56 protein-coding genes (2 of these 56 only partly in view) are annotated in these 54,674 nt (G+C 71.2%); 24 read left to right on the top strand and 32 right to left on the bottom strand.

Annotation, left to right across the window (positions count from 1 at the left end):
• Positions 1 to 496: the 3' portion of a VanZ family protein gene (locus tag ACIDOF_RS15505; protein ID WP_409006415.1), read on the top strand. 56 nt of this gene lie to the left of the window's left edge; 496 of the gene's 552 nt are visible here — the last part of the coding sequence; its start codon lies off the left edge, out of view; it ends in the stop codon at positions 494 to 496.
• A gap of 76 nt (positions 497 to 572) precedes the next feature.
• Positions 573 to 773, top strand: coding sequence for a PspC domain-containing protein (locus ACIDOF_RS15500; protein ID WP_409006414.1), 201 nt, complete (start codon positions 573 to 575; stop codon positions 771 to 773).
• 137 nt (positions 774 to 910) lie between these two features.
• On the opposite strand, the gene ACIDOF_RS15495 is transcribed toward ACIDOF_RS15500, so the two are convergent.
• Positions 911 to 1,240 carry an ATP-binding protein gene (locus ACIDOF_RS15495; protein WP_409006413.1) on the bottom strand — a complete coding sequence of 110 codons (330 nt, stop codon included), beginning with the start codon at positions 1,238 to 1,240 and terminating at the stop codon, positions 911 to 913.
• 123 nt (positions 1,241 to 1,363) lie between these two features.
• Positions 1,364 to 2,527, bottom strand: a complete 1,164-nt coding sequence (locus ACIDOF_RS15490) for an adenosine deaminase (protein WP_409006412.1) — start codon at positions 2,525 to 2,527, stop codon at positions 1,364 to 1,366.
• A gap of 137 nt (positions 2,528 to 2,664) precedes the next feature.
• On the opposite strand from ACIDOF_RS15490, the gene ACIDOF_RS15485 reads away from it, so the two are divergent.
• A complete protein-coding gene (locus tag ACIDOF_RS15485) occupies positions 2,665 to 3,423 on the top strand; it encodes an alpha/beta hydrolase (protein ID WP_409006411.1) in 759 nt (252 codons plus the stop codon).
• Between the two features lie 277 nt (positions 3,424 to 3,700).
• Here ACIDOF_RS15485 and ACIDOF_RS15480 read toward each other — a convergent pair whose 3' ends face one another.
• Complete coding sequence (locus ACIDOF_RS15480; protein ID WP_409006410.1) at positions 3,701 to 4,684, bottom strand: LysR family transcriptional regulator; 984 nt, start codon at positions 4,682 to 4,684, stop codon at positions 3,701 to 3,703.
• Between the two features lie 62 nt (positions 4,685 to 4,746).
• Between ACIDOF_RS15480 and ACIDOF_RS15475 the strand changes: the two genes are divergently transcribed.
• Both ACIDOF_RS15475 and ACIDOF_RS15470 read left to right on the top strand, forming a co-directional pair.
• The gene (locus ACIDOF_RS15475) at positions 4,747 to 6,063 is read left to right on the top strand and encodes an MFS transporter (RefSeq protein WP_409006409.1); all 1,317 of its coding nucleotides are present in this window, start codon (positions 4,747 to 4,749) and stop codon (positions 6,061 to 6,063) included.
• Positions 6,064 to 6,218: 155 nt separating this feature from the next.
• Positions 6,219 to 7,220, top strand: coding sequence for a sigma-70 family RNA polymerase sigma factor (locus tag ACIDOF_RS15470; RefSeq protein WP_409006408.1), 1,002 nt, complete (start codon positions 6,219 to 6,221; stop codon positions 7,218 to 7,220).
• Here the strand turns inward: ACIDOF_RS15470 and ACIDOF_RS15465 are convergent.
• From ACIDOF_RS15465 to ACIDOF_RS15425, 9 genes are all read right to left on the bottom strand, one after another.
• Positions 7,116 to 7,388 (bottom strand): STAS domain-containing protein, encoded by a 273-nt coding sequence (locus tag ACIDOF_RS15465; protein ID WP_409006444.1) that lies wholly within the window; start codon positions 7,386 to 7,388, stop codon positions 7,116 to 7,118. The genes ACIDOF_RS15470 and ACIDOF_RS15465 overlap by 105 nt on opposite strands.
• A 200-nt stretch (positions 7,389 to 7,588) precedes the next feature.
• Entirely contained in the window at positions 7,589 to 8,866 is a 1,278-nt protein-coding gene (locus ACIDOF_RS15460; RefSeq protein ID WP_409006407.1) for a thymidine phosphorylase, read from the bottom strand.
• A 236-nt stretch (positions 8,867 to 9,102) separates the two neighbouring features.
• Positions 9,103 to 9,504, bottom strand: coding sequence for a cytidine deaminase (locus ACIDOF_RS15455; RefSeq protein WP_409006406.1), 402 nt, complete (start codon positions 9,502 to 9,504; stop codon positions 9,103 to 9,105).
• Positions 9,501 to 10,766 (bottom strand): ABC transporter permease, encoded by a 1,266-nt coding sequence (locus ACIDOF_RS15450; RefSeq protein ID WP_409006405.1) that lies wholly within the window; start codon positions 10,764 to 10,766, stop codon positions 9,501 to 9,503. Before ACIDOF_RS15450 ends, ACIDOF_RS15455 begins: the two co-directional genes overlap by 4 nt.
• Positions 10,763 to 11,908: an ABC transporter permease gene (locus ACIDOF_RS15445; protein ID WP_409006404.1), complete on the bottom strand. Its 1,146-nt coding sequence runs from the start codon at positions 11,906 to 11,908 to the stop codon at positions 10,763 to 10,765. Before ACIDOF_RS15445 ends, ACIDOF_RS15450 begins: the two co-directional genes overlap by 4 nt.
• Complete coding sequence (locus ACIDOF_RS15440; RefSeq protein ID WP_409006443.1) at positions 11,905 to 13,560, bottom strand: ABC transporter ATP-binding protein; 1,656 nt, start codon at positions 13,558 to 13,560, stop codon at positions 11,905 to 11,907. The genes ACIDOF_RS15445 and ACIDOF_RS15440 overlap by 4 nt, the downstream gene beginning before the upstream one ends.
• A 128-nt stretch (positions 13,561 to 13,688) precedes the next feature.
• Positions 13,689 to 14,735 carry a BMP family protein gene (locus ACIDOF_RS15435; RefSeq protein WP_409006403.1) on the bottom strand — a complete coding sequence of 349 codons (1,047 nt, stop codon included), beginning with the start codon at positions 14,733 to 14,735 and terminating at the stop codon, positions 13,689 to 13,691.
• Between the two features lie 229 nt (positions 14,736 to 14,964).
• Positions 14,965 to 16,005, bottom strand: coding sequence for a BMP family protein (locus ACIDOF_RS15430; protein WP_409006402.1), 1,041 nt, complete (start codon positions 16,003 to 16,005; stop codon positions 14,965 to 14,967).
• A 194-nt stretch (positions 16,006 to 16,199) separates the two neighbouring features.
• Positions 16,200 to 17,429 carry an amidohydrolase gene (locus ACIDOF_RS15425; protein ID WP_409006442.1) on the bottom strand — a complete coding sequence of 410 codons (1,230 nt, stop codon included), beginning with the start codon at positions 17,427 to 17,429 and terminating at the stop codon, positions 16,200 to 16,202.
• Between the two features lie 391 nt (positions 17,430 to 17,820).
• Here ACIDOF_RS15425 and ACIDOF_RS15420 point away from each other — a divergent pair, with 391 nt between their 5' ends.
• Positions 17,821 to 18,258, top strand: coding sequence for a hypothetical protein (locus tag ACIDOF_RS15420; RefSeq protein WP_409006401.1), 438 nt, complete (start codon positions 17,821 to 17,823; stop codon positions 18,256 to 18,258).
• A gap of 202 nt (positions 18,259 to 18,460) precedes the next feature.
• Here ACIDOF_RS15420 and ACIDOF_RS15415 read toward each other — a convergent pair whose 3' ends face one another.
• Positions 18,461 to 19,555 carry a hypothetical protein gene (locus ACIDOF_RS15415; RefSeq protein WP_409006400.1) on the bottom strand — a complete coding sequence of 365 codons (1,095 nt, stop codon included), beginning with the start codon at positions 19,553 to 19,555 and terminating at the stop codon, positions 18,461 to 18,463.
• A gap of 149 nt (positions 19,556 to 19,704) precedes the next feature.
• Between ACIDOF_RS15415 and ACIDOF_RS15410 the strand changes: the two genes are divergently transcribed.
• Both ACIDOF_RS15410 and ACIDOF_RS15405 read left to right on the top strand, forming a co-directional pair.
• Positions 19,705 to 20,106 carry a hypothetical protein gene (locus ACIDOF_RS15410; RefSeq protein WP_409006399.1) on the top strand — a complete coding sequence of 134 codons (402 nt, stop codon included), beginning with the start codon at positions 19,705 to 19,707 and terminating at the stop codon, positions 20,104 to 20,106.
• Positions 20,107 to 20,181: 75 nt separating this feature from the next.
• Positions 20,182 to 21,474: a hypothetical protein gene (locus tag ACIDOF_RS15405; protein ID WP_409006398.1), complete on the top strand. Its 1,293-nt coding sequence runs from the start codon at positions 20,182 to 20,184 to the stop codon at positions 21,472 to 21,474.
• Between the two features lie 24 nt (positions 21,475 to 21,498).
• On the opposite strand, the gene ACIDOF_RS15400 is transcribed toward ACIDOF_RS15405, so the two are convergent.
• From ACIDOF_RS15400 to ACIDOF_RS15385, 4 genes are all read right to left on the bottom strand, one after another.
• Positions 21,499 to 22,563, bottom strand: a complete 1,065-nt coding sequence (locus ACIDOF_RS15400) for a hypothetical protein (protein ID WP_409006441.1) — start codon at positions 22,561 to 22,563, stop codon at positions 21,499 to 21,501.
• A gap of 160 nt (positions 22,564 to 22,723) precedes the next feature.
• Complete coding sequence (locus ACIDOF_RS15395) at positions 22,724 to 23,659, bottom strand: N-acetylneuraminate synthase family protein (protein ID WP_409006397.1); 936 nt, start codon at positions 23,657 to 23,659, stop codon at positions 22,724 to 22,726.
• Positions 23,660 to 23,670: 11 nt separating this feature from the next.
• Positions 23,671 to 24,978 (bottom strand): cytidylyltransferase domain-containing protein, encoded by a 1,308-nt coding sequence (locus tag ACIDOF_RS15390; protein WP_409006396.1) that lies wholly within the window; start codon positions 24,976 to 24,978, stop codon positions 23,671 to 23,673.
• Positions 24,979 to 25,058: 80 nt separating this feature from the next.
• On the bottom strand, positions 25,059 to 26,372 hold the full coding sequence (locus ACIDOF_RS15385; protein ID WP_409006395.1) for a DUF6716 putative glycosyltransferase: 1,314 nt from the start codon (positions 26,370 to 26,372) through the stop codon (positions 25,059 to 25,061).
• 187 nt (positions 26,373 to 26,559) lie between these two features.
• Between ACIDOF_RS15385 and ACIDOF_RS15380 the strand changes: the two genes are divergently transcribed.
• Genes ACIDOF_RS15380 through ACIDOF_RS15370 form a run of 3 tightly spaced genes read left to right on the top strand, consistent with a single transcriptional unit; the run spans position 26,560 to position 30,049 of the window.
• Positions 26,560 to 27,546: a glycosyltransferase family 2 protein gene (locus ACIDOF_RS15380; protein WP_409006394.1), complete on the top strand. Its 987-nt coding sequence runs from the start codon at positions 26,560 to 26,562 to the stop codon at positions 27,544 to 27,546.
• Positions 27,546 to 28,928 (top strand): polysialyltransferase family glycosyltransferase, encoded by a 1,383-nt coding sequence (locus ACIDOF_RS15375; RefSeq protein WP_409006393.1) that lies wholly within the window; start codon positions 27,546 to 27,548, stop codon positions 28,926 to 28,928. Before ACIDOF_RS15380 ends, ACIDOF_RS15375 begins: the two co-directional genes overlap by 1 nt.
• Positions 28,925 to 30,049: an acyltransferase family protein gene (locus ACIDOF_RS15370; protein WP_409006392.1), complete on the top strand. Its 1,125-nt coding sequence runs from the start codon at positions 28,925 to 28,927 to the stop codon at positions 30,047 to 30,049. The genes ACIDOF_RS15375 and ACIDOF_RS15370 overlap by 4 nt, the downstream gene beginning before the upstream one ends.
• A 21-nt stretch (positions 30,050 to 30,070) precedes the next feature.
• On the opposite strand, the gene leuE is transcribed toward ACIDOF_RS15370, so the two are convergent.
• Together leuE and ACIDOF_RS15360 are read right to left on the bottom strand one after the other, a co-directional pair.
• Positions 30,071 to 30,730, bottom strand: a complete 660-nt coding sequence (leuE, locus tag ACIDOF_RS15365) for a leucine efflux protein LeuE (RefSeq protein ID WP_409006391.1) — start codon at positions 30,728 to 30,730, stop codon at positions 30,071 to 30,073.
• Between the two features lie 87 nt (positions 30,731 to 30,817).
• Entirely contained in the window at positions 30,818 to 32,398 is a 1,581-nt protein-coding gene (locus ACIDOF_RS15360) for a methylmalonyl-CoA mutase (RefSeq protein ID WP_409006390.1), read from the bottom strand.
• A gap of 96 nt (positions 32,399 to 32,494) precedes the next feature.
• On the opposite strand from ACIDOF_RS15360, the gene ACIDOF_RS15355 reads away from it, so the two are divergent.
• The gene (locus tag ACIDOF_RS15355) at positions 32,495 to 33,301 is read left to right on the top strand and encodes a L,D-transpeptidase family protein (protein WP_409006389.1); all 807 of its coding nucleotides are present in this window, start codon (positions 32,495 to 32,497) and stop codon (positions 33,299 to 33,301) included.
• Positions 33,302 to 33,503: 202 nt separating this feature from the next.
• Here ACIDOF_RS15355 and ACIDOF_RS15350 read toward each other — a convergent pair whose 3' ends face one another.
• From ACIDOF_RS15350 to ACIDOF_RS15325, 6 genes are all read right to left on the bottom strand, one after another.
• On the bottom strand, positions 33,504 to 34,670 hold the full coding sequence (locus ACIDOF_RS15350) for a hypothetical protein (protein WP_409006388.1): 1,167 nt from the start codon (positions 34,668 to 34,670) through the stop codon (positions 33,504 to 33,506).
• The gene (locus tag ACIDOF_RS15345) at positions 34,670 to 35,359 is read right to left on the bottom strand and encodes an RNA polymerase sigma factor (RefSeq protein ID WP_409006440.1); all 690 of its coding nucleotides are present in this window, start codon (positions 35,357 to 35,359) and stop codon (positions 34,670 to 34,672) included. Before ACIDOF_RS15345 ends, ACIDOF_RS15350 begins: the two co-directional genes overlap by 1 nt.
• Positions 35,360 to 35,599: 240 nt before the next feature.
• Positions 35,600 to 36,265, bottom strand: coding sequence for a hypothetical protein (locus ACIDOF_RS15340; RefSeq protein WP_409006387.1), 666 nt, complete (start codon positions 36,263 to 36,265; stop codon positions 35,600 to 35,602).
• Positions 36,256 to 37,389: a hypothetical protein gene (locus tag ACIDOF_RS15335; protein ID WP_409006386.1), complete on the bottom strand. Its 1,134-nt coding sequence runs from the start codon at positions 37,387 to 37,389 to the stop codon at positions 36,256 to 36,258. Before ACIDOF_RS15335 ends, ACIDOF_RS15340 begins: the two co-directional genes overlap by 10 nt.
• Positions 37,390 to 37,402: 13 nt before the next feature.
• Positions 37,403 to 37,909 carry a hypothetical protein gene (locus ACIDOF_RS15330; RefSeq protein WP_409006385.1) on the bottom strand — a complete coding sequence of 169 codons (507 nt, stop codon included), beginning with the start codon at positions 37,907 to 37,909 and terminating at the stop codon, positions 37,403 to 37,405.
• 200 nt (positions 37,910 to 38,109) lie between these two features.
• Positions 38,110 to 38,823: a hypothetical protein gene (locus ACIDOF_RS15325; protein ID WP_409006384.1), complete on the bottom strand. Its 714-nt coding sequence runs from the start codon at positions 38,821 to 38,823 to the stop codon at positions 38,110 to 38,112.
• Positions 38,824 to 39,037: 214 nt separating this feature from the next.
• Here ACIDOF_RS15325 and ACIDOF_RS15320 point away from each other — a divergent pair, with 214 nt between their 5' ends.
• Positions 39,038 to 39,427: a hypothetical protein gene (locus tag ACIDOF_RS15320; RefSeq protein WP_409006383.1), complete on the top strand. Its 390-nt coding sequence runs from the start codon at positions 39,038 to 39,040 to the stop codon at positions 39,425 to 39,427.
• Positions 39,428 to 39,644: 217 nt separating this feature from the next.
• On the opposite strand, the gene ACIDOF_RS15315 is transcribed toward ACIDOF_RS15320, so the two are convergent.
• From ACIDOF_RS15315 to ACIDOF_RS15305, 3 genes are all read right to left on the bottom strand, one after another.
• The gene (locus ACIDOF_RS15315) at positions 39,645 to 40,148 is read right to left on the bottom strand and encodes a hypothetical protein (protein ID WP_409006382.1); all 504 of its coding nucleotides are present in this window, start codon (positions 40,146 to 40,148) and stop codon (positions 39,645 to 39,647) included.
• A 125-nt stretch (positions 40,149 to 40,273) separates the two neighbouring features.
• A complete protein-coding gene (locus ACIDOF_RS15310) occupies positions 40,274 to 40,771 on the bottom strand; it encodes a hypothetical protein (protein ID WP_409006381.1) in 498 nt (165 codons plus the stop codon).
• 116 nt (positions 40,772 to 40,887) lie between these two features.
• Positions 40,888 to 42,519, bottom strand: a complete 1,632-nt coding sequence (locus ACIDOF_RS15305; protein ID WP_409006380.1) for a beta-N-acetylhexosaminidase — start codon at positions 42,517 to 42,519, stop codon at positions 40,888 to 40,890.
• A 436-nt stretch (positions 42,520 to 42,955) separates the two neighbouring features.
• On the opposite strand from ACIDOF_RS15305, the gene ACIDOF_RS15300 reads away from it, so the two are divergent.
• The 10 genes from ACIDOF_RS15300 (at position 42,956) to ACIDOF_RS15255 (ending at position 50,116) form a co-directional block, all read left to right on the top strand.
• The gene (locus ACIDOF_RS15300) at positions 42,956 to 43,513 is read left to right on the top strand and encodes a 2-oxo-4-hydroxy-4-carboxy-5-ureidoimidazoline decarboxylase (RefSeq protein WP_409006379.1); all 558 of its coding nucleotides are present in this window, start codon (positions 42,956 to 42,958) and stop codon (positions 43,511 to 43,513) included.
• A gap of 136 nt (positions 43,514 to 43,649) precedes the next feature.
• A complete protein-coding gene (gene sdhC / locus ACIDOF_RS15295; RefSeq protein WP_282543374.1) occupies positions 43,650 to 44,030 on the top strand; it encodes a succinate dehydrogenase, cytochrome b556 subunit in 381 nt (126 codons plus the stop codon).
• Positions 44,031 to 44,035: 5 nt separating this feature from the next.
• The gene (locus ACIDOF_RS15290) at positions 44,036 to 44,506 is read left to right on the top strand and encodes a succinate dehydrogenase hydrophobic membrane anchor subunit (RefSeq protein ID WP_409006378.1); all 471 of its coding nucleotides are present in this window, start codon (positions 44,036 to 44,038) and stop codon (positions 44,504 to 44,506) included.
• Between the two features lie 23 nt (positions 44,507 to 44,529).
• Entirely contained in the window at positions 44,530 to 46,284 is a 1,755-nt protein-coding gene (gene sdhA / locus ACIDOF_RS15285) for a succinate dehydrogenase flavoprotein subunit (RefSeq protein WP_409006377.1), read from the top strand.
• Positions 46,284 to 47,042 (top strand): succinate dehydrogenase iron-sulfur subunit, encoded by a 759-nt coding sequence (locus ACIDOF_RS15280; protein WP_409006376.1) that lies wholly within the window; start codon positions 46,284 to 46,286, stop codon positions 47,040 to 47,042. Before sdhA ends, ACIDOF_RS15280 begins: the two co-directional genes overlap by 1 nt.
• A 147-nt stretch (positions 47,043 to 47,189) precedes the next feature.
• Complete coding sequence (locus tag ACIDOF_RS15275) at positions 47,190 to 47,786, top strand: Uma2 family endonuclease (RefSeq protein ID WP_409006375.1); 597 nt, start codon at positions 47,190 to 47,192, stop codon at positions 47,784 to 47,786.
• Between the two features lie 9 nt (positions 47,787 to 47,795).
• Positions 47,796 to 48,209 (top strand): VOC family protein, encoded by a 414-nt coding sequence (locus ACIDOF_RS15270; RefSeq protein WP_409006374.1) that lies wholly within the window; start codon positions 47,796 to 47,798, stop codon positions 48,207 to 48,209.
• A gap of 165 nt (positions 48,210 to 48,374) precedes the next feature.
• Positions 48,375 to 48,800, top strand: coding sequence for a hypothetical protein (locus tag ACIDOF_RS15265; protein ID WP_409006373.1), 426 nt, complete (start codon positions 48,375 to 48,377; stop codon positions 48,798 to 48,800).
• A 3-nt stretch (positions 48,801 to 48,803) separates the two neighbouring features.
• Complete coding sequence (locus tag ACIDOF_RS15260) at positions 48,804 to 49,349, top strand: thiol-disulfide oxidoreductase DCC family protein (protein WP_409006372.1); 546 nt, start codon at positions 48,804 to 48,806, stop codon at positions 49,347 to 49,349.
• Between the two features lie 131 nt (positions 49,350 to 49,480).
• A complete protein-coding gene (locus ACIDOF_RS15255; RefSeq protein ID WP_409006439.1) occupies positions 49,481 to 50,116 on the top strand; it encodes a TetR family transcriptional regulator in 636 nt (211 codons plus the stop codon).
• Between the two features lie 190 nt (positions 50,117 to 50,306).
• Here ACIDOF_RS15255 and ACIDOF_RS15250 read toward each other — a convergent pair whose 3' ends face one another.
• From ACIDOF_RS15250 to ACIDOF_RS15240, 3 genes are all read right to left on the bottom strand, one after another.
• Entirely contained in the window at positions 50,307 to 50,741 is a 435-nt protein-coding gene (locus ACIDOF_RS15250; RefSeq protein ID WP_409006371.1) for an ATP-binding protein, read from the bottom strand.
• Positions 50,742 to 50,873: 132 nt separating this feature from the next.
• Positions 50,874 to 52,208: a metallophosphoesterase gene (locus tag ACIDOF_RS15245; RefSeq protein WP_409006438.1), complete on the bottom strand. Its 1,335-nt coding sequence runs from the start codon at positions 52,206 to 52,208 to the stop codon at positions 50,874 to 50,876.
• A gap of 54 nt (positions 52,209 to 52,262) precedes the next feature.
• Positions 52,263 to 52,505, bottom strand: a complete 243-nt coding sequence (locus tag ACIDOF_RS15240) for an SCO4848 family membrane protein (RefSeq protein ID WP_409006370.1) — start codon at positions 52,503 to 52,505, stop codon at positions 52,263 to 52,265.
• Between the two features lie 139 nt (positions 52,506 to 52,644).
• Here ACIDOF_RS15240 and ACIDOF_RS15235 point away from each other — a divergent pair, with 139 nt between their 5' ends.
• A complete protein-coding gene (locus ACIDOF_RS15235) occupies positions 52,645 to 53,895 on the top strand; it encodes a D-alanyl-D-alanine carboxypeptidase family protein (protein ID WP_409006369.1) in 1,251 nt (416 codons plus the stop codon).
• A gap of 231 nt (positions 53,896 to 54,126) precedes the next feature.
• Here ACIDOF_RS15235 and ACIDOF_RS15230 read toward each other — a convergent pair whose 3' ends face one another.
• Positions 54,127 to 54,674, bottom strand: the 3' portion of a protein-coding gene (locus ACIDOF_RS15230) for a YihY/virulence factor BrkB family protein (RefSeq protein ID WP_409006368.1). Its footprint extends 334 nt past the window's final position; 548 of the gene's 882 nt are visible here — the last part of the coding sequence; its start codon lies off the right edge, out of view — the gene reads right to left on this strand; the stop codon is at positions 54,127 to 54,129.

Raw genomic sequence — 54,674 nt, 5'->3', positions numbered from 1 at the left:
GGGAGTCCTCCTACTCCTCGCGCATCTCCTCTTCGTCGCCTGGGTGACGCTGCGTCCGCTGGACGTGCCCTGGGTGAGCGCTCCGAATCTGCAGCCGATGGCCGGCATCAGAGCCGACCTGGCGCTCTCGCCCGTGGAGGCGGCCCACCGGATCGGCGAGAAGCTGCTGCTCCTGGCCCCGCTCGGGGTGCTGCTCCCGCTGGTCGGCGGGCGGCTGCACGCCTCGCCGCTGGTGTCCCTGGCCCGTACCGTCGCCGTGGGCGCGCTGCTCTCCCTCGGCATCGAGCTGCTGCAGACCGGGGTGCCGGGGCAGGTCGTCGACGTCGACTCGCTGCTGCTCAACACCCTCGGCGTGGCCCTGGCGCATCTGGCCGTCGTGCCCGCCGTACGCGCGCGGCTGCGCCGGCGGCCGCTGCGGCTGCTGCGTGCCCGACCCAGGGATGAGGGGTCTCAGGGGTCGACCCCGACGATTCCCAGGGTCGGGATCGCCCCGTAGTCCGATGCTTTGGGCGGGTTCGCGACCGTAGCGTGGAGGGCGTACACAACGAATCCACGTTCGCGAAGGAGCCACCATGACCGCCCTTGTTCGCCCCAGGAACGGACGGATGATCGGCGGAGTGTGCGCAGCGCTGGCCCAGCGCTTCGGCACCTCCGCGACGACGATGCGCGTGATCTTCGTGGTCTCGTGCCTGCTGCCCGGCCCGCAGTTCCTGATCTATCTCGCGCTGTGGCTGCTGCTGCCCGGCGAGAAGAAGGCCACCCCCGCCTGGTAGCCGTACGCCCCGGGGTCCGTCCGCCGACGAGTTGCCCGTACGTACGCATGACAGCGGCGGGGTGCGCGCCTGCAAGGGGGCGCACCCCGCCGCTGCTCGTGGTCCGCGGCCGGGGCAGGCGGCCGCGGACGGATGGGTCAGCCGATGGGCAGGCCCTTGCCGACCGGCAGGCCGCCGATGAGGCCCTTGACCGGGTCGCCGCCGTCGCCGTTGGTCACGGCGTCCGCGGACTGGACCGTGGACAGACCGCCCGCGAGGGCCTTCTGGCCGGTGCCCAGGTGCTGGCCGGCGCCGGCGGGCAGGGCCTTGCCGACCTCCTCGACCGGAAGGGCGGAGGCCACGTTGCCGACGGTCGCGGCGGCGTCGCCCACAGCGGGGGCCACGGCCGCCGCGCTGCCTGCACCGGCAGCGGCGAAAGCGGCACCGAGCGCGGCGACACCGAGGGACTTGGCGGCAGAGTGCTTCATGGTGAATACGTCCTCGTGACGGGGATGGAGCGGTCTCGCAAGCTATCCACGGCCCGCAGGAGCCCGCAAACACCAAAACGCCTCGAAAAAAGGCCGGGAACAAATGTCCCGGCCTTTTTCGATTTACGCCTCCGAGTCCGCCGGAGCCACAGAACCCCTGGTGGAAGCGGTCTGCTGGAACAGCCACTCGGATTTCAGCTCGGCATAGCCCGGCTTGATCACGTCATTGATCATGGCCAGTCGTTCATCGAAAGGAATGAACGCTGATTTCATCGCATTGACTGTGAACCACTGCATGTCGTCGAGCGTGTAGCCGAAGGCGTCGACCAGGTGCTCGAACTCGCGGCTCATGCTCGTGCCGGACATCAGACGGTTGTCGGTGTTGACCGTCGCCCGGAAGTGCAGCCGGCGCAGCAGCCCGATGGGGTGCTCGGCGTACGAGGTGGCCGCGCCCGTCTGCAGGTTGGACGTCGGGCACATCTCCAGCGGGATGCGCTTGTCCCGGACGTACGAGGCGAGGCGGCCCAGCTTGACCGTGCCGTCGTCGGCGATCTGGATGTCGTCGATGATGCGGACGCCGTGGCCGAGGCGGTCCGCGCCGCACCACTGCAGGGCCTGCCAGATGGAGGGGAGCCCGAAGGCCTCGCCCGCGTGGATCGTGAAGTGGTTGTTCTCGCGCTTGAGGTACTCGAACGCGTCCAGGTGGCGGGTGGGCGGGAAGCCCGCCTCGGCGCCCGCGATGTCGAAGCCGACGACGCCCGAGTCCCGGTAGCGGTTGGCGAGTTCGGCGATCTCCAGGGCGCGGGCCGCGTGCCGCATCGCGGTGAGCAGGGCGCCGACGCGGATGCGGTGGCCGTTCGCCTTCGCGCGCCGCTCGCCCTCACGGAAGCCGGCGTTGACCGCCTCGACGACCTCTTCGAGGGTGAGGCCCTTCTCCAGGTGCTGCTCCGGCGCGTACCGGATCTCCGCGTAGACCACGCCGTCCTCGGCCAGGTCCTCGGCGCACTCGGCGGCGACCCGGAACAGGGCGCCCTTGGTCTGCATGACGGCGCAGGTGTGGGCGAACGTCTCCAGGTAGCGCGGCAGCGAACCGGAGTCGGCGGCCTCGCGGAACCAGATGCCGAGCTTGTCGGCCTCGGTCTCGGGGAGGGCCTCGTACCCGACTTCGCGGGCGAGATCGATGATCGTGCCGGGGCGCAGGCCGCCGTCGAGATGGTCGTGCAGCAGCACCTTCGGGGCCCGCCGGATCTGCTCCGGGGCCGGTGCGGGAGTGGTCTGGCTCGTCATTTCCGCACTGTAACGCCTACGCGCGTAGATGTCTGCGGTCGTCCCGCTCTTCGATACGGAACCGTGGCCGGTGTCGATACGCAACAGTGACCGGCACTTGGGCTTCCGTACACCTGTGCTTCTGAGAGTGTTCTGCCATGGCACAGCAAGCAATGCCCTTGCCCGGCACGCGACTTGGCCGACTCATCGGTACGGAGAGCTCCGCCGTCAGCGGGGTCGTCCTGCTGCTGCCGGGCGGCGCCGAGGTGTCCACGCGCCGCCCCTCGCCGCTGGCCGTGAACACGGCGCGGACGCTCGGACGGCACCTGGTGCGGGCCGGGCGCGGGGAGGGCCTCGTCGGCCATGTCGTGCACTACGGCCGGCGCGGCTGGAACGGCACGGACGCCCTCCCGGCCCGCGACGCCGGCTGGGCGGTGGAGGAGGTCGTACGGCGGTACGGGGACGTGCCCGTGTGCCTCGCCGGGATCGACATGGGCGGGCGGGCCGCGCTGCACGCCGCGGGGCACCCGGCCGTCAACTCGGTGCTGGCGCTTGCCCCTTGGCTGCCGGAGGACGACGTGGCGGTGGCGCCCGAACCGGTGAAGCAGCTGGGCGGGCGGCGGGTGCTGATCGTGCACGGCACGAACGACGAGCGCACCGATCCCGAGCTGTCGTTCCGGTACGCGGAGCGGGTGAAGAAGGCGAACCGGGACACGTGCAGGTTCGAGGTGCACTCGGACGGGCACGGGCTGCATCAGCACCGGGCGGAGGTGGCGGCGCTCGCGACGGACTTCGTCCTCGGGTGCCTTTTCGGCCGCGACTTCTCCCGGCCGGTCGCCGACGCGCTCGCGGCTCCACCGCCGCTGGGGTTGCGGATGCCTCTCGCCTCCGGCTTCGGGCGGTCGCTGCGGGGGTAGGGGGCGCGGGCCTCTCTATCCCCCTCCCCGCCCCTTCCCCAAAGTCCTGCGGACAGCCACGGGGGCCAGCCCCCGGACCCCCGCTCCTCAAACGCCGGAGGGGCTGATTTTCAGGGGCGCGGGGAACTGCGCGACCAGCCACAGCACAGCCGCAGACAAAAGACGGACTGGGGTACGGGGCGAAGCCCCGAAGCGGGGGCCGGGGCAGCAGCCCCGGAGCTGTCCGCTGAGGACTTTCGGGAAGGGGCGGGTAGGGGAAGAGCCGCCCCGCAGGGGCCTACGGCAGCAATCGTCCCCGGCGCCCCAGCAAGAACTGGCGGAACGCCGCCACCGGCGGAGGCGCCGGGCGGTCGGCGAGCCAGGCCACGCCGATCTCCCGTACCGCCCGCGGCGCCGTGACCGTCAGTTCCACCACGCCCGGGCGGGCGAACGCCGGCGGGGGCAGGAGGGCGACGCCGAGGCCCGCCGCCACCAGCCCGCGCAGCGTCTCCGCCTCCTCCCCCTCGAACGCGACCCGCGGCCTGAACCCCGCCTGCGCGCACAGGTCGTCCGTGATCCGGCGCAGCCCGAAGGGCGGTTCGAGGGTCACGAAGGCCTCCTCGGCGGCCTCCGCGAGCCGGACCCGCTTGCGGGAGGCGAGCCGGTGGTCCTCGGGTACGACGAGCCGCAGCCGCTGCTCGTCGAGGCGCCGCGCGACCAGGTCGGGCGCGGCCGGCACGGGCGAGGTGAGGCACAGGTCGAGCTCGCCCGCCCGCATCCGTTCCAGCATCCACTCGCCGTAGTTCTGGACGAGGGAGAACCGCACCCGGGGGTGGTCGACCCGGAACTCCCGGATCAGCGCGGGCACCGTCTCCGAGCCCATCGTGTGCAGAAAGCCGAAGGCGACCTTCCCCGCCTCCGGGTCCGCGTCCGCGCGTACCGTCTCCGCCGCCCGCTCCACCTCGCCGAGCGCCCGCTCCACCGAGCCGAGGAACGTACGGCCCGCGGGCGTGAGCGAGAGCGTACGGCCGTGCCGGGCGAACAGGTCGACGCCCAGGTCCTGTTCGAGCCGTACGAGCGCCCGCGACAGCGTGGACTGCGGGACCTGGAGCTCCTGCGCGGCGCGCGTGACGTGCTCGGTGCGGGCGACCGCGGCGAAGTACGCGAGGCGCGGCGCGAGCACCGCCGGCCAGGAGTCGGCGGCGGGCTCCACGGACCTGCCGATGTCTTCTGGGTAACTGTTCTGCGACAGCCGCCGCCGTGAGCTGCTCTCATGCACCATGGGAACGATTCTGGCCTGTTCGTGCATTGGACGCATCAGCCGTGCGTGCCTACGTTCGACGTATGCCACCTGCCAGTAGCAAGGCGTCCGCTCCACCCGCGGGCGCCCTCACCTCCGCATCCCCTTCCTCCTCCCCCGCTCCCGCCCCGGCCGAGACCGACACGCGTCTCGCCCCCGGCGGCCCCGGCTACCGCCGGATGAGCTTCGCCCTCTTCGCCGCGGGCCTCGCCACCTTCGCCCTGCTGTACTCGACGCAGGCCCTGCTCCCCGCGATCTCCGCGGACTTCGCCGTCGCCGCCGACACGGCGAGCTGGACGGTCTCCGCGGCGACCGGCGCCCTCGCCCTGTTCGTCCTGCCGCTGAGCGCGCTCTCGGAGCGGTTCGGGCGGCGCACGATGATGACCTGGTCCCTGACCGTCGCCGTCGTCGTCGGACTGCTCGTGCCGTTCGCGCCCGACCTCGGCTGGCTGATCGCGCTGCGCGCCGTGCAGGGCGCCGCGCTCGCCGGTCTGCCCGCGTCGGCGATGGCGTACCTGGCGGAGGAGGTACGTCCGAAGGCGCTGGTCGCCGCGATCGGCCTGTTCGTCGCGGGCAACTCCATCGGTGGCATGAGCGGCCGCGTCGTGACCGGTTGGGTCGCGCAGGCCTGGGACTGGCGCGCGGCGCTCGCCGCGGTGGGCCTGATGGCCCTGGTGTGCGCGGTCGTCTTCCGGCTGCTGCTGCCGCGGCCCCGCCATTTCAGGGCCGGTTCGCTGCGCCCGCGGGTCCTGGCCCGCACCGTCCGCGGCCACCTCGCCAACCCGCTGCTGCTGCGCCTGTACGTGATCGGCGCGCTGTTCATGACGGTGTTCGGCGCCGTGTACACGGTGATCGGCTACCGGCTCGTGGACGCCCCGTTCTCGCTGCCGCAGGGCGTGGTCGGCTCGATCTTCCTGGTCTACCTGGTCGGCACGGTCTCCTCGGCCGCCGCGGGCAAGCTCGTCGGGCGGCTCGGGCGGCGCGGCGCGCTGTACCTGGCCGTCGGCACGACCGCCGTCGGGCTGCTGCTGTCGCTCGCCGACTCGCTGGCCGCGGTCCTGCTCGGCCTGGTCCTGATCACCGCCGGCTTCTTCGCGGGGCACGCCGTGGCGTCCTCCTCGGTGAGCCGCACGGCGACCGAGGGCCGCGCGCAGGCCTCCGCCCTGTACCAGTCGATGTACTACCTGGGCTCCAGCGTCGGCGGCACCCTCGGCGCCTTCGCCTTCCACTCGGCGGGCTGGCCCGGCACGGTGCTGCTCGGCCTGCTCGCGGTGCTCGGCGTGGTGTCGGTGACGCTGTACGGCTCGCACGCGGCGCGCGTCGAGCGCCGGGTCCTGGTGGCCGCCGCGGCCCACCGCTGACGCCTCAGGACCGTGCCCCCGCGGCGCCCGCCGTACCCCTCAACTGCCGCTCCGCGGCTGGTTTTCCCCGCTCTCGCGCGATTGTCAGTGCCGTCCTGTAGCTTCCGAAGTACTGGTCGAGGCACGCCGTACGAGCGGCAGTTGAGGTGGACCCCATGAGTGATCTGGCAACGACGCAGAGTGAGCTCGACGCCGGCATGCAGAAGTACCGCACGGAGCTGACGGGTTACTGCTACCGCATGCTCGGCTCCGGCTTCGAGGCCGAGGACGCCGTGCAGGAGACCCTGGTCCGCGCCTGGCGGGCGTACGACAAGTTCGAGGGCCGCTCCTCGCTGCGCTCCTGGCTCTACCGCATCGCGACGAACGTGTGCCTGGACATGCTGAACGCCGGCAAGAAGCGCGCCCTCCCGATGGACCTCACGGAGCGCGGCCGCCAGGCCACGGCCCAGCTCAACCCGCACCCCGAGGCGACCTGGCTGGAGCCGGTCCCGGACAGCCAGATCCTGCCCTCCACCGCGGACCCGGCGGAGACGGCCGTGGCCCGCGAGTCGGTGCGGCTCGCGTTCGTCGCCGCGCTGCAGAAGCTGCCCGCCAAGCAGCGGGCCGTGCTGATCCTGCGCGAGGTCCTCGCCTGGAAGGCCAGTGAGGTCGCCGAGCTCCTGAACACCTCGGTCGCCTCGGTGAACAGCGCCCTGCAGCGCGCCCGCGCCACCCTCGCCGAGTCCCCGGCCCAGGAGACCGACCCGGCGGACGAGCTGGACAAGGACCAGCAGGACCTCCTGCGGCGCTACATGGACGCGTTCCAGGGGTACGACATGAAGGCCCTGGCCGCCGTCCTGCACGACGACGCGATCATGACGATGCCGCCGTTCGACCTGTGGCTGAAGGGGCACGACGACATCCTGGCGTTCCTGGTCAACCAGGGTGCGGGCTGCCGCGGCTCCAAGCTGCTGCCCACGGTCGCCAACGGCACGCCCGCCTTCGCGCACTACAAGCCGGACCCGGAGGGCTCCGACGTCATGGTGCCGTGGGCGCTGCAGATCATCGAGACGTCAGGCGGCCGGATCAGTGGGTTCCACTGCTTCCTGGACACCAAGCGGTGGTTCCCCCTCTTCGGCTTCCCCGAACAGCTCGCCAAGGCCGACCAGGGCGAGTAGCCCGGTGAGCCGCGGGTCGGGATCCCGGATGCGCATCCCGGCCCCGGCTCTGCGCGCGGCGAGCCGCAGCCGCGCGAGCGCTTCGACCGCGGCCATGTCCGGTACGTCGAGGGCGCCGGCGTCGCAGACCACCTCGGTCGCGCCGGTGGCCCTGAGCCCTGCGGTCATCTGCTCGCACAGCTGCGGGACCTCGTGCCGGGCGACCCGGGCGCCGAGACCGACGACGAGCGGTTCGGTTGCCTTCACACAGAGGAGACCGCCCCACCCCCCGGAACTCATCGCAGCGTGCGCCCTCTTCACGCTACGCACACACGGCCACGGCGGGGCCTCCGGCCACGGCGAGCAGCTCGGCGGCCCCCGGCCGCGGCTCAGGCGATGCGGTCGATGACGATCGGGCTCGGCGTGAATGCCGTGCCCGCCGGGGCGATGTCGTAGGCCGAGTCCAGGGACTCCAGGGCGTACTCGAAGCGCTCCGGGGTGTCCGTGTGGAGGGTGAGCAGGGGCTGCCCGGCCTTCACCGTGTCGCCGGGCTTGGCGTGCAGCTCGACGCCCGCGGCGGCCTGCACCGGGTCCTCCTTGCGGGCGCGTCCGGCGCCGAGCCGCCAGGCCGCGACGCCCACGTCGTACGCGTCGAGGCGGGTGAGGACGCCGTCCGTCGGGGCCGCGACGATCTGCTGCTCGCGCGCGATCGGCAGATCCGCGTCCGGGTCGCCGCCCTGCGCGGCGATCATGCGGCGCCACACGTCCATGGCCGAGCCGTCGGCGAGTGCCTTCGCCGGGTCGGCGTCCTTCAGGCCGGCCGCGTCGAGCATCTCGCGGGCCAGGGCGAGGGTCAGCTCGACCACGTCGGCGGGGCCGCCGCCCGCCAACACCTCGACGGATTCCCGCACTTCGAGGGCGTTGCCCGCGGTCAGGCCGAGCGGGGTCGCCATGTCGGTGAGCAGGGCGACGGTGCGGACGCCGTGGTCGGTGCCCAACCCCACCATGGTTTCGGCGAGTTCACGCGCGTCCGCCTCGGTCTTCATGAACGCGCCGGAGCCGACCTTCACGTCGAGGACGAGCGAGCCCGTGCCCTCGGCGATCTTCTTGCTCATGATCGAGGAGGCGATCAGCGGGATGGCCTCGACGGTGCCGGTGACGTCGCGCAGCGCGTACAGCTTCTTGTCGGCGGGAGCCAGGCCGTCGCCCGCCGCGCAGATCACCGCGCCCGTGGTGTCCAGGACGTGCAGCATCTCCTCGTTGGACAGCAGCGCGCGCCAGCCGGGGATGGACTCCAGCTTGTCGAGGGTGCCGCCGGTGTGGCCGAGGCCGCGGCCGCTGAGCTGCGGTACGGCGGCGCCGCAGGCCGCGACGAGCGGGGCGAGCGGGAGCGTGATCTTGTCGCCGACGCCGCCGGTGGAGTGCTTGTCCGCGGTGGGGCGGCTGAGGCTCGAGAAGTCCATCCGCTCACCGGAGTTGATCATCGCTGCGGTCCAGCGGGCGATCTCGGGGCGGGTCATGCCGTTGAGGAGGATCGCCATCGCGAGGGCGGACATCTGCTCGTCCGCGACGGCTCCGCGGGTGTAGGCGTCGATGACCCAGTCGATCTGGTCGTCGGTGAGGGCCTGCTTGTCGCGCTTCGCGCGGATGACGCTGATGACGTCCATGTGGTCACCTTCCAGGTGCGGGTGGTTGGTGGTTGCGGCACCCCGGGGGCTCCGCCCCCGGACCCCCGCTCCTCAAACGCCGGAGGGGCTGAATTCAGCTCCCCCAGAGGCTGGTTTTTCAGGGGCGCGGGGAACTGCGCGACCAGCCACGACGAAAGCCGCAGCCGAACGAACAGCGGCGCGGCCCGCGGCGCCGGCCGCATATCGGACACGGCCGGGAGGGGGCGGGGAGGGGATCAAGTCAGGTGGGACGGGCCGAAGGGCTGGGGGAGCATCTCCACCAGGGGAAGGACACCTTCCGGCGTCTCCAACAGCAGCCCGGGCCCCCCGAATTCGTACAGCAACTGCCGACAGCGGCCGCACGGCACGAGCACGGCACCCGCCCCGTCCACACACGTGAAGTGCGTGAGCCGGCCGCCGCCGGACAGCTGGAGCGCCGACACCAGGCCACACTCCGCGCACAGACCGAGCCCGTACGAGGCGTTCTCCACGTTGCAGCCGCTGACGACGCGGCCGTCGTCGACCAGGGCCGCCGCGCCGACCGGGTAGCCCGAATACGGGGCGTACGCACGGGACATGGCGTCCCGGGCGGCGACGCGCAGGGCGTCCCAGTCGACGTCGACGGCGGCCTGTGTCACTTGCCCTGTCCCCTTCGGTACGGCTTGCCGTTCGCCCTCGGCATCCGCAGGCGCTGCGCGGACAGGGAGAGGACGAGGAGGGTCACCACGTACGGCGTGGCGGTGACGACCTGGGTCGGGACCTCCGTCGTGGTGGCGTACCAAGCAAACACCAGGGCGGAGACGGCGACGGAGATGACCGCGCCGACGTACTTCTTGCGCAGCACCAGCCAGATCGCGCCGATCAGGACGAGGATCGCGAGCAGGAGCAGCAGGGCGTGGACGTTCTCGGTGCCGCCGCGGAGCTTGAGGCTGTCGGTGTAGCCGAACAGGCCGGCGCCGAGGGCGAGTCCGCCCGGCATCCAGTTGCCGAAGATCATCGCGGCGAGGCCGATGTAGCCGCGGCCGCCGGTCTGGCCCTCCAGGTAGAAGGGGTTGGCGACGATGGAGAGGAACGCGCCGCCGAGACCCGCGAGGCCGCCGGAGATGATCACCGCGAGGTACTTGTACTTGTAGACGTTGACGCCGAGGGACTCCGCCGCCGTCGGGTTCTCGCCGCAGGAGCGCAGGCGCAGACCGAACGAGGTGCGCCACAGCACCCACCAGCTGGCCGGGACCAGGGCGAGGGCGACGAGCGTGAGCGGCGACATGTCGGTGACGAGTCCGCCGAGCAGGCCCGCGATGTCGGAGATCAGGAACCAGCCCTTGTCGTTCAGGGTCTGCAGGCCGTCGGAGAGGCCCGGCACGGAGAACTGGCCGAGGGACTCCACGGGCGGCGACTGCTTGGACGTGCCCTGCGGGACGCCCTCGAAGGCGAACGCGGAGACGTACCGGGTGGCGCCCAGGGCGAGGATGTTGATGGCCACACCGGAGACGATGTGGTTGACGTTGAACGTGACCGTGACGATCGCGTGCAGCAGGCCGCCGATCGCGCCGCCGAGGACGCCGGCGAGGACGCCGACCCACGGGCCCCACTGGTAGCCGGCCCAGGCGCCGAACCAGGTGCCGAGGATCAGCATGCCTTCGAGGCCGATGTTGATGACGCCGGAGCGCTCGGCCCACAGTCCGCCCAGTCCGGCCATGCCGATCGGCACGGCCAGCTTGAGGGCGGTGGACATCTGGCTGACGTTGGTGATGCCGTCGGCGCCGGTGACGAGGCGGACGACGGAGGTGAGGGCCAGTACGCCCGCGATGATCAGCAGGAGCACCGGCAGCGAGACGCGGCGGCGGCCGGGTGCGGATGCGGCGGCGGGCCGCTTGTCGAGGGCGGGTGCCGTGCTCATCGGGCCGCCACCTCCTTGTCGTTGTCGTCCCCGGAGGTGCCGGAGTTGCCTTCCGCGCCGATGACATGGCCCGCGGCGATCTCCTCGCCGACGCGCTGCTGCTGGCGGCGCAGGCCCCAGCGGCCCACGGCCTCGTAGCTGACGACGACCGCGATGACGATCAGGCCCTGCATGATGACGGCGATCTCGGTGTCGTAGCCGCGGTAGTCCAGCTCCGCCGAGGCCTTGTCGAGGAAGGCCCACAGCAGCGAGGCGAAGGCGATGCCGACAGGCCCGCCGCGGCCGAGCAGCGCGATGCCGATCGCGGTGAAGCCGAGCGACGTCGGGAACGACAGGCTGTACGTGTGCGTGTCGTTGAGCAGCGTCGGCATGCCCGCGAGGCCCGCGACCGCGCCGGAGAGCAGCATCGCGGTGAGGACCATCCGCTTGGCGTTGACACCGGAGGCCGCGGCGGCGGACTCGGAGGCGCCGGTGGCCCGCAGGTCGAAGCCGAAGCGGGTGCGGTTGAGGACCACCCAGTACGCGACGCCGAGGGCGACGGCGACGAAGACGAAGCCGTACAGCTCGCCGGCCGCGCCGAGGTCGAGGTTGGGGAACCAGCCGGACTCGTGCATCTCGCCGGTGGTCTTGTTGTTGCCCTGCTGGACGCCGAAGACCGAGGGCAGCGTGAAGTAGCCGATGACGGCGGTCGCGATGGAGTTCAGCATGATCGTCGCGACGACCTCGCTGACCCCGCGGGTGACCTTGAGGAGACCCGCGATGCCCGCCCAGAACGCGCCGGTCAGCGCGGCCACCAGGACCAGCAGCGGCAGCTGCAGGGCGCCCGGCAGCGCGACCTTGGCGCCGACGACGGCGGTCACCATGGCGGCGAGGCGGTACTGGCCCTCGACGCCGATGTTGAACAGGTTCATGCGGAAGCCGATGGCGACTGCGAGCGCCGCGATGTAGTAACCGGCGGCGGCGTTGAGGATCAGCACCTGGATGTCGGCGAAGCCCGCCTGCTCCAGCATGATCGCGTACGGCTCGAACGGGTTCTTGCCCGAGGCGAGCAGCACCACCGAGGTCAGGAGCACGGCGACGACCAGTGCGATCACCGGTCCCGCCAGGCCGAGGAGCAGCCGCTCCCTGTCGAACTTCTTCATCGGGCCTCGTCCTCCGGGGCGGCGTCTTCGGTGTGGGCCGGCTGGTCGGTGTCCTGCTCCAGGTGGCCGGAGGCGGCACCCGTCATCGCCGAGCCCAGTTGCTCCGGCGTGATGGTGGCCGGGTCGGCGTCCGCGACGAGCCGGCCGCGGTAGATCACCCGCAGCGTGTCGGAGAGGCCGATCAGCTCGTCCAGGTCGGCGGAGATCAGCAGGACGGCGAGGCCCTCGCGGCGGGCCTCCCGGATCTGGTCCCAGATCTGCGCCTGCGCGCCGACGTCCACACCGCGGGTCGGGTGGGCGGCGATCAGGAAGCGCGGCTTGTGGCTCATCTCGCGGCCGACGATCAGCTTCTGCTGGTTGCCGCCGGACAGCGAGGCCGCGGTGACGTCGATGCCGGGAGTGCGTACGTCGTACTCCTCGACGATGCGGCGGGTGTCGTCCTGGGCCGACTTGAGGTCGAGCCAGACGCCCTTGCTGTTGGGCTTCTCGGTGACGTGGCCGAGGATGCGGTTCTCCCAGAGCGGGGACTCCAGGAGCAGTCCGTGCCGGTGCCGGTCCTCGGGGATGTAGCCGATGCCCTGCTCGCGGCGCTTGCGGGTGGGCCAGGAGGTGATCTCCTCGGTCTCGCCCGCGGTCTTCCGTCCGGCCTCGGCGCCCTCGGCCTGCAGCTCGACGGCGGCCAGGCGGAGCGTGCCGGAGTCGGCGTGCTTGAGGCCGATGAGCGCGTCGACGAGCTCGGTCTGGCCGTTGCCCTCGACGCCCGCGAGGCCCAGGACCTCGCCCTCGTGGATGGTGAACGAGATGTCGTCGAGCAGCGCACGGCCGCCCTCGCCGAGCAGCTTGAGGTTCTTGACCTCGATGACCGGGCGGTCGGTGACGGTGGACTCGGCGGTCTCGGGCGTGGGCAGTTCGCTGCCGACCATCAGCTCGGCGAGCTGCTTGGTGGTGGTCTCGGCCGGGACGACGGTGCCGACGGTGGTGCCGCGCCGGATCACGGTGATCTCGTCGGCGACGGAGAGGACCTCGCCGAGCTTGTGCGAGATGAAGATGACGGAGAGGCCCTCGGCCTTGAGCTCGCGCAGGTTGTCGAAGAGCGCGTCGACCTCCTGCGGGACGAGCACCGCGGTGGGCTCGTCGAGGATCAGGGTGGTGGCGCCGCGGTAGAGGACCTTGAGGATCTCCACGCGCTGCCGGGCGGCGACGCCGAGGGTCTCGACGAGGGCGTCGGGGCGTACGTCGAGGCCGTACCGGTCGGAGAGTTCGACGATCTTGGCGCGGGCCTTGGCGCCGATGCCGTGCAGCTTCTCGCTGCCGAGGACGACGTTCTCCAGGACGGTCAGGTTGTCGGCGAGCATGAAGTGCTGGTGCACCATGCCGATGCCGCGGTCGATGGCGTCGCCGGGCGAGGCGAACGTGACCTGCTTCCCGTCGACGGCGATGGTGCCCTCGTCCGGCTTCTGCATGCCGTAGAGGATCTTCATCAGGGTGGACTTGCCGGCGCCGTTCTCCCCGCACAGGGCGTGCACGGTGCCCTTGCGGACCGCGAGGTGGATGTCGTGGTTGGCGACGACACCGGGGAAGCGCTTGGTGATTCCGGTGAGTTCGACGGCGTTGGCCGTTCCCGCCTGCGGCGGGCTGCTGGACGTGGCGATGGCGCACTCTCCTGGGAAAGGGGGCCATCTACACGCGTAGCGCCCCTACTTGGTGTCGGACGGTCGGCCGACGGGGCGCCGGGAGGAATCGTCCTCCCTGCGCCCCGCCCCGTATCCGCGCCCTGTGGTTACGGCTTGTCCTTGACCTTGATGTCGCCGTTGACGATGCCCTCCTCGGCCTTCTTCACGGCTTCCTGGATCGCGGTGTCCTTCGCGTACTTCGGGTTGGAGTCGGACAGTGCCACTTCACCCGACTTCAGGTCACCGCGCACGACGCCGGTGGTCGGCTTGCCATCCTGCACCGACTTGGCGAGGTTGAACACGGCCTTGGCGACGTCCTTGGTCGCGGACGTCAGGATGTACTCCTTGTACGCCGCGAGGGGCTTCTGCTCGTACTGGTCCGAGTCCACTCCGATGGCCCACTTCTTGGCCTTCGCGGCGGCCTCGATCACGCCCTGACCGGAGAGGCCCGCCGCGTGGTACACGACGTCGGCGCCCTTCTCGATCTGCGCCTCGGCGGCGGCCTTGCCCTTGTCGGGGCTGGTGAAGCCGCCCTCGTCGGCGGTCTCCGTGAGGTACTGGCGCTCGACCTTGATCTTCGGGTCGGTGTCCTTGACGCCCTGGACGAAGCCCGCCTCGAACTTGTGGATCAGCGGGACGTCCACACCGCCGACGAAGCCGACGGTCTTCGACTTGCTCGCCTTGGCCGCGGCGACGCCCGCGAGGTACGAGGCCTCCTGCTCGCTGAAGACCAGGGACGCGACGTTCTTCGCCTTGATGGTGGCGTCGTCGACGATGCCGAAGGTGACCTTCGGGAACTTCTCCGAGGCCTCCTTGACGGCCGGCGCGTAGGCGTAACCGACGCCGATCACCGGGTTGTAGCCCTGCTTGGCGAGGGAGACCAGGCGCTGCGTCTTGTCCGCGTCGGACTCGCCGTCCTTGGGCTCGACGGCCGTGCCCTTGTACTTGAACTCCTTCTTCGCCTGCTCCATGCCCGCCGTCGCGGCGTCGTTGAAGGACTGGTCGCCCTTGCCGCCGACGTCGTACGCGATGCCGACGCCCTTGGACTCGCCGCTGCCGGACGCGTCGCTCGACGTGCCACCGCAGGCGGAGACGGAGAGGGCGAGAGCGGCGGACGCCACGCCTGCGACCGCTATTCGGGAAACCCGGCGCATGTGAAGTACTCCTTCGTACAAGCGCCGACACGGAGGGACTCGACGCTGACTTCGCCGCAGATTAACGCGCGTAGACCTGTGAAAGAAGACCTTCCGGCAAACCCGTTATCTGCCTGTGTCGAAGGGCCCTTCCGGGCCCCTCCCGGACCGCTTCGGGCTTGCTGTACGCAAACGGGCGGGCACCCGGAGTCCTCCCGGATGCCCGCCCGTTCGTGCGGTCCGTCGCGTCCTACGGGGTGGTCGCGACCTTCACCTTGCCGTCGACGATGTCCTTCTTGGCCTTCTCGACGGCGTCCTTCAGGCCCGGGATCTCCCCGAACTTCGGGTTGGAGTCGGTGACTCCGACGCCGCCCTCCTTCAGTGAGAACCGCTGCTCACCGCTGAGCGGCTTGCCGTCCTCGACGGACTTGGCCAGCGCGTACACGGCGCCGCCGACGTCCTTGGTCGCGGACGTCAGGATGTAGTCCTTGTAGGAGGCGAGCGCCTTCTGCTTGTACTGGTCCGAGTCGACGCCGATGGCCCACTTCTTGGCCTTCGCGGCGGCCTCGACGACGCCCTGACCGGAGAGTCCGGCGGCCTGGTAGATGACGTCGGCGCCCTTCTCGATCTGCGCCTCGGCCGCGGCCTTGCCCTTGTCCGGGCTGGAGAAGCCGCCCTCCTCCGCGGTCTCCGTCAGGTACTGCGTGACGACCTTGACCTTCGGGTCGGTGTCCTTGACGCCCTGCGCGAAGCCCGCCTCGAACTTGTGGATCAGCGGGACGTCCACACCGCCGACGAAGCCGACGGTCTTCGACTTGCTCGCCTTGGCCGCGGCGACACCCGCGAGGTACGAGCCCTGCTCCTCGTTGAAGACCAGCGGGGCGACGTTGTCCGCCTTGACCGTGGAGTCGTCGACGATGCCGAAGGTGGTGTCGGGGTAGGCCTCCGCGGCCTCCTTGGTGGCGTTGGCGTAGATGAAGCCGATGCCGACGACCGGGTCGTAGCCCTGCTTGGCGAGCTGCTTGAGGCGTTGCACCTTGTCGGCGTCCGACTCGCCGTCCTTGGGCTCGACGGCCGTGCCCTTGTAGCCGAACTCGGCGCGTGCCTTCTCCAGGCCCGCGTACGCCGCGTCGTTGAACGACTGGTCGCCCTGGCCGCCGATGTCGAAGGCGATGGCCATGCCCTTCTCGCCCTTCTCGCCGGACCCGCCCGAGCTGGTCTCACCGCAGCCGGTGACGACGAGCGCGAGCGCGGCGACGGCCACGGCGGTACGCGAACATCTGCGAGCCATACGAGTGTGAGTGATACGAGGCATTCGACGCATTGGAAGCACCCCTTCATCCCCGACGCGCCGCTGCGGGCGCCGATGTGGCGGCACCGTAACGCGCGTAGAAGCAACGGTCGCTCCCATTGTCCGCGCCGTTACCGAACCGTGCCGCCTCAAGGGCGCGGTTCGGGCGGCTCGGACCCGGCCCACGGGCCGGCTTACGGCCGGGGGTCGGCCGCGTCGAGGAGGGCCGCCGCGGTGAAGAGTTCGACGCCCACGGTGATGGCGTGCTCGTCGGCGTCGAAGTCACCCTGGTGGAGGTCGCGGACGGTGCGCTCGCCGGGGACCCGGACGCCGAGTCGGGCCATGGCGCCCGGCACGTGCTCCAGGTACCAGGAGAAGTCCTCGCCGCCGAGGCTCTGCTCGGTGTCCTCGACGCTCTTCGGGCCGCAGCGGGCGATCATCGCGTCCCGCAACAGGTCGGAGACCGCCGGGTCGTTGACGACGGGCGGGACGCCGCGGATGTAGTTGATCTCGGACTTGGCGCGGTGCAGGTCGGCGATCTCCTGGATCACGCCGTGCACGAGGTCCGGCGCGGCCCGCCAGGCGTCGAGGTCGAGGCAGCGGACGGTGCCGGAGAGCTCGGCGTGCTGCGGTACGACGTTGCAGATGTGGCCCGACTCGATCCGGCCCCAGGTCACGGCGAGCCCGGAGCGGGCGTCGACACGGCGAGCGACGAGCGCGGGCAGGTCCGTGACGACCTTGGCGGCGGCGGTGACGAGGTCGGTGGTGAGGTGCGGCCGCGCGGTGTGCCCGCCGGGCCCGTCGAGGGAGACCTCGAGGCGGTCGCAGGCCGAGGTGATGGGCCCGTGCCGCAGCCCGATCCGGCCGGCGTCGACCCGCGGGTCGCAGTGCACGCCGATGATCCGCCCGACCCCGTCGAGCACCCCGGACTCGATGGCGTCCGGCGCCCCGCCCGGCAGCACTTCCTCGGCGGGCTGGAAGATCAGCCGCACGGGCTGCGGGAGCCGGCCCTGCTCGTGCAGCTCGGCGAGGACGAGCCCGGCCCCGAGGACGACGGTCGTGTGCACGTCGTGCCCGCAGGCGTGCGCACGGTCGGGCACGGTGGAGCGGTACGGGACGCTCGCCTTGGTGTCCGGAATCGGCAGGGCGTCGATGTCGGCGCGGAGCGCGAGCAGGGGCCGCTGCTGCCCGTGCGGCTCCCCGATGTCGCACACGAGCCCGGTCCCGGTGTCCAGCACCCGCGGCGCGAGCCCGGCCTGCTCGAGCCGCGCCTTGATGGCCGCGGTCGTACGGAACTCCTGGTTCCCCAGCTCGGGGTGCATGTGCAAGTCACGCCGGAACGCGACGAGTTCACCCCGAAGCGCGTCGGAGAGGGTACCGGGCAGCAACTCGGGTACGTCGGCGACTTCGGCCTCGCGGGACATCAGTTGGTTCACCCTGCGAAGGGTAGGCCGGTGCGAGGCTCAACTAACCCGCGATCAACAAAAGTTCAGCCAGATTGACGTAAGAATCTTGGGCATTGTGTGTATGGGTGGGAGGTGTGGGGGGTATGAACCTTGGTTCGTTCCGGGTCGCAGCCCATCGTCGGGCTCCAACTCTCTGCCCACGCGTAGGTTTACCCGAAGCCCGCCTGACCAGCGGGCGCAATGACAGAGGGGGACTCCATCGTTGCGGGAAGAGGCTGTTGAGGAAGGGACGGGCCACCTTGCCCGCGTCGGAGACCGGCTGGCGCTACTGGGAGACGAACTCGTGACGCGTCGACGCGGGTCCGCGAGGGCAGGCATGGCGCTGGGCGTCGGGGCCTTGTGTGCGCTCGTGCTGGCAGGGTGCTCCGAGGACGCGGCGAACCCCGAGCCGTCCACGGGGCGGCCCGCCCCGACGACTTCGAGCGAGCCTGCGGGCGGCCCGGACGGGAAGCTCGGGCAGCGGGCGGAGGCTGCTCTGGACACGGTGACCGTCGACGATCCGGAGTTCGTGGAGTCCGGCCTGGAAACGGTCCGTGACGGGGTGCACGTGGAATCGCTTCTCACCCGCGGCAAGTCCTACCGGCTCGGCGTCTCCTGCGCCGGGAACGGCAGCGTGGAGCTCACCGTCCGCACCGAACCCGATCCGGTGGCACGGCACTTGGACTGCGACGGCACGGCGACCCACGTACGCATCACAAAGGCCCCGACCAGGCTCGCCGTCGACGTCGAGGGCAAGCGGGGCGCGTCGGGGATGGTGGCCTGGCAGATCAGCGAGACTGGGACGTGACCTTCAGCCCTCGGGCCGGTCCGCTGCAGCCGCCACTCCCCATGTGCTGTTCGTCGCACTGCCGGTCGGCGGCGATCAGATCGGGATCCTGGCCTCTGCACCCGCAGGCCTGGCGTCGCGCCCGGATGTCCGCGTCGGGCGGAGGGGGCCTGCCGTACCGCGTTGTCAGCCCCGGCGCAGCGCGTCGTCGAACAGCCAGAAGTCAGGTCGAGGGTGCACTCGCCCGGTCGTCGAGTCGTCGCAAGCGTCGCGTCCTCAGCTGTCGGTTCAGGAAGAGGCCACTCAGTACCCAGAAGGGCGCGAGGACGAGCCCCACCGTGACCGCCTCCTGGCGAACGGCCACGAACGGTGACAACAGCGCGGCAAGCACCGGAAGTGCGGCAGCCGCATGACACCACACCCCCGGCAGCCAGATGCTCTGCCGACGCAGGATGCTCTCGCCCAACGGCCTTACCTCCGGTTGACCGGCCCAGTCGACGGCCTTGAACGCATAGCCTTCAACCCGCCGGGGATCACCCACAGGAATGGTCCAGCCTCGGAGATACTCCCCGGAGGGGAGAACCAGCACCGCCGGAGCGCTGAAGTCCGGCGGCATGCCGACGGTCTCAGCCCAGTACAACTGCCCTGGCTGCTTGGCGAGATGGGACGCGAGCACCTCGGCATCGACCGGCCGATCCACGAAGAGGATCCTCTCTCCGTACGGGGCCATGAGCCTTAGCCCGGACGCGAAGAACGCAACCCTGCCACCCACCCGGTCGCGAATGCGAGCTGGGTCGTGAGACGGCGGCGTGGGCGGGCGATGCCGACCAGAGGTCGGTCCGCCGATGACGACCGGCACCACCCGCGCGGAACCTTCGTACATCGCGGACTCCAGTACGTCCGCCGCACTGCCCCGAAAGCCGAAACTCTCGCGACCTCGCCAGATCGCTTCCCCGAAGGCCAGATACATGATGAGCAGGCCGATGATTCCCTCGCGGTTCAGAGCTGATTCCCAGGCAAGGAACACCACCCCATAGACGAAGGCGAGTGCGGCCAGCACCCGGAACAGCACCCGCCCCCGCACTTCGGGCCACCACTCACCAGTCGCCCGGAACCCTGCGGGGGGACCGCTCGGCAGCTGCCCATGGCTCATCGCCGCACGCGGCCTCACCACCCGTACGACAAGGGCGCACCCGAGGCCCACCAGCGACACGCCGAGCGCCGGCAGAACCAGCCACTGTCCGCTGGGCCACCAGGGCGAACAAGCGGTGGCCGCAGTAGCCACTGTCAGGCCCAGCCATATCAACACCCTGGCCATACCAGGAAGTTGAGGCACGAGGCATCCCTCCTCTGCATCCGCGTCATGCGCAATGCCCGAGGGTCTACGCCGGGACGCCTTGCCGCGACCAAGAACTTGTACATAGTTTTACCTGACTTGGATTCACAGCAAGAAGCACGGGGGTACGGATGAACGACCAGCAGCGCTCACTCGAGGTCGACGACTCCGAGTTCATGGACATAGCACGGGATCCGCAGGACGCGGCCCTGTTGCGTAAATCCCTTGAGCGGCTCTCGCAAGGGGTGGCCGGCGACACTGCCAAGGAGATGGCCCAGGAGGTCCTCGCAGGGCGCATCTCCCTACGTGACGCGGTTCAAATTCGGGCCTACAGCGAAGCGCTGGCGGACGGCATGCGCACGTTCCAGGAAAAGTGGGCAGAAATGTCCGACTCTGAACGCGAAGAGGCGGCTTTGCAGGGGGAGCGCCAGCGGGCCGAGGAACGTGCGGAAATCGCCAAGGAACAGGCAGCACACGGCAGTTCAAGATCCTCCCAGCGGGCACGGCACGACGGTAGCAACTGGAAACTCTGACACCTACCTGAAGAGCGGCCAAGAACGCAGCACGCGACACGAAGCGCGGACCAACGAGACCACGGGGCGATCAGCATGAACTTCCAGGTGAATCCTGTCGATATCGACGGCTACGGCAAAATGGTGCGCCGGGCACATGAGGACATGTCGAGAGGCAGTCAGCATTTGCGCTCCAAGGCCAATCTGCGGACGTCCGCGGTGGCTGAGCTCTGGCAGACGGTAGTCAACGACCACGACGAGTACGTGGATTCCGGAGAGCGGATACTTCAGGCCTACAGCACCGCCCTGTCCGCTTCCAGCGACGAGTTGCTCAGAACGGCGACGTACTACCGACTGACGGATGAGCAGGAGGCCGCCTCCCACGATTCCACCTACCGGTCTAGTGCAGGCGCCCCGGCCACCGCAGGTGTCAGCGCGATCCAACAGGGCATGTCACCGTTCGGGAACGGGGTTTCGTTCACTGACCGCGCGGATGCATCGGAGGCACTCACCGCGCCGAATCCGGACGCGCCGAAGACGACTTACGACCGCTTCAAGGAAGCGGATGCCGCGATGAAGGACCGGTTCGGGTTCGCCGGCGAAGCGGTGATCGCCATCCGCGACGCAGCCATGCCTCTGCCGATGGACAGAGTGGCGAAAGTCCTCGGCCCGCGAATCGACGCCTTCGCCAACGCGGACGGACCCCTTGGGGTCCTGGAAGCGACAGTCAGCACCGTCCTCGATGTCACCAGCCCCTCGGTCATGATGAACGAGGGACTCAAGCTTGCCTTCGACTTCGACCTGTTCGACTGGATCGCCCAGAATTTCGTCGGCGACTGGGGAACGTTCAAGGAGTGCGCCGAAGTCTGGCGTCAGGTTGCGGCGATGTGCTCTGCAGTCGCCACGAACATCTCTTACGGAAATGACCTGCTGACCAACACATGGCAGGGCAACGCAGCGAACGTGACGTGGGACTACTTCGACGGCCTGGCCGAAACCATCAGGGAAGCGGAGAAGAGTTTCGAGACGCTCTTCTCCTGCTACGAGCAGGTGGCTGAGCAGGTGGGTGGCCTCGTCAACCAGACGAAGGCACTCCTGTCCATCATCCTCGACCTGGCCATCATGGCGGGGGTCGAGGCCGCCGCAGGTGCAGCGGCAGCTCCGACCGGCGTCGGGTTGGTGCTCACCGCCGCAGCTGTGGCGTCCATCGGCCTGAAGGTCGCCAAGATGATCAAGTGCTGGGACGAGATCTGCATCCTCCTCAACGGGGTCTACCTCACCCTGCAGACCATCCACGCTTCCGGGAAGTCCGAGGTGGACCAGCGCCTGTCCGCCATCAAGTCCTTCCCTCTGCCTGCGAGTTACGACCATCCACACGAGCAGGTGTGACAACCGCTACTCGGCCTACGTGAGCTAACCGGGCTCGTGGGCCGCGGAAGGGGCGCTTCCCGTTGGCCCCAACCGCCGCACGTCCCGGGCTGTTCCCGTGACCCCCGAGAGGAAGCCCTCCGCGCGGGGGGACGCGTTGTCCGTGAGCCAGGACGGGTCGATGTCGCAGACCGCCACCTCCACCTCCGTGCCCGCGAGGGCGAGCGGGAGGGTGTGGACGACTGTGGACGGGAAGCTGAGGATGGTGCGGCCTATGGGGCCTCGGCGGGCGATGAGTTCCAGGGGGAGGTCGGGGCGGACGACCTCCAGGCCCGTGGCGGACGCCAACGCATGGAGTTTTTCTGCGCTTTCGCGGCGGTGGGCGAAGTAGCGGGTGGCGTTGTGGGTGCGGGCGAGGTCGGAGACGGCCGCCAGGTAGCGGTCGGGGTCGACGACGCCCGTTTCCACCAGGGACGTGCCGACCAGGTCCGCGCCCTTCGTCAGGCGGGGCGGGCCGAAGCGGGCGCGGGTCCAGGCGAAGGTGTGGGGGGTGAGGCGTACGCCCTGCGGGATCTCGTCGACCGGCATCGACGAGAAGACCTCCACCCGCGTGCCGTTGGCCGGCGTGAGGCGGCGGACCGCCGCGCGGGAGAACGGGGCGAAGACCAGGTCGCGGGGGCCGGGGCGGCCGCCGCGCCGGTGCCAGCGCACCAGCCGTTCGCCACGGGCGAGTTGGGCGATGAACTCCATCGTGGCCGTGCCGTCGTCGACGACGACCAGGTCGCGGGCGCGGGTGATGGTGAGGAGGAGCTGCACGTAGCGGGAGAACGGGTCGCCGATGACGACCCGGTGGGCGCGGCGCAGGTCGGACGTCAGGGCGCCGACCGTCTTCAGGGGCGCGGCCGCACCGCCGCGGGCCTCCTCCCAGCGCACCGAGTGCCCCTCGTCGCGGGCGAGTTCGGCGACGCGGCGCAGCTGGCCGCGGGACATCGGGTCCAGGGGGGAGAGGACGACGATCGTCAACTCTCCTGCTTCGGCGGCCCCTTGGGCGTCCGCGTGTGCCCACTCCAGGACGTTCAGGAGCTGGACCGGGCTCTCGACGAAGGCCAGCGTGCCGCCCGTACGAGAGCCGGTACGGGGCCGGCGGCCCGGGGCGCGGAGGTCAGGGGTCTCCTGCTCCGCGTCCCGGGGCGCGCCGTCGGGCCCGTGTTCGGACTTCACCGTGAGGTGTCCCCGTATCCCATGGGTTCCGTGGGTTCCGTCAGCCGGGTCAGACCGCGACCGGCTCGCGCTCGGCGGCCTCGGCCTCGGCCACGACGCCCTCGACGCGGCGCAGCTTCTTCATCGGGCCGAGCTCCGACTCGTACACCTTCTTGACGCCGTCACCGAGGGAGGCCTCGATGGTGCGGATGTCGCGGACGAGGCGGGTGAGGCCCTGCGGCTCCACCGAGGCGGCCTGGTCCGAGCCCCACATGGCGCGGTCGAGGGTGATGTGGCGCTCGACGAAGGTGGCGCCGAGGGCGACCGCGGCGAGGGTGGTCTGCAGGCCGGTCTCGTGGCCGGAGTAGCCGATCGGGACGTTCGGGTACTCCTGCTGCAGCGTGTTGATGACGCGCAGGTTGAGCTCCTCGGCCTTCGCCGGGTACGTCGAAGTGGCGTGGCAGAGCAGGATGTTGTCCGAGCCGAGGACCTCGACGGCGTGGCGGATCTGCTTCGGGGTGGACATGCCCGTGGAGAGGATGATCGTGCGGCCCGTGGCGCGCAGGGCGCGGAGCAGCTCGTCGTCGGTCAGCGAGGCGGAGGCGACCTTGTGGGCCGGGATGTCGAACTTCTCCAGGAAGGCGACGGCCTCGGTGTCCCACGGGGAGGCGAACCAGTCGATGCCGCGCTTCTTGCAGTGCTCGGAGATGGCCTGGTACTCGGCCTCGCCGAACTCCACGCGGTGGCGGTAGTCGATGTAGGTCATCCGGCCCCAGGGGGTGTCGCGCTCGATGTCCCACTGGTCGCGCGGGGTGCAGATCTCCGGGGTGCGCTTCTGGAACTTGACCGCGTCGCAGCCGGCCTCGGCGGCGACGTCGATCAGCTTGAACGCGTTCTCGAGGTCACCGTTGTGGTTGATGCCGATCTCGCCGGTGATGTAGACGGGACGGCCGGGGCCCGCGGTCTTGTTGCCGAGGGTGCGCAGGCGGGACTGGGATGCAGACATGAGGTGTTTCCTTAGCTGTTGAGGGAGTCGAGAGAAGGGCCGAGGATCCAGCTGGCGATCTCTCGGATCGCGCCTTCGCCACCGGGGACGGTGGTGACGGCGCGTGCGGCGCCGCGCACGACGTCGTGGGCGCTCGCGACCGCCACGGGCCAGCCGACGAGGCCGAAGCACGGGAGGTCGTTGACGTCGTTGCCGACGTAGAGCACGCGCTCAGGCGCGATGCCCTGCTCCTCGCACCACTGCTTGAGTGCGAGGTCCTTGCGGTCGATGCCGTGCAGGACCGGGATCTGGAGTTTCCGGGCCCGGGCGGCGACCACCGGGTTCTGTTCCGTGGACAGGATGAGCAGCGGGATGCCCGACTTGCGCAGGGCGGCGATGCCGAGTCCGTCGCCGCGGTGCACGGCGACGACCTCCCGTCCTTCGGAGTCGATCAGCACCTTGTCGTCGGTCTGGGTGCCGTCGAAGTCGATGACGATCGCGTCCACGTCGGACGCGGTCGGGAGCTCCTCGCGGTCGAGGAGCGGGGCGAGCGCACGGGCCCGCGCCAGGTCGTGCGGGTCGTCGACCTCCAGCACCCGGGCGGGGTCGGTGCGGACGAGTTCCGTACGGCCGAAGAAGCGGTGCTGGTGCGCGCGGAAGCCGGATGCGTCCATGGCGTACGCGGCGCCGGTCTCCAGGAGGTCCTGGGGACGGTCCTGTCGGCGCGGGCGGAACGACTTGTCGTGGTTGACGCCGTAGCCGCCGCCGCTGCGGTCCGTGGCGACGACCGTGGTGGTGGCGCCCTCGACCGAGTGCGTGTCCCGGCCGCCGATGACGGTCTCGGTCGCCTCGTCGGCGCTGTCCCGCCACACGAAGCCGTGGAAGGGGGCGACGGTCAGGGCGGTCTCGGCGCCCTTCTCGGCGACCGCGGCGGCGACGCCGTCCACGTCCTCGCGGGTCAGGAACGGGCTGGTGCACTGCACGAGCAGGACCACGTCGACGGGCGAGCCGTGCAGCGCCTCGTGGGCGTCCATGGCGTGCAGGACGGCGGCCTCGGAGGTCGCGGTGTCCCCGGCGATGGCGGCGGGGCGGAGCACGACCTCGGCGCCGGCCTCCCGGGCGACGGCCGCGATGGCCTGGTCGTCGGTGGAGACCACCACGTCGGTGACGTGCCGGGCGGCGCGGCACTCGCGCACGGCGCGGGCGACGAGCGGCACGCCCGCGACCGGGGCGAGGTTCTTGGCGGGTACGCCCTTGGAGCCGCCGCGCGCGGGGATCACGGCGAGAACGCGGCGCACGGGCACGGCAGTTGGGCTCTGTCCCGGTTGCGGGTTGCTCATGGGCTGTTCTCCTTGGGGAGCGGCCGTACGGGGAGTCGTCGTACGGGAAGTCGCGGTTGTGGCGGTCGGCGGGCGGGGCGTCACAGCTCGCCCATGCGCCGGATCACCGGGGCCACGCGCTGCACGCCGTGCCGGTAGGCGCCGCGTGCGGCCTGGCGCACGACCTGGCGCACCGGGCCGGGCTCCTTCGCGGCGACGGGCGCGCCGGGCAGCGGGGCGCCGTCGGGCCCGAGGTGGTGCCGGGCGAGCACGCCGGGCTGGTAGCCGGGTGCGGTGACGGGGGTGTAGTACGGGGCGATCGCCGGGGTGCGGTCGAGCGCGGCGAGCTCGGCGACCCGGGCGCGGGCCGCGTCGTACGCCCCGTCGATCGCGACGCCCTGGCGGGCCAGCCACGCCTCGTCCGGCTCGGGCACGTGGCCCTCGTCCAGCTGGTCCCAGGAGGCGAGGCAGCCGGAGCCCACGAAGTGGTGGTTGCCGAGCGCCTCGCGCACCCCGAGGTCGGTGAGGACCGCGGTGGGGATGCGCCGGTGCAGGGACTCCAGGGCGGCGGTCGAGGAGACCGTGACGAGCAGGTCGGTGCGGTCCAGGACCTCGCCCATGTGCCCGTAGACGAGGCGGCAGTTGGCGGGCAGCCCGCCGGGGACCTTCTGCGCCAGCTTCTGGTACGGGAGTTCCTCGATGTGCGTGGTGTGCTCGCCGGGCTTGGAGCGCAGCTTCAGCAGCACCTCGCGCTCCGGGTGCCGGCGGGCGTGCGCCACCATCCGGTCGAGGAGGTACGCCCGGTCCTTGCGGGTCTCCGGCACGGAGGGCTGCGCCGCGAAGGTCACGGTGTACGGGTCGTGCTTCTCGTACGGGGCGCCGCCGAGGAACGGCAGCGCGCACTCCACGACCGAGCCGGCGTCCGCGCCCACACCCTCGTACACGGCGCGGAAACGCTCCGCGTCCTGGCGGGAGTTGGCGAGGACCAGGTCGGCGCCGTGGCGGAGCAGCAGGCCGTCGGCGAGCTTCTCGTAGACGACGCCGACATAGCCGGTGGCTACGACGGGGCGGCGCTCGCGGCCCTGCCAGCTGTGGGCGAGCCCGTGCAGCAGCGCCTGCACGGCGCCGCCGACCAGGGCGAGCACGACCAGGTCGTACGGACCGTCCCCGTCCCCCTCCCGCATCTCGCGCAGGAACTCGACGGCGGTGACTTCGCGCAGCGTGTCGGCGCGCACCCCCACCTCGGCGAGCTGGCGGGGGGTGGGCGTCGCCCGGCCGCGGAGCAGGTAACCGTCGAGGCGGATGTCCTGGCGCTCACCCTCCAGGAGGCGGGTCGCGGTGAGCGAGCCCCACTTCCACCGGGTGTCGGAATCCGCGAGTACGGCGACCCGCTGCTTCTTCCTCGTACTTGGCACGTCGATGACGCTAGGAAGGAATTCGGTGGCGCGGCCTAATCCGAATACAACAAACGGTTAACAGCAGACCGCCGAACGGCCAACTGGCCCTCGAAAAAGGCCGGTTAACCAATCCGCCATGCTTCGTTCACCAACCGGCCCACTTGCGGTCGAGACGAATGGCGCTCGGACACCTAACGTCCCCTGCGTGGTTAAGCTCTCCGTCATCGTGCCGTTCTACAACGTGCAGCAATACGCGCCCGACACCCTGAGATCGTTGCGGGACAACGCGCGTGCCGACTTCGAATTCATTCTCGTCGACGACTGTTCGCGCGACGAGACGCCGGAGATCCTGCGGCGGGCCGAGCGCGAGCTCTCCGATGTCGCCCGGGTCAGATACGTACGACACGAGGTGAACGGCGGTCTGGCCACGGCGCGGAACACCGGCCTCGACGCGGCCGAGGGCGAGTACCTCACGTTCCTGGACGGCGACGACTGGCTCGCGCCCGGGTACTACGAGCAACTCCTCGCGTCCATGGAGGAGTTGGGCGTCGACTTCGTGCGCACCGACCACGTCCAGTGCACCGCCCGGGCGCGCAGCGTGCACCGGGTGCCGCACGGGCGGCGCAACACCGCGCTCGACCCGCGCTCGATCATCCTGCCCGCGGACCGCTCGACCTCGGTGGACTACGCGTTCGCCTGGGCCGGCATGTACCACCGGCGGCTGGTCGACAAGGGCCTGCTGCACTTCACCGACGGACTGCGCACGGCCGAGGACCGGCCGTGGATCTGGCGGCTGCACCGCGAGGCCGAATCGATGGCCGTCCTCGGCCATCTGGGCGTCTACTACCGGCGCGGCGTCGCCTCTTCCCTGACCCAGATCGGAGATGTCCGGCAGCTCGATTTCATTCGCGCGTTCGACCAGGTGGTACGGGAAACGGCCGCCGACCGGGACGCCGAGAAATTGCTGCCGAAAGCGGTGCGGACGTACTGCGCGATCATTTCCCATCACCTGGGTTCCATCGAAAGGTTTGAACCTCCCGTGGCCCGAAAGCTGCGCTCGCTGAGCGCCGCGGCACTGAAGCGCATGCCGCAGGACGTACTCGACGAGGCGCTCGACTCGATGGACGTGAAGCGCGCGACCCGGCTGCGCCGGCTGCGCCGCCGCCCGGTCTCGGCGGAGGTGGCCGCCTGATGGCCCCGCGCACCCGGGCCGAGCGCCGGACCGCTTCGGCGGGCAGCCGCCGGACCACGCAGATCTTCTTCGCCTCCACGCTGTACGGCGCCGCAACCCTCGCCGCAGCCCTGGACGCCGACTGCTTCCCGCCCGCCTCCCGGCGCCTGCTGCTGATCAGCAACAACGCGGCCAACCCGGAGACCGCGCCCGCACTCGACACGATGCCCGGCTTCGCGCAGCTGCGCGGCCGCTTCGACGGGGTGCTGTCCTGGAACGAGGCCATCTCCCCCTTCCACCCCGGGGGTTGGGCGCCGCGCGGCGACGACATCCCGCTGTGGGAGCGGTACCTGCGGATGCTGTGGGACCTCGGCGACGACGACGTGCATCTGGCCGTCGAGTCGATCCAGGTCAACCCGGCGCTCGCGCTCACTCAGATCTTCACCGGCGCCCCCGTGGACGTGTACGCGGACGGCCTGATGAGCTACGGCCCGACCCGCAACAAGCTGGACCCGCTGGTCGGCACCCGCATCGACCGGCTGCTCCACCTCGACCTCGTACCGGGCCTGAAGCCGCTGCTGCTCACCGAGTTCGGCGTCGAGGCGGAGATCGTGCCCGGCGACACCTTCACCAAGGTCCTCGCCGAACTCGCCGACGCGGGCCCCGACTTGGACCTGCCGTCCGGCCGGCCCGCGCTGCTGCTCGGCCAGTACCTCTCGGCGCTCGACATCCTCACCGCCGAGGAGGAGGAGCAGCTGCACGTCCGCATGCTCAAGGGCGCCCTCGAACTCGGCCACGAGCGCGTGGTGTTCAAGCCGCACCCGAGCGCACCGGCCCGCTGGTCGCGCCAGTTGGAGCAGGAGGCGGAGCGGCTGGGCGCCGAGCTGACCGTCCTGGACGAGCCGGTGCTCGCCGAGGTGCTGTACCAGCGGATGCAGCCCGCCCTCGTCGTCGGCTGCTTCTCCACGGCCCTGCTCACGGCGTCCGCGCTGTACGGCCTGCCGGTCGCGCGGATCGGCACGGAGGTGCTCCTGGAGCGGCTCACCCCGTACCAGAACAGCAACCGGGTCCCGGTGACGATCGTCGACGCGACCGTGCCCGAGCTCACCGACCGGGCGGCCGTCGAGGCCCAGCACCAGGAGACGCCCGACCTGGAGGGCCTGGTCAAGGCGGTCGGCTTCGCGATGCAGCCGCAGATCTACCCGGCGCTGCGCCCGGCCGCCGAGGAGTACCTCTCGGACCGGCTCAACGCGCACACCTGGCGCTACTTCAAGCGCCGCCGGCTCACCGCGCTCGCCCTGCCCGGGGCGATCCCCAGCCAGCTGGGCTTCATCCCGCGCAACGCGGCGGTGCGCCGCGTGGCCCGCCGGGCCCGGGCCGTCAAGCGGGCAGCCCTCGGATGAGCGCCCCGCCGAGCACCCTCCCGGCGCCCACCGCGGTCGTCGCCCCGCCCCCCGCCAAGGCCGCGCGCCGGGTGCCGCGGCTGCGCGCCCTCGACGGGCTGCGGCTGATCGCCGCGCTGATGGTCGCCGCGTACCACTACGGCGGCCGGGACGGGGAGATCGGCGAGGCCTGGGGCAGCTCGCCGAACCTGCAGTTCCCCACCGCGCACGAGTGGTTCGCGTACGGCTGTCTCGGTGTGCAGATCTTCTTCGTGATCAGCGGGTTCGTGATCTGCATGAGCGGCTGGGGCCGCCCCCTGCGCTCCTTCTTCGCGTCCCGCGTCTCGCGCCTCTTCCCCTCCTACTGGGTGGCGATCGTCCTGGTCACGGCGGTCTTCGCGCTGCCCCCGGTGACGTACGCGGCGGTCTCGCCGAGCGACGCCCTGGTGAACCTGACGATGCTGCAGCAGCCGCTGGGCGTGGACCGGGTGCTCGGGGTGTGCTGGACGCTCTGGGCGGAGCTGCGGTTCTACGCGCTGTTCGCGCTGTGCGTGGTCCTGCCGGGCGCGAACCGGCAGCGGGTGATCCTCTTCTGCGCGGTCTGGACCCTCGCGGCGGCCGTCGCGGAGGCGGCGAACTGGCCGCTCCTGGACGTGGTCCTGATGCCGGAGTACGCCCCGTTCTTCATCGGCGGCATCGGCCTGTTCCTCGTCCACCGGGACCGCAAGGACGTCACGGCCTGGGGCATCGTCGGCGTCAGCTGGCTGATCGGGCAGCACTACGCGGTGGACCGCCTGTGGCACGCCCCGAACCCGGACTTCTTCTCGTACCGCTCGTCACTCGCGATCATCGCGGTCGTGACCCTCGGATACGTGGCCGTCGCGGCGATCGCACTCGGCTGGCTGAACCGGGTCGACTGGGCCTGGCTGACCACGGCGGGCGCGCTCACCTACCCGTTCTACCTGGTCCACGAGCACCTGGGCTGGGTCACGGTCGCCGCCCTGCACCGCGGCCTCGGCCTGCCGTCGTGGGCGACGTTCGCGCTGACGATCGCCGCGATGCTGCTCCTCGCCCGCCTCCTGAACCGGTACGTGGAGGACTGGGCCACACCGTTGCTGCGGCGGAAGCTCACCGGCAGGTGAGCCCCCGCCCGGCGGGGGCCGTCAGGAGCCCGCGCTCGCCAGCGACAGCTTCGCCGCGAAGCCCAGGAACAGGGCGCCCGCGGCCGAAGTGGCCGTCGCCGAGAGGCGCTTGCGGCGGCGGAAGGCGTCGGCGAGCTTCGTGCCGCTGAAGATCAGGGCCGAGAGGTAGAGCACCGAGGCGAGCTGGGCGAAGGCGCCGAGGACGACGAAGGAGAGCGCCGGGTAGGCGTAGTCCGGGTCGACGAACTGCACGAAGAAGGCGATGAAGAACAGGATCGCCTTCGGGTTGAGCAGGCTGATGACGAAGGCTCGGCGGAACGGCTTCTCGTCCGGGCCGGTGGCGGCGTCGGCCGCGTCCCCGGAGCGCTCCTCGCGGCGGCTCTTCCACATCGACCAGGCGGCGCGGAGCATGCCGACCGCCATCCACGTGAGGTATCCGGCGCCCGCGTACTTCACGATGCCGAACAGCAGCGCGTTGGCCTGGAGCAGCGAGGCGACGCCGGCCGCGGAGAGCGTCATGAGGACGGTGTCGCCGCACCAGACGCCGGCCGCCGCGCGATATCCGGTGCGGACGCCGCGCCGGGCCGCGACCGACAGGACGTACAGGGAGTTCGGGCCGGGCAGCAGGATGATCAGGGCCAGGCCCGCGAGGTACGTGGGGAGGTCTATGACACCGAACATGCGCGGAGTCTCGCACGGCGCCCGGCGGACCTGACAGCGCATTCCGGATACCGGACGCCGCGCACCGCTCCCCCGCCGCAGGCCGCTTCAGAACCGCTCCGTCGGCTCGTACGCCCCCCACACCTCCCGCAGCGCCCCGCACACCTCGCCGACCGTGGCGCGGGCGCGCAGCGCCTCCTTCATCGGGTACAGCGTGTTCGTCTCGCCGGCCGCCGCCTCCCGGAGCGCCGCGAGCGCCGAGTCGACGGCCGCCCCGTCCCGGGAGGCCCGCAGTTCGGCGAGGCGGGCGACCTGCCGGGCCTCCAGGGCCGGGTCGACGCGCAGCGGCTCGTACCGCTCCTCCGTGTCCGACACGTACCGGTTCACGCCGACGACGACCCGCTCCCCCGCCTCCGTCTCCCGCGCGATGCGGTACGCGTTCCGCTCGATCTCGCTCTTCTGGAAGCCCTGCTCGATCGCGGCGACCGCCCCGCCCAACTCCTCGACCCGGTCCATGAGGTGAAGCGCCGCCGCCTCCACGTCGTCCGTCATCCGTTCCACCACGTAACTGCCCGCGAACGGGTCGACGGTGGCCGTCACGTCCGTCTCGTACGCGAGGACCTGCTGGGTGCGAAGGGCCAGGCGGGCGGACTTGTCGGTCGGCAGGGCGAGGGCCTCGTCGAAGGCGTTGGTGTGCAGCGACTGGGTGCCGCCGAGTACCGCGCCGAGGCCCTGCACGGCGACCCGCACCAGGTTCACCTCGGGCTGCTGCGCGGTCAGCTGGACGCCCGCGGTCTGCGTGTGGAAGCGCAGCATCTGCGACTTGGGGTTCCGGGCGCCGAACTCGTCCCGCATCAGCCGGGCCCACATCCGGCGCGCGGCCCGGAACTTGGCGACCTCCTCCAGGAGTGTCGTACGGGCCACGAAGAAGAACGACAGGCGCGGCGCGAAGTCGTCCACGTCCATGCCGGCGGCGAGCGCGGTGCGGACGTACGCGATGCCGTCGGCGAGGGTGAAGGCGATCTCCTGCGCGGGCGAGGCGCCGGCCTCGGCCATGTGGTAGCCGGAGATCGAGATGGTGTTCCACTTCGGCAACTCGGCCCCGCAGTACCGGAACAGGTCCGAGGTGAGCCGCAGCGAGGGCGCGGGCGGGAAGATGTACGTGCCGCGGGCGATGTACTCCTTGAGCACGTCGTTCTGCACGGTGCCCGTCAACTGCCCGGCGGGGACGCCCTGTTCCTCGGCGACGAGCTGGTAGAGCAGCAGCAGGAGCGCGGCCGGGGCGTTGATGGTCATCGACGTGGAGACGCGGTCGAGGGGGATGCCGTCGAACAGGGTCCGCATGTCGTCGATCGAGTCCACGGCGACGCCGACCTTGCCGACCTCGCCCGCCGCGAGCGGGGCGTCGCTGTCGTGGCCCATCTGGGTGGGCAGGTCGAAGGCGACGGAGAGGCCGGTCGTGCCGTGCTCGATCAGCTGCCGGTAGCGGGCGTTGGACTCGGCGGCGGTGCCGAACCCGGCGTACTGCCGCATCGTCCACGGCCGGTGGGTGTACATCGCCGGGTACACGCCCCGCGTGTACGGAAACGCGCCGGGCTCGCCCAGTTGCCGTGCGGGGTCCCAGCCCGCCAGCGCCTCGGGGCCGTAGACCGGCTCGACGGGCAGACCCGACTCGGACTCGCGCGCCATCTGCTGTCCCTCTCGTACGCATACGGAACGGTTCGCTCCCCATCATCGGCGGGAATCCTCCCGGAGGGGTACGACCGGGGACTGGTGGGGGGGCGGATGCGTCGCACGTACGGCAGACGAGGGCGGATCGGGGCGGTGCTCGCGGCGGCGGCGCTGCTCGCGGGGTGCAAGGTGCACGCGGCGGGGCCGGGCAGCGGGCCCGGCGTCCACGTGGACGCGAAAGCGCCGGGCCGCTCGGCCACGCCCTCGCCCACGCCCCCGAAGCCCTCGCCGCCTCCGTATCTGGCGCCGGGCGCGCAGGGCACGAAGGTGCGCGAACTGCAGGCGCGGCTGCGGCAGATCGACTGGTTCACGGCCTACCCGACGGGCCGGTACGACGCGGACACGACCGCGGCCGTCAAGGGTTTCCAGGCCAAGCGCGGCCTGCCGGGCACGGGCAGCACGGACCGGACGACCTGGCGGCGGCTGCTCGCCATGACCGGCGAGCCGGGGTACTTCGACCTGTACGCGGGCGGGGACCAGCCGCCCGCGAAGCCGGACCCGCGCTGTCTGACGGGCCGGGCGCTGTGCATCAGCAAGAAGAACCGCACGCTCAGCTGGGTGGTGGACGGCACGGTCCGCTCGACGGTCGACGTCCGCTTCGGCTCGCAGTACACCCCCACCCGTGACGGTGTGTTCCAGGTCTACTGGAAGTCCCGCCACCATGTGTCGACGCTCTACGACACCCCGATGCCGTACGCGATGTTCTTCAGCGGCGGCCAGGCGGTGCACTACTCGGCGGACTTCGCGGCCCGCGGCTGGTCGGGCGCCTCGCACGGCTGCGTCAACGTCCGCGACGAGGCGAAGCTCGCGGCGCTCTACGCGCAGGTCCGCAAGGGCGACAAGGTCGTCGTCCACTGGTGACCGGGGGCTGCGGCGCCGGCGGGGAGGTTGGAAGAGGAGGGGCGGAGGTGGGACCGGGGGAACGTGTCCCACCCCCGCCGATTGCGCTGGAGCCGTGGGGTACGGGGGGAACCCCGGCTCGCGCGCGGCCGATGACCAGTCGGCTCACTTCTTACTGCGCCAGGCGGTTGAAAACTGTCACACCCGCAAGATCACGGTGCGGTCACGGATTTCCGACGGCCCCGGATCCGCTCGTCGAGGTGGGCGAAACCGCAGGTGAGGCGGTTGTGCTGGGGGCCGCGCCGGTCGCCGTCGCGGTGACGGTGGGCGAGGCGGAGGCGGACGCGGAGGAGGTGGGTCCGGCCGAGGTGGGCGTGACGACGGCGCCGGTGCCGCCGTTGCCGACGGGCTTGTTGCCGGCCGGGCCGCCGTTCCGGTCGCTGTCCTTGCCGCCTTCGGAGCCGCCGGACGAGCCCTCGCCGTCCTCTCCGTCCTCGCCGTCCCGGCCGGAGCCGCCCTCGCGGCCGCCGGAGCCCTCGCCGGAGACGACCTTCGTGCAGAAGCTGCGCACGCCCTCGGGCCCGCCCGCGGACGATTCGATCCGGCGTTTCTTCTCCGCGTCCATCGGCTTGCCCGCGAGGTAGTCGCGGCAGCCGTCGACCACGCGTGCGTACCACTCCTCGCGCTTCTCGCGCGGGAGGGCCGTGTCGGTGGGCGTCGGCACGATGCCGTCCGAGGCGGAGGCGTCGCCGCCGCCCTGCGAGGGGTGGCCGGCGCCGGGCGCGGTGCCGTCGACCTCCCCGTCGGGCGTCGCCGAGCCGCTGCCGCCGTGGCTGTGACCGGACCCGGATGTGCCGGGCGTCGGCGAGATCAGCGGGTCGGGCCCGGTGGGCGAGGCGGAGACGGAGGTGCCGGGGCCCGGCTCCTCGCCGCCGAAGGGGGTGGGGATGACGCCCGCGCCGGCCATGGCGACGCCGCCGAGCGTGCACGCCGCGAGCGCCGCCGCCAGTCCGTACCGCAGGGGTCTTCCCCAGCGCGTACGGGGCTGTTCGGCGCCGGAGCCGATGCGTACGGCCCCGCTGTCGCCGAGGACGGCGGTGTCGCCGGAGCCGGAGCGGAGGCCGGACGGCGCGGCGCCGGGCGCGGCGTCTACACGCGTGGCATGTGCGCCGCGCGCGGCCCGGAACGCGGCCAACGCAGCTGCCTCACCGGGGAGTTCGCCGCTCGCGGAAACGCCCGGCAGCGCAGGCGCCGAGGCGGCCTGGCCGAGCATCGCCGCGAGGCGTTCTGCCTGGACACGGGCGTGATCGTCGACGGCTTCGAGGGGCTCGCCGCGAAGCAGTCGCTCCGCCGCGTCCCCATCGAGCCACTGGTACTGCTCGTCGGCCATCACATGTCCTTCTGCGTCCGCGGACGCGAATCCGTCACACCCGCCGACGACATGGGCGCCCGTGCGGCGCGGCCTCTGCCGGGTTGCGGGGGAACCGCGCCGAGCCCGTCGGCGGAGTCGGCCGCGGAGCCTGCGGCGGCCTCGGCGCCGAGCATCTCGGCGAGTTTCTTCAGGCCCCGGTGCGCGGCGGTACGGACGGCGCCGGGGCGTTTGCCGAGGGTCTGGGCGGCGCTCTTCGCGTCGAGGCCGACGACGACGCGGAGCACCACGGCCTCGGCCTGGTCCTGGGGCAACTGCGATATCAGGGCGAGGGTGTCGCCGGTGGCGAGCGCCTCCATGGCCTCGCTCGCGGTGTCCGCCTCGGCGGGCTTCCCTGTGAGTTCCGTCTCATCCCCGCCGATGGCGGGCCGACGGCCGCGCATCCGGATGTGGTCGAGGGCGCGATTGCGGGCGATCCGGGCGGCCCAGCCGCGGAAGCGGTCGGCGTCGCCCTCGAACCGGTCGAGGTCGCGGGCGATCTGCAGCCACGCCTCCGACGCGACGTCCTCGGCGTCGGGCTCGCCCACGAGCGTGCGTATGTAACCGAGCAGCCGCGGGTGCACGGCGCGGTACACAGTCCGGAACGCGGTCTCGTCACCGTCCTGTGCCGCGAGCACCGCGGCGGTCAGCTCCGCCTCGTCCCCCAACAACTCCCTCATCCTGCCCATTTCGCAGCCCAGCAGGAACAAGACGCTACGGGCTGAACGGCCCCCACGTCCATGTCTGCACTACCCGCAACTGCCGGGTAACAGAGCGGTGTGACACAAAACCCCGTCACGGCGCTGAAGAGAGTACGGGCCTGCGCGGCCCGTGCCGTGCGACGGCCGGGGCCTCTCCTGTGGGGGGTGGCGGCCCCGGCCGATCGCTGGCGGGTTTCATTTTGGCCCTGGTCAGGGCTGTTCTCTCGCAGGTTCCGCGTTCTGCTGCACGGCTTCCCGGACGTCCGCCGTCTCGTGGGCGAACGCCTCCAAGTCCCACTCGTCGACGTCGGACGCCTCCGAGGGCCGAACGCCCCACGTGACCTGGGCCACGGTGCCCGCGTCGACCCAGGCGCAGGAGCGCCACACGGACACCTTGTCGGGGCCGGGGCGGTCCGCCTTCAGCAGCCAGCACTTGATCATTTCGCCGGCGTCCGCGCTGATCGTCTTCTCGGCCACGATCCGCCGGCCGTCCCGCTTCAGGGCCCGTTCTTCGACGTACTCCAGGAACGTGCCGAAGGTCCCGACCAGCCAGTCCACCTTCCCGTACACGCCCTCGACGGTGAGCCGGCCGGCGTCCCGCTCCGTGCTCGGCGGGTCGTACGCGCCGGACACCCCGACCGCCCCGGACACGTCGTCCCGCATCGCACGCGCCAGGGCGGGATCGGCGCCGGAGTCCGCCAGGCGGTAGCGGATGCCGATCGACTCCGGCAGGACGAGGCGTTGGCGCGGCGCCGGCGCGGTGGGGGGCGGAGACGCATCGGGGCCCGGCGGCACGTACACCTCGTCGTCGCCGCAGCTGGAGAGCACCAGCGCCGCAGCAAGGACGAGGACCGTGCGGCGGGCCCTCATGCGCACGTCGCCATCGTGTCGGACCTGCCCTTCACGTCGAAGTCCCGGGCCATGCCGACCGAGTTGAGGTGGGCGATGTCGGCCTGCTCGAAATCGAAGTCGGCCGGGGGCGGATAGCCGCTGTCGAGGTCGCGCCGGTGCTCGCTGGGGATGCCCCAGTCGTACCGCTTCTGCACCTCCACCTGGTAGTGGATCTCGCCGTCGACCTTCTCGCCGACGATGCGGTACTGGAAGTGGTGGAGGGCGTAGTACCACTCCATGCTCCGCTCGCCGTCCTCGTTGGACGCGTGGGTCGACTGCCACTCGGTGGTGAACTTGCCGTCGGGGCGCTTGCGGACGTCCTCGTCCAGGGTCTTGTTCACGTCCTCCTGGAACTGCGGGATGTCCTCCATCATCTGCTGCGGTTCGACCTCCACGGGCCGGCCGCTGCCGTCCAGGTAGTGCTTGAGCAGACCGGCCGCCGTGGGCCAGCCCTTCGCGGTGGCGAGGATGGCGGCGACGTTGTTCAGCTTGCGGTGCACCGCGGCGTCCCTGGCCGTCGGTTCGAGGATGCCGTGCCGCCGGTCCTCGACCTCGAAGTTGTGCGGCGTACCGAAGATCACCTTGAGGCAGTCCGCGATCCACTCGTCGTTCTCGCGGGCGTCGGCGAGGATCTCCTCGGCCCGCTTCTCGAAGGAGTCGGCGAGCCGCTGCCGCCCCTGCACATACGCGTCCGTGTCCGGGTCGTTCGGGTCGACGAACTCCGACCAGCTGACGCCGCCGTCCTCGCCGATGCGCATGCCCTCGTCCAGGGCCTCCTGGTTGAGGTCCACGGCCCGTCGGCGCAGCGCCTCCAGGCCCTTGAGGCCGCCCGTGCCGCGCGCCCCGTCGGCCTCCTCGTCGATGAACCGGCAGACGGCCCTGACCTGCGCGTCGAGGGAGTCGATGCCGAGTTCTATGCGGTCGCAGTACTTCTGCGCGCTCTCCCCGCCCTCCCCGCGCCAGTGGTCGTCGTGCAGCTTGCGCACCACGTCGTCGTGGAAACCCGCGCGGGCTTCCTTGATCTTGCGGTGGATGGTCTCGTTCCAGTGCTTCGCGAAGGACTCCAGGGCGGCGATGTCGATCTCGATCACCTGGCTGAAGGTCACCATGGCGCGTCTCCGTTCAGCGGTAGATGTTCGAGAGGTCCTGCGCCGTGCGGGCCTCGTTGGTCTCGTACGCGGCGGCGCTGCTGCGGAAGTTCTCGGAGGCCAGGTTCAGCCGGTCGGTGACGATCCTGTTCAGCTCCTCCCAGCGGCGCTGCATGTCGTCGATGCTGTGGACGAAGTCCCAGCCGGGGGCGGCCTTGGCCAGGTCGGCGCAGGCGTCGTCCGCGATGCCGATCGTCTTGCGGATGGTCTCCGACGCGGTGTCGCAGGCGTCGGCGCGGCCCCGTACCCAGGAGGGCGTGACGCCGACGTCCGGGTCGGTCCCCCACGGCTGCGGCGGCTGCAGCCCGTCCGGCGGCGGGTCGTACGGCCCCGTCGGGCCCGGCGTCGGCTCCGGGCGGTGCGGGCCGCTGTCCGGCCGTTCCGGCTCCGGGTCGGGGTCCGGGCTCGGGCCCGGGGACGGGGACGGGGTCGGTTCCGCCGTCACGGCGAACGCCACCCTGGGGTCGACCGGCTCGCTCATCAACCATCTCCTCGAGTCATGCGCGCGGGCCCGCCCCACAGAGGCGTCTCCCCCGGCCCCGTCCTCGAAGAGCGCACGGCAGGGCCGCCGGAGCGGGATGCGCGGAGCCCTATCTCAGCAGCCCCGCCCGACCCCGCTTCCGGCGACCCCAACTACCGTGCTCCGACGGCGAGTTCACCTCACCCCGGCAGGGGCCCGGCTCAGGACCCGAAGGTCTTCTCCAGCCGCCGCAGCTGCGCCTCGTACAGGTCCTGCGGCAGCTCGGCCTTCTTCGGGTCGGTCAGGTGCAGCGCAAGGAACAGCGCGAGCACGTTCCCCTGGCGTACGGCGGTCATCCGCAGCGGCACCTGCTGGCCCTGGGCCTTGCCGGTCATGGACCAGGCCACGCCCTCGTCGCCGCCGGCCGGGGTCTCGCCGGGCTGCACGTCCACGTACTCGACGGTGGCGCCGCCGTTGTTGCCCGAGGTGCTGAACCCGTCGGCGCACGCGTCGAGAGCCTCGCGCAGGTCGGCGAGGGTGGTGGCGGCGCCGTCGCCCTCGTACGAGAAGAGGCTGGCGGTCACGGCGAGGCCGCGCTCGGTGGTCGAGCCGTAGGAGCGGCTGGCCCAGGCCTTGGCCGCGGGGGTGCGGTCGACGCCGGAGCCGGTCATGTCGGCGAGCGGCCGGCACTCCTCCCGGTCGGCCTTCGGGCGCACGGCGGGCTGGTCGTTGTCCTCGATGCGGTAGCCGCGGACATCGGTCTTGTTGGCGAGGGCGCCCGCGAGCCGGATCTCGGACGGGACGGGGGCCGCGGCCGCCTTCGGCTTCTCGGCCTTGCCCTTGCCCTGGTCCTGCCCGGCCGGTTCCGCCGAGCAGCCCGCGAGACAAACGAGGGCGACGGCCGCGGTGGCGGCGGCGCGCAGGGGGCGTCGCATACGTATCTGCTTCACATCCGTACAGCGCCGCCCGCGCCCCACTCGTCACAGTCGCAGGCCGGGGCGGGTGTCGCGGAGGCCTTGCGGTGGGCTCGCGGTGGGCTCGCGGGGGCCGTGGCGATTCGGCGAACGCTTGGCGACGCGCGTGTGAGGGTTCCGGGGACCTGCCCCGAACCGGGTAATGATCTGCGCCTCCGGTGCGCAGTAGCCCTACGTGACTGCACTGCAAGCAACGGCCACGGCCGCCAAGCCCGCGAAGCCCGCCCGCTGGGCCGCCGACTCCGTCTCGATGCTCCGCGAGGGCGCCCGCCTCCGCCTGGACCACAGTCCGCAGAGCCTGTGGAGCGTGGACCGGGTCATAGCCGAACTCCGCCGCGAGAGCCCGCCGTACGAGGCGGTCGCCCAGGCGCTGCGCGGCTACGGCTCGTACGCGGGCGAGGTCCTGGTGCGCGAACTCGGCGCGGCCTGGGAGGAGACGGCGGACGGGTACCTTCTCCGCACCCCGGACGGCGCCCTGTGGGACCCCATCGGGGAAGCCCGCCGCACCTTCGAGGCGGACGGCTCGCTGCGCCTGCTGTGCCTGGACGCGATGCGCGCGAACTGAAACAACCGGGGCGAAGCGCCCCGCTTCCCTCCCCTTCCCGAAACCTGCGGCGCTGTCGTTCGGCTTTCCCGCCGTCGTGGCTGGTCGCGCAGTTCCCCGCGCCCCTGCCGGGGCACGTATCCCCCTGCCTGCTGTGCCCACGACGGCGGGAAAGCCGATAGAAGGAAGCCCTCCGGCTTTTGAGGAGCCGGGGGGCCGGGGGCGGAGCCCCCTGGGGTCAGCCCTGGACGCGGGCCCGCCGTGACACCACCGCTCGTACCACCCTGCGTCCCTCCGTCGAGACGACCAGGGCCTGGCGGAGGCCACCGGACGCGGTGGTCAGGAGGTCCAGGATGTGGGTCTGGCGGCGGAGTTCACCGGCCGTCAGCGGCCCGTCGTCGTCCGTCGCGTCGAGCAGCCGGTGCACCTGGAGGGCCGCCGACGAGCACGCCTCCGCCCAGGCCCGCAGCCCCCCGGAGGGGAACTCCCCGGGCGCGGCGGCCAGCATGGCCCGTACGAGCTGCGCCCCCTCGTCGTCCCCGTCGACGCCCGCGTACGACTCGCGGAGCCGCGTCAGCTCGTCGGCCCAGCCCGCGCCGCCCGCCTCCAGGCTCGACCAGAGGGGGCGCAGCGCCTCGTCGTCGGTCTCGCCGAGCAGGGGGAGGCAGCGGTCCAGGCAGGCGAGGCCGCCCGCGGCCAGACTTCGGTCGTCGGCCTGAGCGATCAGTTCCACCAGGCTCATGGGGGTCGCCTTCCGTCGCGAACGCAGCACTTCCAGTTACTGCGCCTTACAGCGCCCCGCTGGCCGAAAACGTCACCGCAGTGGCCGAATCGGCACCGTTCGTTCGCACGGCCCGGCCCGTACCGTCACTGCCGGGGCAGCCCGAGCCGCTCCAGGAACCGGAAGAACAGCAGCTCCGCCGACGGCTCGGCCGGCGCCCGCAGCACCTTGGCCAGGTCCTCCGCCGACGCCGGCGCCCGCCCCGCCTCCTCGGCCCACGCGACCGCCCGCTCCGCGGCGTCCCGCGGCGGCAGGAACAGGTCGTCCGGCTCCTTGCCCTCCGCCGCGAGGAAGGCGGCCATCGCGTCCGGCGCCAGGCACGCGTTCCACGCCCCGGACTCCGGCCCCGCCGCCTCGACCGCCACGCACGCGCTGTCCATCACGAACCCGAACAGCGCGGGCGCCCCGGAGTCCGCGGCCAGCCGGTCCATCGACCCGACGTCGGGCACCGAGGCCTCCCAGATCTGCCAGCCCTCGGCCCGCGACTCGTGCAGCGCAAGCCCGTCCCGTACACCGCCGAGCCCGCCGAGCTCCGCCAGCGGCCGCTCGCCGTGACCCACGACGTAGTACCCCCAGAAGCCCATGTCCGCTTCCCCCTCGCCCCCATGTCAGACCGTCGGCTCTGCCTCGAATCCAACACACCGGCAAGGGAGTTCGCCACCGAAAGCGGCCAAGGTCCACTGGACGGACGGGCCCCGGCTCAGCCCAGCCCCTTCGCCAGGTCCTGGAACTCCGCCCAGGACAGCGCCGGCTTCCGGTCGTCCCAGACCTTCTGGGCGAGCGCCCGCAGCGGCATCCGGATGCCGTCCGCGACCTGCGCCTGCGTCTGCGACTCCGACAGATCGCACCAGACCGCGAACCGCGCCCCCAGGATCTGCCCGTCGTACTTCTCCGCCACCGGCTGCGTCTTGCGCAGCACCAGCGGCGTCCACTCCTCGTAGATCCGCTTCCCCGTCGGGTACGTGAACTCGTTGGGCTCGCCCAGGACGTAGTACAGGTACTCGTCGTTGAGGTTGACCACCTTGCGGCCCGCGTCCAGATACTCCACGGGCTCCCGGGCGCCGATCTCCTTGCCCGTCCAGTACTCGACCTCGATGTCCTTCGCCGGCTGCACCGTGCCGCCGCGGAAGAACCCGTCGTTCCACGCCTTCAGCTTCTTGCCGGTCGGCCGCACCTTGTCCGCGCGGTCGTTCAGCCAGCCCGTCGCCAGGTCCTGCACCTTCGCCGCACCCCCGTACCGCTGCTGCGCCGCCCGCGCCAACTGCGGGTACGACGCCTCCGGGTCCGAGGCCATCAGCGCCCGGTACTCGTCCGCGCCCAAGTGCCAGTACGCGCCCGGGAACAGCTCCGCGTACTCCGCCAGGAGCTCGTCGACGATCTTCCCGGCGGCCGGCTTCGAGATGTCCACCGCACCCCGCGCCGGCACCCCGCTCGCGTCGACCAGCTGCAGGTCCGGGTGCGCCTTGATGACCGCGCCCAGATGCCCCGGCGAGTCGATCTCGGGGATCACCGTGACGTGCAGATCGGACGCCAGCTTCACGATCCGCCGCACCTCGGCCTTGGTCAGGTGCGGCTCGGACACCACCTCGGGGTGCTCGTCCGACTCGATCCGGAACGCCTGGTCGTCGGAGAAGTGCAGCCCCAGCTGGTTGTACTTGAGGTCGGCGATCTCCCGGACCCGCTCCTCGATCCACTCGGCCGAGAAATGCTTGCGCGCGATGTCCAGCATGAACCCGCGCTGCGCCTTGGCCGGTTCGTCCCGTACGACCCCTTCGGGCGCGGTGCCGTCGGCGCGCGTCATCTGCTTCAGGGTCCGGGTGCCGTAGAAGACGCCCGCGTCGTCCGTCGCGGTGATCCGCACCCGCCGGTCGCCGACGTCCAGGGTGTACGCCTCCGGGCCCGCGCCGCCCGAGTTCAGGGCCAGCGTCACGTCCCCGGGCCCGGCCTTCTTCCCCTCCGCGTACTTCAGCTTCAGCTCGCCGGCCAGGAGCCGCCCCTCGTCGGCCAGTTGCCGGGCGTCCTTCTTCGCGACGACGACCTCGCCCTCGGGCCCCGGCTTCCACCCCGGCCCGCGCGCCGCCTCGTGCTCGGCGACGGCGGGTATGGTCCGCGGCGCCTTCGACATCGGGTACGTGGGACTCGGCTCGGCCGCCCTCGGCGGCGGGCTGTCGTCCGCGCGGTCCCCGCCGTCCGACGCACCGCCGCCCGGCCAGAGCGTCACCGCCAGGACGACGGCGCCGCCCGCGACGACCGCCCCGCCCACGACCGCGGCCGTCGCGCCGCGGCCACGACGGCCGCCCCGGTGCGCGCGCCGGCCGTGCTGCCCGGTCATGAACGGCTCCCGGAATCCGAGTCAAAGATCATCCGCATCACGTGAGCAACCTCCCATGAGAGCCGACACCCCGGAACGGTTTCCGGACGGCCGTCCACGACCCGTACCGAAACTCTCCCGTCCGGGTGAAATTCGCGCATCCGTCGGACAGCTCCCGTCACGCGTCGATAGCGTGACGCCACTTCCCGGCCCGCCGATCAGCCCCGCCGAGTCCGGCCGGCCGGGTCCTGGGCCGATCGGGTTCCGAGCCGGTCGAGTTCCGAAGCCACATCGAGTCCTGGGCCGGTCGAGCCCGGCACCGGCCCGCGGCGCCTTCCACCGGCACCGCCTCACCGAGGAGCGCACGCTGCACACGCCTCCGCAACCGCGAGCCCGGCACCTGCCCGAGCCCGGAGCCATACCGGCCCGGGGCCGCGGCAGCGGCCCCACCACCACCGTGCACCGGGGCATCGAGGTCTTCAACCGCGCCCCCGCCGCCACGGCACACGCCTGGCTCCTCGCCTGCTGCACCAGCCCCGACTGGGCCGAACGGCTCACCGCACACCGCCCCTACCCGGACCCGGACGCGCTGCTCGCCGCCGCCGACGAGGCCGCGTACGACCTCCCGCCCGCCCAGCTCGCCGCCGCCCTCGCCGCCGAACGGCCGCACGGACCGCACCCGTCCGGCATCCCCGCCGCCGCCCGCACCGCCCTCGACGCCGCACACGCCGCGTACGAGAGCCGCTTCGGCCACGTCTTCGTCATCGCCCTGGAGGCGTACCGCCCGGAGGAACACCTCGACCAGACCCTCGCCGGCCTGCGCACCCGGCTCGCCCACGACGCCGAGGACGAACGCGTCGTCGCCGCCGACCAACTCCGCCTCGTCGCCCGCGCCCGCCTCACCCGACTCGTCCGCGGCCTCGCCGGGCAAGCCGCGGAAGGCCCCGGGAAACGCGGGAAATCCAGGGAATTTCCGGATTCCGGTGCGGCCGATAGCCCGTACGTGCCTGTTTGATCACACCTGAGGACCCCGCGCGGGCGTACCGACAGTTGGTCGATACGATGACGGACGGCCGGTGGACCGTACCCGGCCGGGCCTGACCGACAGAGAAGCCGGCCGGCCCCAATCCCCGCTCCCGGAGGGTTCTTCCGTGCCGGCTGGAACGCTGTACCGCGGCCGGGAAGGAATGTGGTCCTGGGTGGCTCACCGAGTCACCGGCGTCCTCATCTTCTTCTTCCTGTTCGTACACGTCCTCGACACCGCTCTCGTGCGTGTCTCCCCCGAGGCGTACGACGAAGTCGTGGCCACCTACAAGACACCGCTGGTCGCACTCCTTGAGTACGGCCTCGTCGCGGCCATCCTCTTCCACGCGCTCAACGGCCTGCGCGTCGTCGCCGTCGACTTCTGGTCGAAGGGCGCCCGCTACCAGAAGCAGATGCTCTGGACCGTCATGGCCGTCTGGTTCGTGCTGATGGTCGGGGCGCTCTACCCGGTCCTCGGCCACGCCGTCCGCGAAGTCTTCGGGAGCTGAGCCACATGTCCGCTGACACGACCGCAGCCAAGACCGACGACGTGACGCTGTACGACGTGGACAACCCCGCGCCCGTCATCGAGCCGCCGCGCAAGCGCACCAAGAAGACCCCGAAGGCCACCCGTGGCAACTTCGAGATGTACGGCTGGCTGTTCATGCGCCTGTCCGGCATCGTCCTGGTCGTCCTGGTCCTCGGCCACCTGCTGATCCAGCTCGTCCTCGACGGCGGCGTCTCCAAGATCGGCTTCGCCTTCGTGGCCGGCCGCTGGGCCTCCCCGTGGTGGCAGGCCTGGGACCTGGTGATGCTGTGGCTGGCGATGCTGCACGGCGCCAACGGCCTGCGCACGATCATCAACGACTACGCCGAGCGCGACAACACGCGCTTCTGGCTCAAGATGCTGCTGTACACCGCGACGGTGTTCACCGTCCTGCTGGGCACGCTGGTGATCTTCACCTTCGACCCGAACATCCGCTAGGCCCGGGGCTGAGGTAACCACTCATGAAGATTCACAAGTACGACACCGTCATCGTCGGCGCCGGCGGCGCCGGCATGCGCGCCGCCATCGAGGCGACGAAGCGCAGCCGCACCGCCGTGCTGACCAAGCTCTACCCCACCCGCTCCCACACGGGCGCCGCGCAGGGCGGCATGGCCGCCGCGCTCGCCAACGTGGAGGAGGACAACTGGGAGTGGCACACCTTCGACACGATCAAGGGCGGCGACTACCTGGTCGACCAGGACGCCGCCGAGATCCTCGCGAAGGAGGCCATCGACGCGGTCCTCGACCTGGAGAAGATGGGCCTGCCGTTCGGCCGCACCGAGACCGGCAAGATCGACCAGCGTCGGTTCGGCGGTCACTCCCGCAACCACGGTGAGGCCCCGGTCCGCCGCGCCTGCTACTCCGGCGACCGCACCGGCCACATGATCCTCCAGACGCTGTACCAGAACTGCATCAAGGAGGGCGTGGAGTTCTTCAACGAGTTCTACGTCCTGGACCAGCTCATCGTCGAAGAGGACGGCGTCAAGAAGTCCGCCGGCGTCGTCGCGTACGAGCTGGCCACCGGCGAGATCCACGTCTTCCAGGCGAAGTCGGTCATCTACGCCTCCGGCGGCACCGGCAAGTTCTTCAAGGTGACCTCCAACGCGCACACCCTCACCGGCGACGGCCAGGCGGCCTGCTACCGGCGCGGACTGCCGCTGGAGGACATGGAGTTCTTCCAGTTCCACCCGACCGGCATCTGGCGCATGGGCATCCTCCTCACCGAGGGCGCCCGCGGCGAGGGCGGCATCCTCCGCAACAAGGACGGCGAGCGCTTCATGGAGAAGTACGCGCCCGTCATGAAGGACCTCGCCTCCCGTGACGTCGTCTCCCGCGCGATCTACACCGAGATCCGCGAGGGCCGCGGCTGCGGTCCCGAGGGCGACCACGTCTTCCTCGACCTGACGCACCTCCCGCCGGAGCAGCTGGACGCCAAGCTCCCGGACATCACCGAGTTCGCGCGCACGTACCTCGGCATCGAGCCGTACACGGACCCGATCCCGATCCAGCCGACCGCGCACTACGCGATGGGCGGCATCCCGACCAACGTCGAGGGTGAGGTCCTGGCGGACAACACCACCGTCGTGCCGGGCCTGTACGCGGCCGGCGAGGTCGCCTGCGTGTCGGTGCACGGCGCCAACCGCCTCGGCACCAACTCGCTGCTCGACATCAACGTGTTCGGCCGCCGCTCCGGCATCGCCGCCGCCGAGTACGCGCACAAGGCCGAGTTCGTCGAGCTGCCGGAGAACCCGGCCGAGCTGGTCGAGTCGCAGGTCGAGCGGCTGCGGAACTCCACGGGCACCGAGCGCGTGGCGGAGCTCCGCAAGGAGCTGCAGGAGACCATGGACGCCAACGTCATGGTGTTCCGCACCGAGCAGACCATCAAGACCGCGGTCGAGAAGATCGGCGAGCTGCGCGAGCGCTACAAGAACGTGTCCATCCAGGACAAGGGCAAGCGCTTCAACACCGACCTCCTCGAGGCCATCGAGCTGGGCAACCTGCTCGACCTGGCCGAGGTCATGGCCGTCTCCGCCCTTGCCCGCAAGGAGTCCCGCGGCGGTCACTACCGCGAGGACTTCCCCAACCGCGACGACGTGAACTTCATGCGCCACACCATGGCGTACCGCGAGGTCACCGAGGACGGCAAGGACCAGGTCCGGCTCGACTACAAGCCGGTCGTCCAGACCCGCTACCAGCCGATGGAGCGTAAGTACTGATGGCAACTCCCGTACTGGACAAGGCCGAAGCCGAAGCCAAGGCGTCCCCGTACATCACGGCCACGTTCCGGATCCGCCGCTTCAACCCGGAGATCTCGGACGAGGCGACCTGGGAGGACTTCCAGGTCGAGATCGACCCGAAGGAGCGCGTCCTCGACGCCCTCCACAAGATCAAGTGGGACCTCGACGGTTCGCTGACGTTCCGTCGCTCCTGCGCGCACGGCATCTGCGGCTCCGACGCGATGCGGATCAACGGCAAGAACAGGCTCGCCTGCAAGACGCTGATCAAGGACATCAACCCGGAGAAGCCCATCACGGTCGAGGCCATCAAGGGCCTGACGGTCCTGAAGGACCTGGTCGTGGACATGGAGCCGTTCTTCCAGGCGTACCGCGACGTCATGCCGTTCCTCGTCACCGAGGGCAACGAGCCGACGCGTGAGCGGCTGCAGTCCCCCGAGGACCGCGAGCGCTTCGACGACACGACCAAGTGCATCCTGTGCGCCGCGTGCACGTCCTCGTGCCCGGTGTTCTGGAACGACGGGCAGTACTTCGGCCCGGCCGCGATCGTCAACGCGCACCGCTTCATCTTCGACTCGCGCGACGAGGCCGGGGAGCAGCGCCTGGAGATCCTCAACGACCGTGACGGCGTGTGGCGTTGCCGTACGACCTTCAACTGCACGGACGCCTGCCCGCGCGGCATCGAGGTCACGAAGGCGATCCAGGAAGTGAAGCGCGCCCTGATCACCCGCCGCTTCTGAGGTTCGTTGCTTTACGTGGTCGAGGCCCCGTCTCCCCTTGTGGGAGGCGGGGTCTCGCCCGTACGGGTGAACGGGTCGGGACGGGACGTTCGGGTCCTGACCGGCCTACGATGATGGTCTCGACACCAGCCCAACGGGAGGCACGTGATGTCCGCAGCGTCCGTCGGGCAGCCGCACGCAGAACGGCCGATGATCGCGGCAGCGAACCGGATCATGGAGCAGAACCCGGGCTATCGCGTCGAGATCGCCGGAGGCCAGATCCTCGTGAGTCCCGCACCTGACGGCCCGCACTCCCAGGCTTTGATGCGGTTCGCCCGCCCCTTCATGGACGAGGAGGAGATCCTCGCGCTCCCCGGCATCGGCCTCTGGCTGCCCACCGGCCCCGAGGACTACGTGATCCCCGACTTGTCCGTCGTGGACGACGACTACCGCTCACGCCTGGTTGAGAACGGCTGCTACGACCCCATGTGCTTCCGCCTGGTGATGGAGGTGACGTCAAGCAATTGGCGCACTGACCTGCGCACCAAGGTCGGCCTGTACGCCAAGGCGAAGATCCCCGTTTACGTCATCGTCGATCGCCAGCACGAGCGCTTCCACGTACTGACAAACCCGGCACGGGACAGCTACGCCACACACCACATCCACCACCCCGGCGAGAAGGTCACCCTCCCCGAGTCCATCGGCGCCGAAGTCACCCTCGACGTAGCCGAGATCCTCAAGGCTGGGGAGCCGCGCCGCCCCTAATGTGACGCCATGTCACTTCAACTGCTCGGCTTCGACAACGTTCTGCTGCCCGTGGGCGATCTGGACGAGGCCGTGGACTTCTACGAGCGGGCCGGGTTCCCGCTCTCCTTCCGGCTCGACGAGGCCGGCATCGCCCTGCTGAAGGTGGGCGACGAGACCCCCGGCGTACTGCTCCGGCACGAGGCCGGGCTCCTTCCGCGTACGCCGGGGCCGTGGACGTGCCGGGTCTGGCTGGAGGTGCCGGACGCGCGGGTGGCGGCGCGGGAGTTGACGGCGGCCGGGATCGCGCCGGAGCCGCCGTTCTCCGTGTCGACGGGCTGGACCGTCGAACTGGCCGACCCCTGGGGCAACGTCATCGGCTTCACGGACTACTCGAAGCGCCCGACGCTGGCCCGCGTGCACCCGGCCGGTACGCACGCCTGAACTCCGCGCAGCCCGCCCGAACTCCGAGCCACCCGTCGAGACTTCGGCTTGAACGTGTTCAAAAACAGGTCTACAGTCCATGACAAGAGCTTTTGAACGCGTTCAAGAGGGCTGAAGACGGCACCCTGCCGTCCCCTCGGGACGCCTTGAAAGGGGCAGGGACCCATGGACCTCACCGTCCTCGCGTACGTCGTCTACCTGGTGATCAGCATCGGCCTCACCGTCTGGGTGGCCCGCACGCTCAGCCGCAACGGGCGGATCTTCCTGGCCGACGTCCTGCACGGCAACGAGAAGCTGGCGGACGCCGTCAACCACCTCCTGGTCGTCGGCTTCTACCTGGTCAACCTCGGCTTCGTCGCCCTCTACCTCAGCGGCGACGAGGGACTGGCCACCGCCCGCGAGGTGTTCGAGGCGCTGTCGGTGAAGCTGGGCGTCGTCCTCCTGGTCCTCGGCGTGATGCACCTCGGCAACGTGTGGGTGCTCAACAAGATCCGGCGGCGCGGCGTCATGGACCGCGAGCAGCTGCCGCCCGTGCCGCCGCAGGGCCTCACCGGCCAGCAGGGCGCCTGGGCCAAGCCGGCCGGAGCCTGAGCGATGAGCACCCCCGAGGCCACAGCAACCGACACCGCCACGGCCACGGCCGCCGACCGGGACCCCGCGCGGGTCCCGGTCCGCCGGCTCACCGTGCTGTACGACGCGAACTGCCCGCTCTGCACCCACGTACGCCACTGGCTCGTCCGGCAGCGGCAGTTGGTGCCGCTCGACCTGGTGCCCGCCGGGTCGGACGAGGCGAGGCGCAGGTTCCCCGGGCTCGACCACGGGGCGACGCTCGACGAGATCACCGTGGTCGCCGACGGCGGGCAGGTCTACCGCGGGCCGGCCGCCTGGGTCGTCACCCTGTGGGCCCTCTCCGAGCACCGCCCGCTCGCCCACCGCCTCGCCACCCCGGCCGGCGCCCGCCTCGCCCGCGGGGCCGCGCTCGCCGCCGCCAAATGGCGCGAGGGGTACCGGGGTTCGGCGCCCGGCGGGGGCTGGGGCGGCGGGGTGTACCGGCGCGCGGACGGCTGGGTGTACGACCCGCGGCACGGCTGGAGCCGTACGACACCGTCCTGTGCCGACGGCTCCTGCGCCACTGGTTAGGCTCTGTCACCGTGGCAGCGAAGAACGACGAAGAGCCGGCGGAGCAGCAGGTCGACAAGACCGCCGCGCAGCAGGCCGACAAGCCGGCGGGAAAGAGCGAGCAGACCCGCGCCCTGATCCTCGAAACCGCGATGCGGCTCTTCCAGGAACGCGGCTACGACAAGACGACGATGCGGGCCATCGCCAAGGAGGCCGGGGTCTCCGTCGGCAACGCGTACTACTACTACGCGGGCAAGGAACACCTCATCCAGGGCTTCTACGACCGGATCGCCGCCGAGCACCAGGCGGCGGTACGGCCGGTCCTGGACCGGGAGACCGACCTGGAGGCGCGGCTCGCGGGGGTGCTGCGCTGCTGGCTCGACATCGCGCAGCCGTACCACGAGTTCGCGGCCCAGTTCTTCAAGAACGCCGCCGACCCGGACTCCCCGCTCAGCCCGTTCTCCGCCGAGTCGGAGCATGCGCGGGAGGCGGCGATCGACGTCCACCGGGAGGTGCTGCGGGGCGCGAAGACCAAGGTCCCGGACGAACTCCGGGACATCCTCCCCGAGTTGATGTGGCTCTCCCAGATGGGCCTCGTCCTGTACTGGGTCTTCGACCGCTCCGAGGGGCGTTCCCGCAGCTACCGCCTCGCGGCCCGCGGCGCCCGGCTCACCACACGAGGGGTCGCCCTCTCCCGCTTCCGCGTCCTGCGCCCACTGGTACGGGAGGTCCACGAACTCTTCACGGACTTCCTGCCGGGGATGACACGGGCCCCCGAGGGCGGGTAGGGCCGTCTCGCCCTTCGGGCTCGGTCGGCTCCCCTCCCCACCCGCTGTCGGCAGGGGCGGAGCCCCTGGTTAGGGGCGCGGGGAACTGCGCGACCAGCCACCGCGGCGCGGCAGACGAACGACGGCCCCCGATAGCCCCTCCGGCGATTGAGGAGCCGGGGGCCGGGGGGCGGAGCCCCCCTGGGGGTTGCTAGGGCACCGGTGCCCTGGTCGGCGTACCCACCAGCACCCAGATCGTCCTCCCGTGCACCCCCCGGTCCCACACCCCCCACGCCGACGCGAGGGACTCGACAAGGCGGAGGCCCCGCCCCTGCTCGTCCGCCCCGAGCCCGATCAACAGGCCCGGCCCCGCGCGCAGTTCGGGCCCCGCCTCGGCCTCGTCCGACACCTCGATGAAGCACGACCCGTCCGCGAGCACGGTCACCGCCACCTCGAACTCCCGCTCCCGCAACGGGCCATGGCGTACGAGGAACGTCGCGAGCTCGGAGACCAGGAGCGCCGCGTCGGCCACCGCGAGGTCGTCCGCGCCGTGGCCCCAAGCCGTCAGATGGTCCCGCACCCGCAGCCGGGCGAGGCCGACGGACGCCGGATGCCGGGGCAGCCGGAACGCCTCCCGTCTGAGCACGACCCACCTCCCCGAGCTCCCCCGCGTACGGTCACGAGTTCTGCACACCCGATGCTGCGCTGCCGCGCCGGGTGATGCCAGAGGGGCGGGCGTCAAGAAGCGAGGACTGGCCGGAACCAGCCCCCGCAGGGGTCAGGCCTGGCGCGAGGCCAGCGTCACCACGGTGATGTCGGACGGCGCGCCGACCCGCACCGGCGGCCCCCACGCACCGGCGCCGCGGCTGACGTACAGCTGCGTGTCGCCGTACCGCTCCAGGCCCGCGAGGGTCGGGTTGGCGAGGTCCGCGATGATGTTGCCGGGCCAGAACTGGCCGCCGTGGGTGTGGCCGGAGAGCTGCAGGTCGACGCCGTGCCGGACGGCGTCGTGGATCATCACCGGCTGGTGCGCGAGGAGCACGGAGGCCCGCGCGGGGTCGCGGTCGCCGAGGGCCTTGGCGTAGTCGGGGCCCTGCTGGTACCGCTCGCCGGCGATGTCGTTGACGCCCGCGAGGTCGAAGCCGCCGATCTCGACGCGGGCGTTCTCCAACGGGCGCAGGCCGAGTTCGCGTACGTGGTCGACCCACTGCTCGGCGCCCGAGAAGTACTCGTGGTTGCCGGTGACGAAGAACGAGCCGTGCCTGGCGCGCAGCCCGGCGAGCGGCTCGACGGCCGGGGCGAGGTGCTCGACGCTGCCGTCGACCAGGTCGCCGACCACCGCGATCAGGTCGGGCTGCGTGGCGTTGATGGTGTCCACGACGCGCTGGCTGTGGGCGCGGCCGAGGATCGGGCCGAGGTGGACGTCGCTGACGACGGCGATCCTGAACCCGTGGGCGGAGCGCGGGAGTTTGGCCAGCGGTACGGTGACGCGCTTGACGGAGGGGCCGCGCAGCACGCTGTTCGCCCCGTACCCGACCGTGCCGAGGGCGGCCGTGACGGCGGCGCCGGCGACGATGCGGGAGACGAAGAGGCGCCGGGAAGGGCCGGAGGGGTCGGCGGGGCCGGAGGGGTCGGCGGGCCTGTCGTCGGTGAGCGCGGCGGGCGTGTCCGGAACCTCCGCCGCCGCCGCGGCCGCCTCCGCGCTCTCCTTCAACTCGCCCTGCGCCGAGGGCAGTTCGGCGGCAGACGGCACCGGCTCGGCAGCGGGCGCCGGCGCCTGTTCCCGTACGACCGGAGCGGGACTCTCAGCCCGTGCAGCCCGTGCAGCCCGTGCACCCCGTACGTCTCGGCGGCGCAGTGCGCGCAGCAGGAGCGGGCGGACGAGCTCGCCCGCGACCAGCGCGAGCGTCAGGTAGATGGAGACCGCCATCCACAGGTATCCGGGCCAGGCCAGGACCTGTTGGAGCCAGAACGGGGCGCCGGCGCGGGCGCTCACGAAGCCGCCGATCATCAGCAGCGGACCGGCGACGAACACGGCCGTGCCGATCCGGCGGGCCGCCGTGCCGCGCACCGTGGTGTCGCGGACCACCCGGCGCCAGCCGTACCACTGCATGCCGATCACGAGGACCGCGATCGCGAGGAACAGGAAGCTCACGGCGGCCGCTCCCTATGACCTTCGGCGCAGTGCACGCACACCGCGCAACCCGATGACCCCGATGATCGTCCCCAGAACAAAGGACACCACGGCAAGCAGGAGATGAACCCAGAAGTACCCCGTCGGGTCACCGGCGTCGTCGAAGGCGAGCCCGCTTCCGTCCTTCCAGAGGTTCTTGACGAAAGTGATCCAGATGACCCAGGACCAGACGCCGAAGGCGAGCAGGAACCACGAGACCGGGCGGCTGAGCTTCATATCCCCAGTATCGCGCCCGGGCCGTGCACGCCGCCGTCGGGGTGGTTCGAGTGATGATCCGAAGACACAGCCGAACGGGCGGCGCACAGGATCGCGAATCCCCTGTACGTTCCTCACCGTGCCTGCCTTGACTGCGTCTGTGACCGCATCTCTCAAGCGAACGACCGCTGTTGCGGTGGTTTCCGCCGCCTTTCTGACCACTTCTGTCGTCTCCCTGGCCGCGCCCGCCCACGCGGACGACAAGCCGGGCGACAAGCCGGGCAAGCCGAAGCCGCCGGCGTCGATGTCGAAGGTCGGCGGGGCACGGCTCGGCCAGGCGGGTACGCAGGTCAACCTCGCGCCCGGCGTTCCGGCCCTGCCGAAGAAGCTGTCGGGCCGCTCGTGGATCGTCACGGACGCCGAGTCGGGCGACGTGCTCGCCGCGCACAACGCGCACTGGCGGCTGCCGCCCGCGAGCACCCTGAAGATGCTGTTCGCGGACACGGTCCTGCCGAAGTTCCCCAAGGACCAGGAGCACCTGGTCAAGAACTCCGAGCTGATGGACGTCGGCGTGGGCAGCAGCCTGGTCGGCATCAAGGAGAACAACACGTACTCGGTGCACGACCTGTGGCTCGGGGTGTTCCTGCGGTCCGGGAACGACGCGGTGCACGTGCTCTCCCACATGAACGGCGGCATCGAGAAGACCGTCGACGACATGCAGAAGCACGCCGACGAGCTGCAGGCCCTCGACACCCACGTGGTCAGCCCCGACGGGTACGACGCGAAGGGCCAGGTGTCGTCCGCGTACGACCTGACGCTGATCGCACGGTCGGGCATGCAGAAGAAGGACTTCAGGGAGTACGCGGCCACCGCCACCGCCCAGTTCCCCGGCGAGGGGAAGGGCAAGAAGCGGAAGCACTTCGCGATCCAGAACACCAACCGGCTGCTGACCGGCGCGGACGGAGTGACGCCGTACAAGGGCATCGCGGGCGTCAAGAACGGGTCGACGACGAACGCGGGAACGACGTTCACGGGGGTCGCCGAGCGGAACGGAAAGGTGCTGCTCGTCACGGTGATGAACCCGGACTCGGACGAATCGATGGCCGTCTACAAGGAGACCGCCCGGCTCCTCGACTGGGGCTTCGCGGCGGCCGACAAGGTGGAGCCCGTCGGGCAGCTGGTCGCACCGGCGAGCGCCAAGCGGAACGCGGAGGGTGCGGCCGCGCCGGAGAAGTCCCCGGGCGGGGAGAAGAAGAAGTCCGAGGCTGCGGCGGCGGAGGGCGAGTCGAGCGGGCTCGGGATCGCGCTCGCGGTGACGGGGGGTGTGCTGGTGCTGGTCGGGGCGGGCGTGTTCCTGGTCAACCGGCGGTGGCCGTTGCCGGATCTGGTACGTCGTATTCCGCGCCGTTGACGGGGTCACCCCCAGGGGGCTCCGCCCCCGGCCCCCCGGCTCCTCAAACGCCGGAGAGGCTCCCCGAGGTCGTCGTTCGGCTTCCCCTCCGTGGGTGGGCTGTGCCCACCCTCCCCCAAGCTCTCGGCTCCGCTCGAGCAGGGGGACCCCCATCGCCCTGCGGAACGCCTGCCCACAGCCAGTGCGCCCCTTAGGGGCGCGGGGAACTGCGCGACCAGCCACGACGGCGGGTCAGACGGACGAGACGTCCTCCCGCTCCTCCGTCCGGGGCGCCCGCGTAGCCGTCCAAGCCGCGCAGAACAGCAGCAGCTTCGCTGTGAAGTTGATCCACAGGAGGAGCGCGACGGGGACACCGAACGCGCCGTACATGGACTTGGCGGCCACGCCCTTCATGTAGCCGCCGAGCAGCGCCTTCAGCAGCTCGAAGCCGACCGCCCCGATCAGCGCGCCGACGACGAGCGGGCGGCGGTCGGGATGGACGCCGGGCAGGAGCGTCAGGACGTACAGCAGGATCAGGAAGTCCGCGAGGACGGCCAGGGCGAAGACGGCGACGGTGAGGAGCCAGCCGACCCAGACCTGGTCGTCGACGCCGAGTTCGCGGGTGATCCAGTGCACGGCCGTGTTGCCGACCGCGGAGGCGACGAGGGAGACCAGGCCGGTCGCGCCGAGGCCGAGCAGGATGCCCGCGTCCTTGGCCTTGCGGGCGATGGGGTTCTCCTCCTCGTCGTCCCGCCCCCACACCGCCCGCAGGCAGTCCCGCATCGAGCCGACCCAGCCGA

The sequence above is a fragment of the Streptomyces sp. Da 82-17 genome (genome assembly GCF_046098215.1).
Classification (GTDB): Bacteria; Actinomycetota; Actinomycetes; order Streptomycetales; family Streptomycetaceae; genus Streptomyces.
Note: the sequence above shows the minus strand (reverse complement) of the source record. Positions and strands in the feature narration are given on the sequence as shown.

Excerpts from the sequence above, each read along its gene's own strand:
- ACIDOF_RS15265 (WP_409006373.1), top strand. The coding sequence starts at position 48,375 with ATGGACCTCACCGTCCTCGCGTACGTCGTCTACCTGGTGATCAGCATC.
- ACIDOF_RS15395 (WP_409006397.1), bottom strand. The coding sequence starts at position 23,659 with ATGTCTGCATCCCAGTCCCGCCTGCGCACCCTCGGCAACAAGACCGCG.
- ACIDOF_RS15495 (WP_409006413.1), bottom strand. The coding sequence starts at position 1,240 with ATGAAGCACTCTGCCGCCAAGTCCCTCGGTGTCGCCGCGCTCGGTGCC.
- ACIDOF_RS15460 (WP_409006407.1), bottom strand. The coding sequence starts at position 8,866 with ATGGACGTCATCAGCGTCATCCGCGCGAAGCGCGACAAGCAGGCCCTC.
- ACIDOF_RS15325 (WP_409006384.1), bottom strand. The coding sequence starts at position 38,823 with ATGCGACGCCCCCTGCGCGCCGCCGCCACCGCGGCCGTCGCCCTCGTT.
- ACIDOF_RS15465 (WP_409006444.1), bottom strand. The coding sequence starts at position 7,388 with ATGACCGCAGGGCTCAGGGCCACCGGCGCGACCGAGGTGGTCTGCGAC.
- ACIDOF_RS15375 (WP_409006393.1), top strand. The coding sequence starts at position 27,546 with ATGGCCCCGCGCACCCGGGCCGAGCGCCGGACCGCTTCGGCGGGCAGC.
- ACIDOF_RS15335 (WP_409006386.1), bottom strand. The coding sequence starts at position 37,389 with ATGGTGACCTTCAGCCAGGTGATCGAGATCGACATCGCCGCCCTGGAG.
- ACIDOF_RS15415 (WP_409006400.1), bottom strand. The coding sequence starts at position 19,555 with ATGGCCAGGGTGTTGATATGGCTGGGCCTGACAGTGGCTACTGCGGCC.
- ACIDOF_RS15255 (WP_409006439.1), top strand. The coding sequence starts at position 49,481 with ATGCGGCTCTTCCAGGAACGCGGCTACGACAAGACGACGATGCGGGCC.
- ACIDOF_RS15310 (WP_409006381.1), bottom strand. The coding sequence starts at position 40,771 with ATGGGCTTCTGGGGGTACTACGTCGTGGGTCACGGCGAGCGGCCGCTG.
- ACIDOF_RS15305 (WP_409006380.1), bottom strand. The coding sequence starts at position 42,519 with ATGACCGGGCAGCACGGCCGGCGCGCGCACCGGGGCGGCCGTCGTGGC.
- ACIDOF_RS15280 (WP_409006376.1), top strand. The coding sequence starts at position 46,284 with ATGGCAACTCCCGTACTGGACAAGGCCGAAGCCGAAGCCAAGGCGTCC.
- ACIDOF_RS15245 (WP_409006438.1), bottom strand. The coding sequence starts at position 52,208 with ATGCAGTGGTACGGCTGGCGCCGGGTGGTCCGCGACACCACGGTGCGC.
- ACIDOF_RS15490 (WP_409006412.1), bottom strand. The coding sequence starts at position 2,527 with ATGACGAGCCAGACCACTCCCGCACCGGCCCCGGAGCAGATCCGGCGG.
- ACIDOF_RS15290 (WP_409006378.1), top strand. The coding sequence starts at position 44,036 with ATGTCCGCTGACACGACCGCAGCCAAGACCGACGACGTGACGCTGTAC.
- ACIDOF_RS15260 (WP_409006372.1), top strand. The coding sequence starts at position 48,804 with ATGAGCACCCCCGAGGCCACAGCAACCGACACCGCCACGGCCACGGCC.
- ACIDOF_RS15445 (WP_409006404.1), bottom strand. The coding sequence starts at position 11,908 with ATGAAGAAGTTCGACAGGGAGCGGCTGCTCCTCGGCCTGGCGGGACCG.
- ACIDOF_RS15370 (WP_409006392.1), top strand. The coding sequence starts at position 28,925 with ATGAGCGCCCCGCCGAGCACCCTCCCGGCGCCCACCGCGGTCGTCGCC.
- ACIDOF_RS15275 (WP_409006375.1), top strand. The coding sequence starts at position 47,190 with ATGTCCGCAGCGTCCGTCGGGCAGCCGCACGCAGAACGGCCGATGATC.
- ACIDOF_RS15405 (WP_409006398.1), top strand. The coding sequence starts at position 20,182 with ATGAACTTCCAGGTGAATCCTGTCGATATCGACGGCTACGGCAAAATG.
- ACIDOF_RS15350 (WP_409006388.1), bottom strand. The coding sequence starts at position 34,670 with ATGGCCGACGAGCAGTACCAGTGGCTCGATGGGGACGCGGCGGAGCGA.
- ACIDOF_RS15390 (WP_409006396.1), bottom strand. The coding sequence starts at position 24,978 with ATGAGCAACCCGCAACCGGGACAGAGCCCAACTGCCGTGCCCGTGCGC.
- ACIDOF_RS15475 (WP_409006409.1), top strand. The coding sequence starts at position 4,747 with ATGCCACCTGCCAGTAGCAAGGCGTCCGCTCCACCCGCGGGCGCCCTC.
- ACIDOF_RS15240 (WP_409006370.1), bottom strand. The coding sequence starts at position 52,505 with ATGAAGCTCAGCCGCCCGGTCTCGTGGTTCCTGCTCGCCTTCGGCGTC.
- sdhA (WP_409006377.1), top strand. The coding sequence starts at position 44,530 with ATGAAGATTCACAAGTACGACACCGTCATCGTCGGCGCCGGCGGCGCC.
- ACIDOF_RS15355 (WP_409006389.1), top strand. The coding sequence starts at position 32,495 with ATGCGTCGCACGTACGGCAGACGAGGGCGGATCGGGGCGGTGCTCGCG.
- ACIDOF_RS15270 (WP_409006374.1), top strand. The coding sequence starts at position 47,796 with ATGTCACTTCAACTGCTCGGCTTCGACAACGTTCTGCTGCCCGTGGGC.
- ACIDOF_RS15410 (WP_409006399.1), top strand. The coding sequence starts at position 19,705 with ATGAACGACCAGCAGCGCTCACTCGAGGTCGACGACTCCGAGTTCATG.
- ACIDOF_RS15500 (WP_409006414.1), top strand. The coding sequence starts at position 573 with ATGACCGCCCTTGTTCGCCCCAGGAACGGACGGATGATCGGCGGAGTG.
- ACIDOF_RS15330 (WP_409006385.1), bottom strand. The coding sequence starts at position 37,909 with ATGAGCGAGCCGGTCGACCCCAGGGTGGCGTTCGCCGTGACGGCGGAA.
- ACIDOF_RS15450 (WP_409006405.1), bottom strand. The coding sequence starts at position 10,766 with ATGAGCACGGCACCCGCCCTCGACAAGCGGCCCGCCGCCGCATCCGCA.
- ACIDOF_RS15315 (WP_409006382.1), bottom strand. The coding sequence starts at position 40,148 with ATGAGCCTGGTGGAACTGATCGCTCAGGCCGACGACCGAAGTCTGGCC.
- ACIDOF_RS15470 (WP_409006408.1), top strand. The coding sequence starts at position 6,219 with ATGAGTGATCTGGCAACGACGCAGAGTGAGCTCGACGCCGGCATGCAG.
- leuE (WP_409006391.1), bottom strand. The coding sequence starts at position 30,730 with ATGTTCGGTGTCATAGACCTCCCCACGTACCTCGCGGGCCTGGCCCTG.
- ACIDOF_RS15485 (WP_409006411.1), top strand. The coding sequence starts at position 2,665 with ATGGCACAGCAAGCAATGCCCTTGCCCGGCACGCGACTTGGCCGACTC.
- ACIDOF_RS15430 (WP_409006402.1), bottom strand. The coding sequence starts at position 16,005 with ATGGCTCGCAGATGTTCGCGTACCGCCGTGGCCGTCGCCGCGCTCGCG.
- ACIDOF_RS15425 (WP_409006442.1), bottom strand. The coding sequence starts at position 17,429 with ATGTCCCGCGAGGCCGAAGTCGCCGACGTACCCGAGTTGCTGCCCGGT.
- ACIDOF_RS15435 (WP_409006403.1), bottom strand. The coding sequence starts at position 14,735 with ATGCGCCGGGTTTCCCGAATAGCGGTCGCAGGCGTGGCGTCCGCCGCT.
- ACIDOF_RS15360 (WP_409006390.1), bottom strand. The coding sequence starts at position 32,398 with ATGGCGCGCGAGTCCGAGTCGGGTCTGCCCGTCGAGCCGGTCTACGGC.
- ACIDOF_RS15480 (WP_409006410.1), bottom strand. The coding sequence starts at position 4,684 with ATGGTGCATGAGAGCAGCTCACGGCGGCGGCTGTCGCAGAACAGTTAC.